The sequence below is a fragment of the Pseudomonas corni genome (genome assembly GCF_057128765.1).
The window spans coordinates 173,284-229,313 of sequence record NZ_JBSKHW010000003.1; the positions used below are offsets into that span (position 1 = coordinate 173,284).

53 protein-coding genes and 1 pseudogene (1 of these 54 running past the window's edge) are annotated in these 56,030 nt (G+C 58.8%); 39 read left to right on the top strand and 15 right to left on the bottom strand.

The window, feature by feature from the left end; genetic code table 11:
• Both ACWKV9_RS07855 and ACWKV9_RS07860 read right to left on the bottom strand, forming a co-directional pair.
• Nucleotides 1–202: the 5' portion of an alpha/beta fold hydrolase gene (locus ACWKV9_RS07855; RefSeq protein WP_483835524.1), read on the bottom strand. The gene continues 617 nt to the left of window position 1, outside the view; only the first 202 of its 819 coding nucleotides appear in the window; the start codon lies at nucleotides 200–202; its stop codon lies beyond the left edge, outside the window.
• The gene (locus tag ACWKV9_RS07860) at nucleotides 199–1,347 is read right to left on the bottom strand and encodes an FAD-dependent monooxygenase (protein WP_483835525.1); all 1,149 of its coding nucleotides are present in this window, start codon (nucleotides 1,345–1,347) and stop codon (nucleotides 199–201) included. Before ACWKV9_RS07860 ends, ACWKV9_RS07855 begins: the two co-directional genes overlap by 4 nt.
• Nucleotides 1,348–1,688: 341 nt before the next feature.
• Between ACWKV9_RS07860 and ACWKV9_RS07865 the strand changes: the two genes are divergently transcribed.
• From ACWKV9_RS07865 to ACWKV9_RS07880, 4 genes are all read left to right on the top strand, one after another.
• Nucleotides 1,689–2,741 (top strand): 2,5-dihydroxypyridine 5,6-dioxygenase, encoded by a 1,053-nt coding sequence (locus tag ACWKV9_RS07865; RefSeq protein WP_483835526.1) that lies wholly within the window; start codon nucleotides 1,689–1,691, stop codon nucleotides 2,739–2,741.
• A gap of 182 nt (nucleotides 2,742–2,923) precedes the next feature.
• Nucleotides 2,924–3,382, top strand: coding sequence for a MarR family winged helix-turn-helix transcriptional regulator (locus ACWKV9_RS07870; protein ID WP_483835527.1), 459 nt, complete (start codon nucleotides 2,924–2,926; stop codon nucleotides 3,380–3,382).
• 209 nt (nucleotides 3,383–3,591) lie between these two features.
• Complete coding sequence (locus tag ACWKV9_RS07875) at nucleotides 3,592–4,080, top strand: (2Fe-2S)-binding protein (protein WP_483835528.1); 489 nt, start codon at nucleotides 3,592–3,594, stop codon at nucleotides 4,078–4,080.
• Nucleotides 4,081–4,094: 14 nt separating this feature from the next.
• The gene (locus tag ACWKV9_RS07880) at nucleotides 4,095–7,664 is read left to right on the top strand and encodes a molybdopterin cofactor-binding domain-containing protein (protein ID WP_483835529.1); all 3,570 of its coding nucleotides are present in this window, start codon (nucleotides 4,095–4,097) and stop codon (nucleotides 7,662–7,664) included.
• A gap of 165 nt (nucleotides 7,665–7,829) precedes the next feature.
• On the opposite strand, the gene ACWKV9_RS07885 is transcribed toward ACWKV9_RS07880, so the two are convergent.
• The 3 genes from ACWKV9_RS07885 to ACWKV9_RS07895 all read right to left on the bottom strand — a co-directional run bounded on the left by ACWKV9_RS07885 (nucleotide 7,830) and on the right by ACWKV9_RS07895 (nucleotide 11,065).
• Nucleotides 7,830–8,471, bottom strand: a complete 642-nt coding sequence (locus ACWKV9_RS07885; RefSeq protein ID WP_483835530.1) for a TetR/AcrR family transcriptional regulator — start codon at nucleotides 8,469–8,471, stop codon at nucleotides 7,830–7,832.
• Nucleotides 8,472–8,487: 16 nt separating this feature from the next.
• Nucleotides 8,488–9,831, bottom strand: coding sequence for a CDP-diacylglycerol--serine O-phosphatidyltransferase (pssA, locus tag ACWKV9_RS07890; RefSeq protein WP_483835531.1), 1,344 nt, complete (start codon nucleotides 9,829–9,831; stop codon nucleotides 8,488–8,490).
• 229 nt (nucleotides 9,832–10,060) lie between these two features.
• Complete coding sequence (locus ACWKV9_RS07895; RefSeq protein WP_483835532.1) at nucleotides 10,061–11,065, bottom strand: NADP-dependent oxidoreductase; 1,005 nt, start codon at nucleotides 11,063–11,065, stop codon at nucleotides 10,061–10,063.
• A gap of 320 nt (nucleotides 11,066–11,385) precedes the next feature.
• Here ACWKV9_RS07895 and ACWKV9_RS07900 point away from each other — a divergent pair, with 320 nt between their 5' ends.
• From ACWKV9_RS07900 to ACWKV9_RS07920, 5 genes and pseudogenes are all read left to right on the top strand, one after another.
• Complete coding sequence (locus tag ACWKV9_RS07900) at nucleotides 11,386–12,147, top strand: SDR family oxidoreductase (RefSeq protein ID WP_483835533.1); 762 nt, start codon at nucleotides 11,386–11,388, stop codon at nucleotides 12,145–12,147.
• Between the two features lie 346 nt (nucleotides 12,148–12,493).
• Nucleotides 12,494–13,963, top strand: a complete 1,470-nt coding sequence (locus tag ACWKV9_RS07905) for a mechanosensitive ion channel domain-containing protein (protein ID WP_483835534.1) — start codon at nucleotides 12,494–12,496, stop codon at nucleotides 13,961–13,963.
• A gap of 77 nt (nucleotides 13,964–14,040) precedes the next feature.
• On the top strand, nucleotides 14,041–14,970 hold the full coding sequence (locus ACWKV9_RS07910; protein WP_483835535.1) for a S66 peptidase family protein: 930 nt from the start codon (nucleotides 14,041–14,043) through the stop codon (nucleotides 14,968–14,970).
• A 991-nt stretch (nucleotides 14,971–15,961) separates the two neighbouring features.
• Nucleotides 15,962–16,504: pseudogene (locus tag ACWKV9_RS07915) on the top strand (HAMP domain-containing protein); the annotation flags it as partial.
• Nucleotides 16,502–17,365: a methyl-accepting chemotaxis protein gene (locus tag ACWKV9_RS07920; protein ID WP_483835710.1), complete on the top strand. Its 864-nt coding sequence runs from the start codon at nucleotides 16,502–16,504 to the stop codon at nucleotides 17,363–17,365. The pseudogene ACWKV9_RS07915 and the gene ACWKV9_RS07920, both read left to right, overlap by 3 nt.
• Before the next feature lie 108 nt (nucleotides 17,366–17,473).
• Here the strand turns inward: ACWKV9_RS07920 and ACWKV9_RS07925 are convergent, their stop codons facing one another.
• On the bottom strand, nucleotides 17,474–18,664 hold the full coding sequence (locus ACWKV9_RS07925; protein ID WP_483835536.1) for a benzoate/H(+) symporter BenE family transporter: 1,191 nt from the start codon (nucleotides 18,662–18,664) through the stop codon (nucleotides 17,474–17,476).
• Between the two features lie 188 nt (nucleotides 18,665–18,852).
• Nucleotides 18,853–19,302, bottom strand: coding sequence for a MarR family transcriptional regulator (locus ACWKV9_RS07930; RefSeq protein WP_483835537.1), 450 nt, complete (start codon nucleotides 19,300–19,302; stop codon nucleotides 18,853–18,855).
• An 81-nt stretch (nucleotides 19,303–19,383) separates the two neighbouring features.
• On the opposite strand from ACWKV9_RS07930, the gene ACWKV9_RS07935 reads away from it, so the two are divergent.
• The 3 genes from ACWKV9_RS07935 to ACWKV9_RS07945 are packed head-to-tail and all read left to right on the top strand — an operon-like array spanning nucleotide 19,384 to nucleotide 21,632.
• Nucleotides 19,384–20,550: an aminotransferase-like domain-containing protein gene (locus tag ACWKV9_RS07935; protein ID WP_483835538.1), complete on the top strand. Its 1,167-nt coding sequence runs from the start codon at nucleotides 19,384–19,386 to the stop codon at nucleotides 20,548–20,550.
• A gap of 57 nt (nucleotides 20,551–20,607) precedes the next feature.
• The gene (locus ACWKV9_RS07940) at nucleotides 20,608–21,210 is read left to right on the top strand and encodes a glutathione S-transferase family protein (RefSeq protein WP_483835539.1); all 603 of its coding nucleotides are present in this window, start codon (nucleotides 20,608–20,610) and stop codon (nucleotides 21,208–21,210) included.
• 29 nt (nucleotides 21,211–21,239) lie between these two features.
• A complete protein-coding gene (locus ACWKV9_RS07945) occupies nucleotides 21,240–21,632 on the top strand; it encodes a lysozyme inhibitor LprI family protein (RefSeq protein WP_483835540.1) in 393 nt (130 codons plus the stop codon).
• 101 nt (nucleotides 21,633–21,733) lie between these two features.
• Here ACWKV9_RS07945 and ACWKV9_RS07950 read toward each other — a convergent pair whose 3' ends face one another.
• Both ACWKV9_RS07950 and folE read right to left on the bottom strand, forming a co-directional pair.
• Complete coding sequence (locus tag ACWKV9_RS07950; RefSeq protein ID WP_483835541.1) at nucleotides 21,734–22,105, bottom strand: glutathione S-transferase N-terminal domain-containing protein; 372 nt, start codon at nucleotides 22,103–22,105, stop codon at nucleotides 21,734–21,736.
• Between the two features lie 63 nt (nucleotides 22,106–22,168).
• Nucleotides 22,169–22,714, bottom strand: coding sequence for a GTP cyclohydrolase I FolE (gene folE / locus ACWKV9_RS07955; RefSeq protein ID WP_483835542.1), 546 nt, complete (start codon nucleotides 22,712–22,714; stop codon nucleotides 22,169–22,171).
• A gap of 214 nt (nucleotides 22,715–22,928) precedes the next feature.
• On the opposite strand from folE, the gene ACWKV9_RS07960 reads away from it, so the two are divergent.
• From ACWKV9_RS07960 to ACWKV9_RS07995, 8 genes are all read left to right on the top strand, one after another.
• On the top strand, nucleotides 22,929–23,108 hold the full coding sequence (locus tag ACWKV9_RS07960) for a hypothetical protein (RefSeq protein ID WP_483835543.1): 180 nt from the start codon (nucleotides 22,929–22,931) through the stop codon (nucleotides 23,106–23,108).
• A gap of 318 nt (nucleotides 23,109–23,426) precedes the next feature.
• A complete protein-coding gene (locus ACWKV9_RS07965) occupies nucleotides 23,427–23,654 on the top strand; it encodes a hypothetical protein (RefSeq protein ID WP_483835544.1) in 228 nt (75 codons plus the stop codon).
• Between the two features lie 24 nt (nucleotides 23,655–23,678).
• On the top strand, nucleotides 23,679–24,398 hold the full coding sequence (locus tag ACWKV9_RS07970; protein ID WP_483835545.1) for a GntR family transcriptional regulator: 720 nt from the start codon (nucleotides 23,679–23,681) through the stop codon (nucleotides 24,396–24,398).
• Entirely contained in the window at nucleotides 24,395–25,183 is a 789-nt protein-coding gene (locus ACWKV9_RS07975; RefSeq protein WP_483835546.1) for an SDR family oxidoreductase, read from the top strand. Before ACWKV9_RS07970 ends, ACWKV9_RS07975 begins: the two co-directional genes overlap by 4 nt.
• 89 nt (nucleotides 25,184–25,272) lie before the next feature.
• Entirely contained in the window at nucleotides 25,273–26,205 is a 933-nt protein-coding gene (kce, locus tag ACWKV9_RS07980) for a 3,5-dioxohexanoate:acetyl-CoA acetone transferase (protein ID WP_483835547.1), read from the top strand.
• Between the two features lie 89 nt (nucleotides 26,206–26,294).
• Entirely contained in the window at nucleotides 26,295–27,173 is an 879-nt protein-coding gene (locus tag ACWKV9_RS07985) for an SMP-30/gluconolactonase/LRE family protein (RefSeq protein ID WP_483835548.1), read from the top strand.
• Nucleotides 27,174–27,246: 73 nt separating this feature from the next.
• Nucleotides 27,247–28,569, top strand: coding sequence for an MFS transporter (locus tag ACWKV9_RS07990; protein WP_483835549.1), 1,323 nt, complete (start codon nucleotides 27,247–27,249; stop codon nucleotides 28,567–28,569).
• A 69-nt stretch (nucleotides 28,570–28,638) separates the two neighbouring features.
• A complete protein-coding gene (locus ACWKV9_RS07995) occupies nucleotides 28,639–29,982 on the top strand; it encodes an MFS transporter (protein WP_483835550.1) in 1,344 nt (447 codons plus the stop codon).
• Nucleotides 29,983–30,146: 164 nt separating this feature from the next.
• Here the strand turns inward: ACWKV9_RS07995 and ACWKV9_RS08000 are convergent, their stop codons facing one another.
• The 3 genes from ACWKV9_RS08000 to ACWKV9_RS08010 form a co-directional block, all read right to left on the bottom strand.
• The gene (locus ACWKV9_RS08000; RefSeq protein ID WP_483835551.1) at nucleotides 30,147–30,704 is read right to left on the bottom strand and encodes a Smr/MutS family protein; all 558 of its coding nucleotides are present in this window, start codon (nucleotides 30,702–30,704) and stop codon (nucleotides 30,147–30,149) included.
• Nucleotides 30,705–30,798: 94 nt separating this feature from the next.
• Nucleotides 30,799–31,119: a hypothetical protein gene (locus tag ACWKV9_RS08005; RefSeq protein ID WP_483835552.1), complete on the bottom strand. Its 321-nt coding sequence runs from the start codon at nucleotides 31,117–31,119 to the stop codon at nucleotides 30,799–30,801.
• A 231-nt stretch (nucleotides 31,120–31,350) separates the two neighbouring features.
• The gene (locus ACWKV9_RS08010; protein WP_483835553.1) at nucleotides 31,351–31,953 is read right to left on the bottom strand and encodes a cysteine hydrolase family protein; all 603 of its coding nucleotides are present in this window, start codon (nucleotides 31,951–31,953) and stop codon (nucleotides 31,351–31,353) included.
• A gap of 263 nt (nucleotides 31,954–32,216) precedes the next feature.
• Between ACWKV9_RS08010 and prmB the strand changes: the two genes are divergently transcribed.
• A complete protein-coding gene (gene prmB, locus ACWKV9_RS08015; RefSeq protein ID WP_483835554.1) occupies nucleotides 32,217–33,125 on the top strand; it encodes a 50S ribosomal protein L3 N(5)-glutamine methyltransferase in 909 nt (302 codons plus the stop codon).
• Nucleotides 33,126–33,229: 104 nt separating this feature from the next.
• Here the strand turns inward: prmB and ACWKV9_RS08020 are convergent, their stop codons facing one another.
• Both ACWKV9_RS08020 and ACWKV9_RS08025 read right to left on the bottom strand, forming a co-directional pair.
• Nucleotides 33,230–34,030: a hypothetical protein gene (locus ACWKV9_RS08020; protein WP_483835555.1), complete on the bottom strand. Its 801-nt coding sequence runs from the start codon at nucleotides 34,028–34,030 to the stop codon at nucleotides 33,230–33,232.
• Between the two features lie 95 nt (nucleotides 34,031–34,125).
• Entirely contained in the window at nucleotides 34,126–35,121 is a 996-nt protein-coding gene (locus ACWKV9_RS08025) for an alpha/beta hydrolase (protein WP_483835556.1), read from the bottom strand.
• A gap of 130 nt (nucleotides 35,122–35,251) precedes the next feature.
• Here ACWKV9_RS08025 and aroC point away from each other — a divergent pair, with 130 nt between their 5' ends.
• From aroC to ACWKV9_RS08045, 4 genes are all read left to right on the top strand, one after another.
• Nucleotides 35,252–36,343 carry a chorismate synthase gene (gene aroC / locus ACWKV9_RS08030; protein ID WP_483835557.1) on the top strand — a complete coding sequence of 364 codons (1,092 nt, stop codon included), beginning with the start codon at nucleotides 35,252–35,254 and terminating at the stop codon, nucleotides 36,341–36,343.
• Nucleotides 36,344–36,380: 37 nt separating this feature from the next.
• A complete protein-coding gene (locus tag ACWKV9_RS08035) occupies nucleotides 36,381–37,529 on the top strand; it encodes an MFS transporter (RefSeq protein ID WP_483835558.1) in 1,149 nt (382 codons plus the stop codon).
• Between the two features lie 72 nt (nucleotides 37,530–37,601).
• On the top strand, nucleotides 37,602–38,147 hold the full coding sequence (locus ACWKV9_RS08040) for a 1,2-dihydroxy-3-keto-5-methylthiopentene dioxygenase (protein ID WP_483835559.1): 546 nt from the start codon (nucleotides 37,602–37,604) through the stop codon (nucleotides 38,145–38,147).
• A gap of 361 nt (nucleotides 38,148–38,508) precedes the next feature.
• A complete protein-coding gene (locus tag ACWKV9_RS08045; protein ID WP_483835560.1) occupies nucleotides 38,509–39,225 on the top strand; it encodes a LuxR C-terminal-related transcriptional regulator in 717 nt (238 codons plus the stop codon).
• A 125-nt stretch (nucleotides 39,226–39,350) separates the two neighbouring features.
• Here ACWKV9_RS08045 and ACWKV9_RS08050 read toward each other — a convergent pair whose 3' ends face one another.
• Nucleotides 39,351–39,629 (bottom strand): DUF3509 domain-containing protein, encoded by a 279-nt coding sequence (locus ACWKV9_RS08050; RefSeq protein WP_483835561.1) that lies wholly within the window; start codon nucleotides 39,627–39,629, stop codon nucleotides 39,351–39,353.
• A gap of 459 nt (nucleotides 39,630–40,088) precedes the next feature.
• On the opposite strand from ACWKV9_RS08050, the gene ACWKV9_RS08055 reads away from it, so the two are divergent.
• The 14 genes from ACWKV9_RS08055 (at nucleotide 40,089) to ACWKV9_RS08120 (ending at nucleotide 55,218) form a co-directional block, all read left to right on the top strand.
• On the top strand, nucleotides 40,089–40,625 hold the full coding sequence (locus ACWKV9_RS08055) for an ankyrin repeat domain-containing protein (RefSeq protein ID WP_483835562.1): 537 nt from the start codon (nucleotides 40,089–40,091) through the stop codon (nucleotides 40,623–40,625).
• Nucleotides 40,626–40,694: 69 nt separating this feature from the next.
• The gene (locus ACWKV9_RS08060; protein ID WP_483835563.1) at nucleotides 40,695–41,222 is read left to right on the top strand and encodes a hypothetical protein; all 528 of its coding nucleotides are present in this window, start codon (nucleotides 40,695–40,697) and stop codon (nucleotides 41,220–41,222) included.
• Nucleotides 41,223–41,382: 160 nt separating this feature from the next.
• Nucleotides 41,383–41,574 (top strand): PLDc N-terminal domain-containing protein, encoded by a 192-nt coding sequence (locus ACWKV9_RS08065; RefSeq protein ID WP_024688144.1) that lies wholly within the window; start codon nucleotides 41,383–41,385, stop codon nucleotides 41,572–41,574.
• 231 nt (nucleotides 41,575–41,805) lie between these two features.
• On the top strand, nucleotides 41,806–42,057 hold the full coding sequence (locus ACWKV9_RS08070) for a helix-turn-helix domain-containing protein (protein ID WP_483835564.1): 252 nt from the start codon (nucleotides 41,806–41,808) through the stop codon (nucleotides 42,055–42,057).
• Nucleotides 42,054–43,265 (top strand): type II toxin-antitoxin system HipA family toxin, encoded by a 1,212-nt coding sequence (locus tag ACWKV9_RS08075; protein ID WP_483835565.1) that lies wholly within the window; start codon nucleotides 42,054–42,056, stop codon nucleotides 43,263–43,265. Before ACWKV9_RS08070 ends, ACWKV9_RS08075 begins: the two co-directional genes overlap by 4 nt.
• A 281-nt stretch (nucleotides 43,266–43,546) precedes the next feature.
• Nucleotides 43,547–45,619, top strand: a complete 2,073-nt coding sequence (locus tag ACWKV9_RS08080) for an LTA synthase family protein (protein WP_483835566.1) — start codon at nucleotides 43,547–43,549, stop codon at nucleotides 45,617–45,619.
• A gap of 148 nt (nucleotides 45,620–45,767) precedes the next feature.
• The gene (locus ACWKV9_RS08085) at nucleotides 45,768–46,004 is read left to right on the top strand and encodes a hypothetical protein (RefSeq protein ID WP_483835567.1); all 237 of its coding nucleotides are present in this window, start codon (nucleotides 45,768–45,770) and stop codon (nucleotides 46,002–46,004) included.
• 264 nt (nucleotides 46,005–46,268) lie between these two features.
• Nucleotides 46,269–46,607, top strand: a complete 339-nt coding sequence (locus ACWKV9_RS08090) for a ribonuclease E inhibitor RraB (protein WP_483835568.1) — start codon at nucleotides 46,269–46,271, stop codon at nucleotides 46,605–46,607.
• 268 nt (nucleotides 46,608–46,875) lie between these two features.
• Nucleotides 46,876–48,285, top strand: a complete 1,410-nt coding sequence (locus ACWKV9_RS08095) for a circularly permuted type 2 ATP-grasp protein (RefSeq protein ID WP_483835569.1) — start codon at nucleotides 46,876–46,878, stop codon at nucleotides 48,283–48,285.
• Between the two features lie 12 nt (nucleotides 48,286–48,297).
• Entirely contained in the window at nucleotides 48,298–49,257 is a 960-nt protein-coding gene (locus tag ACWKV9_RS08100; RefSeq protein WP_483835570.1) for an alpha-E domain-containing protein, read from the top strand.
• Nucleotides 49,254–50,117 (top strand): transglutaminase family protein, encoded by an 864-nt coding sequence (locus tag ACWKV9_RS08105; protein WP_483835571.1) that lies wholly within the window; start codon nucleotides 49,254–49,256, stop codon nucleotides 50,115–50,117. Before ACWKV9_RS08100 ends, ACWKV9_RS08105 begins: the two co-directional genes overlap by 4 nt.
• Nucleotides 50,118–50,955: 838 nt before the next feature.
• Entirely contained in the window at nucleotides 50,956–52,161 is a 1,206-nt protein-coding gene (locus ACWKV9_RS08110) for an acetyl-CoA C-acetyltransferase (RefSeq protein ID WP_483835572.1), read from the top strand.
• A 52-nt stretch (nucleotides 52,162–52,213) separates the two neighbouring features.
• Nucleotides 52,214–54,355: a 3-hydroxyacyl-CoA dehydrogenase NAD-binding domain-containing protein gene (locus ACWKV9_RS08115; protein WP_483835573.1), complete on the top strand. Its 2,142-nt coding sequence runs from the start codon at nucleotides 52,214–52,216 to the stop codon at nucleotides 54,353–54,355.
• 140 nt (nucleotides 54,356–54,495) lie between these two features.
• Entirely contained in the window at nucleotides 54,496–55,218 is a 723-nt protein-coding gene (locus ACWKV9_RS08120; protein WP_483835574.1) for an amidotransferase, read from the top strand.
• Nucleotides 55,219–56,030 lie beyond the last annotated feature (812 nt).

Sequence of the window (56,030 nt, forward strand, 5' to 3'; positions counted from 1 at the left end):
CGCGACCGCGCGCATCGAGCACGTAGGTGTCGAAAGACCCGCCCAGCCGCTCAGCGACAAAACCCCAGGTGATTGCCGGGCTGGTGATGCCCGGAATCAGAATCAGCGCAGGCTTGTTCTGGTGCCGTTCGCCGCCGTAGCGCAAATAGTGCTGACGGATGCCATTGGCCTGAACGTTGCCGCCGTGGATGAACGTGCTCATGCGCTCACCTCGGATTTCAGGTCTTGGCCGTACAAGTCGTAACCGTAAACCCAGGCCGGATCTTCCTGGGTACGCAGCCACGTGTTGGCGTTGGAAACAGCCTGCACGCGGGAAGCGCGTTCCTTGCGGTTGGCTTCGTAAAGTTTGAACGCGGTGCGGTAATCGGTGAGGCCGGTTTCCTGCAGGCAGCGGGTCAGCATCGCGGCATCTTCGATGGCCATACCGGCGCCCTGGGCCATGTGCGGCTTCATCGGGTGGCAGGCATCGCCCAGCAGCACCAGACGACCACGACTCCACAGCGGCAGCGGATTGCGATTGAGTAACGGCCACTTGGTCACGCTGCCAGTGGATTCGATCAGCGCTTGCACGGTGGGGTGGTAGCCAGCGAAGGCTTCGTACATTTCGTCCTGGCTGCTATCGACCCAACCGCTCTGGAAATCCCATTCCGGGTGTGGCACGCCGGTCACGTAGTAGTACTCATCGCGCTTGCCGGTGGTGTGGTAGACCATCATGTGCCGGTCCTCGCTCCACCACTTCACGCAGTTCTCAAAATCCAGTTTGTACTTGGTCAGTACTTCGCTCGGGATTAGCGCGCGGTGGGCGACCCAGCCGCTGTACAGGGGTTTTTCCACGCCCAGCAGTTCTTCACGGATACGCGAGTTGATGCCGTCCGCGCCGATGACGATGTCAGCGTCGGCGTGGGTGCCGTCGGCAAAATTCAGACGCACGCCGTTTTCGGATTCTTCAAGGGTGGTCAGGCATTTGCTGAAATGCACGCTGCCCGGCGCCAGGGTCGACATCTGCAGCGCATGCAGGTCGCCGCGGTGAACGGTGATGTAGGCCGCGCCGTATTCCTTGAGCGAGAACTCGCCCAATGCAATCCGCGACAGGTAGTCACCTGTGGCGCCATCTCGGCTGAACCAGAAATCCGGGTGCGAACCCATGTCGCTGAGCTGCTGCTCGATGCCCATACGACGGAAGATCTTCATGATGTTTGGACCCATGTGGATCCCGGCGCCGATGCGCGAGAACTCGGCGGCCTGTTCGTAGACATCAACCTTGAATCCCGCTTTCTGCAACAGCGTGGCCGCTGCGGCTCCGCCCAGACCTGATCCGACGATGGCGATTTTTTGCGTATTTGGCATGGGGCGGTTCCCTTGTGCTGCTTGAAGACAGTTGGAAGTCGAGCGACTCAATGGCGTCGCGATGTGGCGTTTTTAAAGTGTATACGCTGTTTTCTTGAAATGTGAATAGGTGTTTCAAAAAATACTGATTTGCCCGATAACTGCCGCCGTAACCCTAGGTAACGCCCATAAATTGGGCGTTGTGTGCGTAGGTAACGAATTGGCTCAGCTCTTGCAGACGGCGTTTATTTGATGTCTGATCGCGTTTAATAAGTGTGTACGCTTTAAAATATGCACTACTCTGAAGCGCGATGCCTTTCAATGGTGCGTTTGGTAAGTGGCCAAATGCCAAGGAGACGAAGATGGCGGTTAGTGATAGCGAATTGACTCAAATGTTTGAACACGTTCTGAAGCTGTCGAAAGTCGACGCCACTCAGAGCGTTGCGATCCTGAAGAGCCATTACTCCAATCCGCGCACCGTGCGTGCGGCGATGGACGCGGCTCAGCGTCTGGGCGCCAAGGTTTATGCGGTGGAATTGCCCTCGTTCAATCATCCGACGGCCATGGGTAACGACATGACCGCCTACTGCGGCGACACCGCGCTGACCGGCAACATCGCCGCGCAACGGGCGCTTGAAGCCGCCGACCTGGTGGTCGACACGATGATGCTGCTGCATTCACCTGAACAGGAGCAGATCCTGAAGACCGGCACGCGCATCCTTTTGGCGGTCGAGCCCCCGGAAGTACTGGCCCGTATGCTGCCTACGCTGGCGGACAAGGCGCGGGTGCTGGCGGCCGAGGAGGTGCTGAAAGCGGCGCGCACGATTCAGGTGAAGTCCAAGGCGGGCAGCGATTTCCGCGCCCAGTTGGGGCAATACCCGTCGGTCACCGAGTATGGGTTTGCTGATGAACCGGGGCGTTGGGACCACTGGCCCAGCGGCTTTCTGTTCTCATGGCCCAACGAAGAAACGGCCGAAGGCACGCTGGTGATCGACATCGGCGACATCGTGCTGCCGTTTAAAAACTATTCCCGCGAGCAGATCACGCTGGAGATCGACAAGGGCTTCATCACCTCGATCCACGGCGGTTTCGAGGCCGAATACCTGCGCGATTACATGAAGTATTTCAACGATCCCGAGGTGTACGGCATTTCCCACATTGGTTGGGGTTTGCAGCCGCGTGCGCAATGGACGGCCATGGGCCTGCATGACAAAAACGACGGCATGTGCATGGACGCCCGCGCGTTCTACGGCAACTTCCTGTTCTCCACCGGCCCTAACACCGAAGTCGGCGGCAAGCGCAAAACCCCGTGCCACCTGGACATCCCGCTGCGCCGTTGCGACATCTATCTGGATGACCTGGCGGTTGTGCTGGGCGGAGAAGTGGTTGCGCCGCAGGCCTCCAAAGCCCGCTGAGATCTTATTCTGTGGGAGCGAATTCATTCGCGAGAGGCTGGTACAGCCGATATCAATACATCGGCTGAAATACTGCTTCGCGAATAAATTCGCTCCTACAAGTCAGTGGGCGCGATTCCCCTCCAACCCCGCACACGTTAATGTAGCCGCCAATTCCCTCAAGCCCGCCAAACGAGCCGCCTGTGTCCACCGACAACTCTTCTAATAACGACGCGTCCTACGCTTTCTCCAATCAGGTCGGCCATCTGCTGCGCAAGGCGTATCAACGGCATCTGGCGATTTTTCAACAGAACGTCGGCGACTCTCAGCTCACCGCCGTGCAGTTTGTCACCCTGTGTGCACTGCGTGATCACGGTCCCAGCTCTCAGACCGAGCTGGTCAAAGCCACCGCCGTGGATCAGGCCACCATTCGCGGCATAGTCGATCGCCTCAAGGCCCGAGACCTCATCAGCCTTGAGCCGGACCCGCAGGACAAGCGCAAAGTCATTTGCAGCCTGACCGACAGCGGCCTGCAATTAGTGCAGGAAACCGTCCCCCGCGCCGCGCAAATCAGCGAACTGACCCTCAACAAACTCAACCCCGCCGAGCGCGTCGCGGTGTTGTTTCTGCTGCGCAAATTGATTGATGACAGCGACGAATAACCAGCTCGTTCCGACCCTTTGTAGGAGCGCGCTTGCCCGCGATGACATAGGTACATCCAGCATATTTTTTTAGTCAGTCCAATCATTTCGCGGGCAAGCGCGCTCCTACACGTCCAAGCATCCTGCACTGGCACGCTTCCTGCTCCCATTTGATGAAGTGATTACTTCATCAAACGCCAGGGACGGTCGGTAACAGACGGGAGCGGAAAATGAGTGAGCGTGCAGTCGCGGCAGAGAAGACCGTGACGCTGCGGGTCAACGGGCAGACGACGTCGGTCACGGCCATGGCCGACACGCCGTTGCTGATGATTCTGCGCAACGACCTGCAACTCAACGGCCCGAAATTCGGCTGCGGGCTGGGCGAATGCGGGGCGTGCACGGTCATCATCGACGGCGTCGCCGCGCGGCCCTGCGTATTTCCGCTGGCCGGTGCCGAAGGTCGCGACATCACCACACTGGAAGGCATCGGCACCCGCGAGTGCCCGCACCCGGTGCAACAAGCGTTCATCGACGAGCAAGCCGCGCAATGCGGTTACTGCATGAACGGCATGATCATGACCGCCAAAGCCTTGCTCGACCGCAACCCGCACCCCACCGAAGCGCAAATCCGCAACGAACTCTCGGCCAACCTCTGCCGTTGCGGCACCCACATCGAAATTCTGCGTGCGGTGATGCGAGCCGCCCGTCAACAGCCTTGAACGGATCGACGACCATGACCCAGACCACGCCTACCCGTGATCAACTGCTGGCGAAAAACGGCGTACTGCTGATCGTCGACGACATCCTGCCGCCGTCCGGTCCCGTTGCCAAAGGCGGCACGCCCACCATCAGGCCCATGGAGCTGGGACTGTTCATCGCCATCGATGAAGACAACACCGTTTATGCGTTCAACGGCCATGTGGATCTGGGCACCGGGATTCGCACCGCGCTGGCGCAGATCGTGGCCGAGGAACTGGACCTCACGATGGATCAGGTAAAAATGATCCTGGGTGACACCGAGCGCGCCCCTAATCAGGGCGCCACCATCGCCAGCGCGACGCTACAGATCTCCGCCATTCCACTGCGCAACGCCGCCGCCGAAGCCAGGCGCTTCTTGCTAGATGAAGCGGCAGAGCGTTGGTCAGTCAATGCAAAATCCCTGGTCATCGAATCGGGCGTGATCAAAGCCGAAGACGGCCGCACCTTTAGCTTCGGCGAGCTGGTCAGCGGCCAGCACATCGAACTGCGCATTTCCGGCGATGCGCCGCTGAAAAAACTCGAGGACTACAAACTGGTGGGCCAGGCCGCCGCGCGGGTCGATATCCCAGGCAAAGCCACCGGTGAGTTGACCTATGTGCATGACATGCGCTTGCCCGACATGCTTCATGGTCGGGTAGTCCGACCGCCGTACGCGGGTTACGACACCGGCGATTTCGTCGGCAATAGCTTGCTGAACGTCGATGAATCGTCCATCGCACACATCCCCGGCATCGTGCGCGTGGTGGTGATTCGTGATTTCGTCGGCATCGTCGCCATGCGCGAAGAGCAGGCCGCCAAAGCCGCGCGGGAGCTGAAAGTTACCTGGAAGCCCTGGCAGCACAAGTTGCCGGACATGAGCGACGTCGAACAGGCGATTCGGGACAACCCCAGCGTTGATCGGGTGGTGCTGGACAAGGGTAATGTGGTCCAGGCACTGGACGGCGCCAGCGAGCGGATGACCCGCACCTATCTATGGCCCTACCAGATTCACGGCTCCATCGGACCGTCCTGCGGGTTGGCGGACTACCAGCCAAACGGCATTCGGGTGTGGTCCGGTTCGCAAAATCCACACATGTTGCGCGCGGATCTGGCCTGGCTGCTGGAATACCCTGAAGACAATATCGAAGTTATCCGCATGGAAGCCGCTGGCTGCTATGGCCGAAACTGCGCCGATGATGTGTGCGCCGACGCAGTGTTGCTGTCACGGGCGGTGGGTCTGCCGGTGCGGGTGCAACTGACCCGCGAGCAAGAGCACGCGTGGGAGCCCAAAGGCACCGCGCAACTGATGGAAGTCGACGGCGGCCTGAATGCCGACGGCGGCGTGGCAGGATATGACTTCCAGACCAGCTACCCCTCCAACAACTCGCCAACTCTGGCGCTGTTGCTGACCGGGCGCGTCGATCCAGTGGCGACGATGTTCGAAATGGGCGACCGCACCTCGATCCCGCCCTACGATTTCGAGCACATGCGCGTGACCATCCACGACATGGCGCCCATTGTTCGCGCCTCCTGGATGCGCGGCGTGTCGGCTTTGCCCAATACCTTCGCCCATGAGTCGTACATCGATGAGCTGGCCTTCGCAGCCGGGGTCGATCCGATTGAATACCGCCTGCGTTATCTGCACGACGAACGCGCCTCCGAGCTGGTCCGGGCCACTGCCGCCCGTGCTGAATGGTCGCCGCGCACCCAGCCGATGCAGATGGTCGAAGAGGACGGCGTATTGCGTGGTCGCGGTTTTGCCTACGCGCGTTACATTCACAGTAAGTTTCCCGGTTTCGGCGCGGCGTGGGCGGCGTGGGTCGCGGACGTCGCGGTGGACAAACACACCGGCGACGTCTCGGTAACGCGGGTTGTCATCGGCCACGACGCGGGGATGATGGTCAACCCGGCAGGCGTGCAGCATCAGATTCACGGCAACGTCATTCAGTCCACAAGTCGCGTGCTCAAGGAGCGGGTGACGTTCGAGGAGTCCACGGTGTCGAGCAAGGAGTGGGGCGGTTACCCGATCCTGACCTTTCCCGAGGTGCCGAAAGTCGACGTCATGATGATGCCGCGTCAGAGCGAGCCGCCCCTGGGTGCAGGTGAATCGGCAGCGGTGCCGAGTGCGGCAGCGATTGCCAATGCCATTTATGACGCCACCGGGATTCGTTTTCGCGAATTGCCAATCACTGCCGAACGGGTGCTTGCCGCGTTAAAGGGCGCCGGGGAGGCGGCCAACAGCAATCCTCCGGAATCGCCGAAAGCCAAGCGTTCAAAATGGCTGTTTGGCTCTTTGTTCGCAGCGTTCGGTGCGATTTTGGGCGTCGCGGCGACGGCGTTCCCTTTCAAATCTGAAATCGCGCCGATCACGCCGCCAAGCGCTGGCACCTGGTCCGCTTCAACTCTGGAGCGTGGTCGGCAACTGGCGGCGGTGGGCGACTGCGCGGTGTGCCACACGGCGCCGGGTGGTGTCACCAATGCGGGCGGGCTGGCGATGCAGACGCCGTTCGGCACCTTATATAGCAGCAACATCACGCCAGACCCGGAAACCGGCATCGGCAACTGGTCTTATCCTGCGTTCGAGCGGGCGATGCGCGATGGCATCAGTCGCGATGGCAAGAACCTTTATCCGGCGTTTCCCTACACCGCTTTCCGAAATATCAATGACGCCGACATGCAGGCGTTGTACGCATATTTAATGTCCCAGACGCCGGTCAAGCAGGCGCCGAAAGCCAACGACATGCAGTTCCCGTTCAACATGCGGCCATTGATGGCGGGTTGGAATGCGTTGTTTCTGCGCAAGGGCGAAATCCAGGTGCAGCCGCAGCAAAGCGAGCAATGGAATCGCGGCAATTATCTGGTCAACGGTTTGGGGCACTGCGCGGCCTGCCATTCGCCGCGCAACGTGATGGGCGCAGAGAAGGGCGGTGCTTCATTCCTGGCGGGGGGTATGGTCGATGGCTGGGAGGCTCCCGCGCTGAACAGCTTGTCGAAATCGCCGACGCCGTGGACCGAGGATCAACTGTTCAACTACATGAGCACGGGCTATTCCGATGCCCATGGCGTCGCGGCAGGGCCGATGGGGCCGGTGGTGACGGAGCTGGCAAAATTGCCGAAGGCCGATGTGCGGGCGATGGCGGTGTACCTGGCCTCACTCAATGGCTCGGCCGAGGCCGCCGCTGCGCCCGTCGCTCAGGAGGTCGCGCAACCGACCGTCAGCGCCGTGTCATTAAACAACGGCCAGCGGGTTTTCGAAGGCTCATGCCAGGGCTGTCATGCCGACGGTCTGGGGCCGAAACTGTTTGGCGTCAGCCCGTCGCTGGCGACCAATACCAATGTCCACAGTGCTGTGCCGGACAATCTTGTGAAGGTGATTCTGCAAGGGATTTCCAACCCGGCCACGCCAGACCTGGGTTACATGCCGGGCTTCAAGCACAGCCTGTCCAACACTCAGATCAGCGAACTGACTGCGTACTTGCGCCACCGCTTCGCGCCCAATGAGCCGCAGTGGGCGGGGCTGACCGAGAAGGTCGCGCACCTGAGGGCCAATCCCGGGACGCATTGAATGATCAACAGACCTGTGGGAGCGGACCTGTCCGCGAAGGCTATCTGTCAGGCGCGATAGATGCGTTGGATGTAACGGCCTCTTCGCGGACAGGTCCGCTCCCACAATGAATGGTCCACCTGCAAATTCCGGACAAACACACATCCCTGTAGGAGCGGCGCGCGGCTAAGGCAGCTTCATCACCCCACGCACCACCAGATCACTGATAAACCCCAGCCAGTCTTGCCGTTGCTGCGGCTGGGCGATGTCTTGATCGAGGAACGAGGTCAGGGTGTGCAGGTTCGAGTTATAGAAGTAGCAAAGCGAGGCGATCATCAGGTAGACGTGCTTGATGTCCAGGTCCTCGCGGAACAAGCCCTGCTGCTGACCGGCTTCGATGATCGGCCTGAGCACGCCGACAGCCTCCCCGGACAAGCGCCGCAGTTCGCTGGACTGCTTGGCGTGCTTGCCCTTGTGCAGGTTTTCGATGCTCAGGATCGCGACGAATTCCGGGTGCGTCACGTAGTACTCCCAGACGAACGCCACCACCTGCTGCAAGGTTTGCACCGGCGTGGACGGGTCCAGACGCAGGGTACTTTCGGCCAGATTGAACTGCTCGTAGGTGTGCTCAAGCACGCGCACGAACAGCTTTTCCTTACTGCCGAAATAGTAATAAAGCATGCGGTCGTTGGAGTCGGCTTCGGCGGAAATACGCTCGACGCGGCCTCCGGAATAGCCGTCTTCGGTGAACACCTTGATCGCCGCCTGAAGAATCCGCGCCCGGGTCTGGTCAGCTTGCTGGGCGCGGATGCCGGTCTTTTTGCTCACGCTGGCAATCCCGGCTTCACAGAATGCGATACAGCAGACGCTCGACCCGCACCCGGCTCACGCGGCGCAGGAAAGTGCGCACGCCTTCGGGATAATCGACCAGCGTGTCGAGCTCGTCGTATTTGCCGAGGCGCTGGGTGTTGCCCATCAACTGCTCGATTTCGGCCTGACGCGGCTGGGTCCATTCGCCTTTCGGGTCATCGATCAGCAGCGCGTTTTCCAGATCAAGCTGAAACGCTCGCGGGTTGAGATTGTTGCCGGTCAGCAGCGTGTAGCGCTGGTCCGACCACAGGCCCTTCAGGTGGAACGTGTTGTCACCGTCCTTCCACAAATGAATGTTCAGCTGATGCCTGGCGACTGCTTCCTGATGCTTGTGAATGAACCTGCGCAGGCTGATTTCATACAAGTAGGGCAGCGCCGAAATCACTTTGAACGGCTCTTGCGGCGGGATGAAAAAGTCATTGGCGGTTTTGTCACCGATGATGATGTCGATTTTCACGCCGCGCTTGAGGGCTCGGGTCAGCTCGCGCTTGATCACCAGCGGCATATTGAAATACGGCGTACACAGTGTCAGTTGCGTGTGGGTAGCGGCGATCAGATCACACAAGGTCTTGCTCAGCGGGTTCTTGTTGCCTATGCCCAACAGCGGAATCACCCGCAGCTCGCCGTTGTCGGTCAGGCCAGCGTCGGTGTTGTAGCTGGCGCGCTTGAGGCGTTGGCGAAACTGGCGGATTTCACTGCGCAGGCTGCGTGAACTCGGCGGTGAGGGCAGGTCCAGGCGATGCACCGCGTCAGACGGCAGGATCTCGTCGTGAACCAGGCGCTGAAATGTATCGGCCAAGGCTTTGTTGCGCACCAGGTGGTAACGGTCCAGGCGGTATTTGCCCAGCTTGTCGAGATAAACGTTGTTGATGCTCGCGCCGCTGTAGATTACGCAATCATCGACCACGATGCCTTTGAGGTGCAGGACCCCGAACAGTTCGCGGGTCTGAACGGGCACACCATAAATCGGGACTTCCTCGTCGTGTTCCAGGTGCTGCGCCTGATACCAGGTTGAGTTTCCGGCCTGTTTGCCCGCGCCGATCAGGCCGCGCTGGGCACGGAACCAGTCAACCAGCACCACAATGTCGAGGTGGGGTCGGGCTGTTTTGGCGGCGTAAAGCGCGTCGAGAATTTCCTGTCCGGCTTCATCCTGTTGCAGATAAAGCGCGACGATATAGATGCGTTGTTGGGCGCTGGCAATCTGCTCCAACAGGCAACGGCGGTAATCGGCCGCGCTGGGCAGAATGGTCAGTGCGTCGATAGGCAGAGAAAAGCCGCGAAGTCTGGACAGTGTGGAGCGTCGGAAGGTAGCCCGCATATGCCTCTCGATGGTCGAAAATCAATAGCGCACGAGCTTACACCACCGCGCGCCTTCAGGTGGTTTTGGCAGCACGATCGACGAGTTGTTCAGGTTATTTACAGGGATCGGACGCACGTGGATGCCTTGCCGCGTACAGCACCTGTAGGAGCGAACTTGTTCGCGAAGCGATGTAACTGGCTAAAGTGTGAACCGCTTCGCCAACACGTTGGCTCCTACAGAGGGCGATTTACACCTTCAACACCAGCTTCCCGGTGTTTTCACCCTTGAACAGCATCAACAGCGTTTCCGGGAACGTCTCAAGCCCTTCGACGACGTGTTCCTTGCTGTTGATTTTGCCCTGGGCCAGCCAGCCGGCGATTTCCTTCCCGGCGCTGGCAAAGTTGGCGGCGTGATCCATCACCACAAACCCTTCCATGCGCGCGCGATTGACCAGCAGCGACAGGTAATTGGCCGGTCCTTTGACGGCCTCTTTATTGTTGTACTGACTGATGGCGCCACAAATCACTACCCGCGCCTTCGGAGCAAGGCGCATCAGCACTGCGTCGAGGATGTCGCCGCCGACGTTGTCGAAATACACATCAACGCCCTTGGGGCATTCGCGTTTCAGGCCAGCGTGAATGTCCTCGTTCTTGTAATCTATGGCGCCGTCGAATCCATAGTCATCCAGCAACGCCTTGCATTTGTCAGCGCCACCGGCAATGCCGATCACGCGACAGCCTTTGATCTTGGCGATCTGCCCGGCGATGCTGCCCACCGCGCCGGCTGCGCCGGAAATCACCACGGTGTCACCGGCCTTGGGCGCACCCACTTCCAGCAGGGCGAAATAAGCGGACATGCCGGTCATGCCCAATGCCGATAAGTAGCGCGGCAACGGCACCAATGACGGATCGACTTTATTGAAGCCCTTGGGCTCGCCCACGAAATAATCCTGCACCCCGAGCACGCCCTGAACGTAATCGCCGACGGCAAACTTCGGGTCTTGCGATTCGATCACTTTGCCGACGCCCAGCGCACGCATCACCGCGCCCAGCTCCACCGGCGCAATGTAGGACTTGCCTTCGTTCATCCAGCCGCGCATGGCGGGGTCCAGCGACAGGTATTCGCTTTTGACCAGAACCTGCCCGGAAGCGACAGCCTCCACCGGCACAGTCTGGAAGGTGAAATCATCGCGAGTGACGGCGCCAACAGGACGGCGGGCCAGCAGGAATTGACGGTTGCTCAGAGCGGTCATGGCAGGTTCTCCAGTCGAAAGACAAACCCGAGTGATAGCCCTTGATCGCGCTCCCGGCAAGTACAGGTCACGCAGCGAATGCAATTCGATCCACTGGCGTGATGGTGCTGGAGGGGGCAAATCACCGTCATGCATGACGGCATAACCCACGGCTTGATAGTGCTGACGCGCGCTGTGTGGCTGACGCTAGACTCCCTCTGTCGCACGGCTGGCGCCTCTTCCCGTGGGAGCGGACCCGTCCGCGAAAGCACTGCGTCAGGCGATAGATGTTTCTGGCCTTTCACCAAGCCCTCCACCCATAAAAATAAAAGGACATCCCCATGAGCATGACGTTTTCCGGCCAGGTCGCGCTGGTCACTGGTGCCGCCGCAGGTATCGGCCGGGCCACTGCATTGGCATTCGCGGGCGAAGGGTTGAAGGTAGTGGTCGCGGATCTGGACAGCGACGGCGGCGAAGCCACGGCGGCGTTGATCCGTGAGGCTGGCGGCGAGGCACTGTTCGTAGGTTGCGACGTGACCAAAGATGCCGACGTGCAGCGGTTGATAAACAAAACGATAGAAGCGTTCGGCCGTCTGGATTACGCCTTCAATAACGCCGGGATCGAAATCGAAAAAGGTCGCCTGCCTGAAGGCAGCGAAGCGGAGTTCGACGCGATCATGGGCGTCAACGTCAAGGGCGTCTGGCTGTGCATGAAGTACCAACTGCCGCTGATGCTCGCCCAAGGTGGCGGAGCCATTGTCAACACCGCCTCCGTCGCAGGGCTTGGCGCGGCCCCGAAGATGAGTATTTACAGTGCCTCGAAACACGCGGTCATCGGCCTGACCAAATCAGCGGCCATCGAATACGCCAAGAAGCACATTCGGGTCAACGCGGTGTGCCCGGCGGTGATCGACACGGACATGTTTCGCCGCGCCCACGAAGCCGACCCCCGCAAGGCCGACTTCGCCGCGACCATGCACCCGGTCGGACGTATCGGCAAAGTCGAGGAAATCGCCAGCGCCGTGTTGTACCTGTGCAGCGACGGCGCGGCCTTTACCACCGGGCATTCGCTGGCGGTGGATGGTGGGGTGACGGCGTTTTGATAGAACGAAGCCGGGTCTGGGCCGAGCCCGGACGAAGCTAATCCCGGGGTTTACCTGACAGACCGCGTCGTCAACTTCGCGGACAGGTCCGCTCCAACATGGCGGCGCTGAAGAGTTTGGAGCCTGAAGCAAATTCGGTGGGAGCGGACCTGTCCGCGAAGAGACCGGTACATTCGCTACATAGGCTGCATTAGATACATCGCCTTCGCGGACAGGTCCGCTCCCACATGGGATCTGAAGCGCAGCTGTCCTTAATCCTTCTGATACACCGCTTGCGTCTTCACCGCTCTCCATGCCGATCAGCTAAGCTGCGCTGCATTGGCGGTTTGTGGCTTGGAGAGTTTCGATGGATCACCTGTGGTTCGCGTATCCGTTGATCAGCGCATCGCTGCTGCTGATCGCCGACATCGTGCTGTGGCAATGGGTGCCGACCCAGTGGCAGCGCTGGAAACTGGTCGGCCGGGTGCTACTGTTCGTGCTGTTCAGCATGGCCTTGCTCGACGGCGGATTGAGCCCTCTGTACCAAGTGCCTGCGGACTGGGACTCGGCGCGCCATGTGCTGGGGACGTTGTTGACCATTGCCTGGTGGCTGTTCGGCGCGCGCACGCTGACGATGATCGTGTTGCTGGTCATGGCGCCCAAAATCGGCGGCAAAGGGCATTTGCTGCAGGATCTGATGGGGGCTGTGATCTTTTTGGTCGCCGCTGTGGCCGCCGCAGCCTACGTGCTCGATCTGCCGGTCAAGGGGCTGCTGGCGACTTCCGGCGCGGTGGCGATCATTGTCGGTCTGGCGGTGCAGAGCACACTGGGCGACGTGTTTTCCGGGATCGTGCTCAATGCCACCAAACCGTTTCGAGTGGACGACTGGATCGGCGTAGATGGCATCGAAGGCAAGGTCATCGAAATCGATTGGCGCTCAACGCACTTGCTGACCGGCGAGGGCAGCATGGTGGTGATCCCCAATGCCGTTGCCGCCAAAACCCGCATCACTAACTTCAGCCGCCCCGACCATTTTCATTCGATCAGCCTGACCATCGAACTCTCAGCCCGCCTGCGTCCAAGCCTGGTGCTGGATTCCTTGAACAAAGCCATTCAGGGTTGTCGCGAACTCCTGGTGCAGCCCGGCGCATCGGCGGTGGTGGTCAAGTCCGGGATTCGTATCGTCGAATACGAGGTCACCGGCTACGTTAAATCCCGCGACCGGCGTTCGGCAGTTCGCAATCAATTGTTCGACCTGATCCACCGGCAATTGGCCTCGACCGAAACCCGGCAAGATCAAGTGCGCCCGACCAATCGCCAGTCTGCGGTTCTCAACAGCGTCGGCGCGCTACGCATGCTGAGCGACGATGACCGGGCAGAACTCGAACGCAACATGCGCCTCAGTGCGTACGCCGCGCGAGATGTGGTACTGGCGCAAGATGTTGTGCCCGACGCCTTGTACATCATTGAATCCGGCGTGGTGTCGGCTTCCGTGCTGCACGGCGAGACCTGGCTTGAAGTCGGCCGCATGGGCCCTGGCGAGTTGATCGGCGAAACCGGCATCGTGGACCAGACGCCGACGATGGCGCGCTTTTGCGCATACACCGATTGCATGATCTACCGCATTGATCGCGCAGAGCTGGAACCCTGGCTGCAAGAGCATACCGAGCTGATCGGGGCGCTGGCCGGGCTGCAGAAATTTCGCGCCAAGGCCAGGGCAGCGATGCTCGAAAGCAAACCGCAAGTGGTCGACCCGAGCGGTTTCGTCGGTTGGCTGCGCAAACGGGTTACGCGGTTTCAGGGGCCACGCAGAGATTCCACTGACAAGCTCAGCTGACGCATCCGCTGGATTCATCTGCCCAGCTGCTCTAAATTGCAGTTCTGTTGAAATGTTCTGAAACGCCGAGAGAATAAATGCCTGCCATCAGCCCAACCCTGCACCCCAATGTCTTGCGCGCCGGCGATGCCGTTGCCCTTGTGTCGCCCGCTGGCCCCCTGGCCGAGTCCCGTGTGCAGGCGGCGGTGCAGGAATTGACGAGTTGGGGGCTGCGACCCCGGGTTTATCCTCACGCACTGGACACCCATTCTTTTTACGCCGGAACCGACGAGCATCGCGTCGCCGACTTGAACGACGCGCTGGCTGATCCCCAAATCCGCGCCGTGCTGTGTAACCGCGGAGGTTACGGCGCACAACGGATTCTTGCGCATGTTGACTTCGACGCCGTACGCCACGACCCCAAATTGCTGATCGGCTTCTCCGACATCACCGCCTTGCATGGCGCGCTGTGGACCAAAGCCCGGTTGGCAACGGTCCACGGTCCTGTAGCAGGACAACTGGAACTTGGCGGCCTGTTTGCCAGTACTGTCAGGCACGCGCTGATGAGCACCGAACCTGTGGTGGTGGAGGCGAGCGCTGATGAGCCGACCTATCGCGTACGCACATCCGGCATCGCTGAAGGCATCTTGCTGGGGGGCAACCTGAGCATGCTCAGCACCTGCATCGGCACCCCTTACATGCCCGATCTTGAAGGCGCCATTCTGCTGATCGAGGACGTCAACGAAGCCGCTTATCGCATCGACCGTTTGCTGACCCATCTGCTTAACTGCGGCATCCTTCAGGAGGTTGCAGGTGTCGCGGTCGGACAGTTCAGCGAGCCAGGCAATGGCAATGCAGTAATAAAGTCTGCTGACGTGCTGATCGAGCGGTTGGGGGATTTGGGCATTCCGGTGCTGGGCGGGCTTTCCATCGGTCATGGTGATCGCAACATTGCGGTGTCGTTGGGCACCTATGCGCGGCTGGATGCTGAAAGGGGCACACTGACGGTTGCTGCTGCCGCGCGCTGATGTCTCTGTAGGAGCGAATTTATTCGCGAGCCTTCCTTGAGGGGGCGCCGGGCAAATCGTCTTGTTTGATGAACCGTTAACGCCTGGTTTGTAGGAGCGCGCTTGCCCGCGATTGCGACAGATCAGTCACCTGAAACGTCGCAGTCCTGGCCCATTCGCGGGCAAGCGCGCTCCTACAATGAGCCAGAAAGCGCTCCGTTGGGGCAGCTATTACTCGTTCTGTTCTTGCCCCGCCGCTTCAGCTCCCTCCATTTACGCCGATAACCTACCTGTAAACGACGTCCGCATAGCTAAATGCCATTATTCCGACGTCAGAGACTTGTTTTGCCATCTGCCCATTGCGAACCTGCACGAAAATTGAATGGTCATGCTCACATGGCCTCTTTGTGTGCGCCTTCAAGCTGTCGAACGGGGATTGAGCATTATGATTTCGGCCGTGAAAACGCGTTTTGCCAATCTCGGGATGGCCAAGAAACTCGGCATCGGTTTTTTTCTGGTGTTGCTGTTGACCGCGTTGGTGGCGGCCATCGGTGTCTGGTCGTTGCGCTCGATCAGCGTGCATTTCGACAGCTTAAAGGACATGAACGCCCTCAATAGCGGGCTCAACCGGGTTCGGCTGATCGAGCAGGATTATGCGTTGCACAGCGATCCCAAGCAGGTCGAATCGATGCACGCCGGGCTCGAAGGCCTCACTGCTCAGGCCGAGCATCTCAAGTCCGCGTCCGCTGCCAACCAGACCATGATGACCGAGGTCCAGCAGGGTCTCGCTGCGTACCGCCAATCGTTCGATCAATTCGTCAGCCTCAGCCAAAGCAAAGACCTGGCGTTGGAAATGGCCAGTTGGTCAGTGTCCAGCGTGGCCAACAATCTGGACGTGTTGCAGGCCGGTCTGGCCGATGATGGCGCGTATGCATTGAAAGATTCCCAAGGCCAGCAGGGCGCGGAGTTCATCGAGCAATCGGGTCAGGTCAGCCAGATTTCCAAGCTGATGATGCAAGCCCTGGACGAGGCCCGCGTGCGGTTGGATCAAAGCCGCAAAACCGGCTCGGGTGAGGACGCCAAGACCGGCAAGATCGAACAGGCCGTCGAGGCACAAAAGCTTGCCGTAGATCTAGGGGGCCTGATCAAGGACGCCGGTTACCAGACCGTGCTCTCGGAAGTCAGCGGCCACATCACCAATTTCGGCGATAAGCTCAACGAATACACCGGGCTGCTGGCTGACGAGGCGAAGGTGTCGCAGCAACTGGCGGCCAGCGCCAGGGCGGTGGTGCAGCAGGTTAATCATGCCTACGACGTGGAAGATCAATCGGTGTCCAACGAACTGCAGGCCAATACGCTGCGGATCATCGGCTCCTCGGTGCTGGCGCTGTTGGTCGGGCTGATCGCGGCGTGGGTGATCACCCGTTTGATCGTCGCGCCATTGCGCAGTGTCATTGCCACTGCGCAACGCATTGCTTCTGGCGATTTGAGTGGCAACGTGCCGGTCAATCGCCGTGATGAGATCGGCCAGCTGATGTCCGCCATGCAGCAGATGGGGGCCGGGCTGAGCGGGATTGTCAGCGGCTTGCAAGCGGGGATCGAGCAACTGGCGAGCTCGGCGCATTCATTGTCGGCGGTCACTGAGCAGACCAATCTGGAAGTCAGCAGTCAGAAGGAAGAAACCGATCAGGTGGCCACGGCCATGAATCAAATGACCGCCACCGTGCATGACGTTGCGCGCAACGCCGAGGAGGCGGCTCAGGCGGCGCAAACTGCGGACGGTAAGGTCGACAGCGGTCAGCGGGTAGTGCGCCAGAGCATGGCTCGGATTGAAGAGCTGGCGACGTCGGCCAGTTCGGCGAGTCACTCCATCGAGAACCTCAGCGCGGAAATCCAGAACATCGGCAAGGTCCTCAGCGTGATCAAGAGCGTTGCCGAGCAAACCAACCTGCTGGCCCTGAACGCCGCCATCGAAGCGGCGCGCGCAGGTGAGCAGGGCAGGGGGTTCGCGGTGGTGGCCGATGAAGTCCGCGCGCTGGCAAAACGCACGCAGCAATCGACCGAGGAAATCGAGCGTCTGGTCACTCGTCTGCAAACGGGCGCCCAAGCGTCGGTGGTGCAGATTCAGAGCAGCGGCGAGCTGGTGAAACTGGCCGTCAGCGATGCGCTACAAACGGAAAGCGCGCTGGGTAGCATTGCTGCGGCGGTGTCGTTGATCCAGCAGATGAACCAGCAGATCGCCGCCGCTGCCGAGGAGCAAAGCTCGGTGGCCGAAGAGATCAACCGCAGCGTCACCAGCATCCGCGCCAGCGCCGATCAGTCAGCATTGGCGATGCAGGGCAATGCTGCGTCGAGCATCGAACTGGCATCTTTGGGGATGGAATTGAAAGGGATGGTGGGGCATTTCAGGTTGTAAATGATCATCCGCCTGTAGGAGCGAACTTGTTCGCGAGACGGCCGTATTGATGTGTGTCAGGTACGACGCCTCGCGAACGAGTTCGCTCCTACAGGGGAGGCGTCTTGCTCAAGATCTGCGGCCATTGAGTATTACCAGCGTCAACACCCCCGCCACAATTCCCCAGAACGCCGAACCGATGGAAAACAGCGTCAGCCCCGACGCGGTGACCATGAAGGTGATCAGCGCAGCCTCGCGCTCCTTGGGTTCGTTCATCGCCACGGTCAGGCCGTTGATGATCGAACCAAACAGCGCCAAGGCGGCAATCGACAGCACCAGCTCCTTGGGAAACGCCGCGAACAATGCAGCCAGCGTCGCGCCGAAGATCCCGGCAACGCCGTAGAAAATCCCGCACCAGATAGCGGCCGTGTAGCGTTTGTCTTTGTCTTCATGGGCGTTGGGGCTGGTGCAGATGGCTGCGCTGATGGCGGCCAGCGTGATGCCGTGGGAGCCGAACGGGGCCGTGATCAGCGAGGCGATGCCGGACACGGTGATCAGTGGCGAGGCCGGCACGGTGTAACCGTCGGCGCGCAGCACCGCCATGCCCGGCATGTTTTGTGAAGTCATGGCGACCACGAACAACGGAATGCCGATGCTGATGGTTGCTCCCAGCGTGAAGACTGGCGTGGTCCAGACCGGTGCTGCGACTTCCAGCGCAAACCCGCCAAAATTCAACAGCCCGAGCATGGCCGACAGGGCAACGCCTACCAGCAACGTGACCAGCACGGCGTAGCGCGGAGAGTAGCGCTTGACGATCAGATAAGTGAAAAACATGCCCAGCACCAGGCCGGTCCGGTGCTGTGCTGCGACAAAGATTTCGCTGCCGATCTTGAACAGAATTCCGGCCAGAAGTGCTGCGGCGAGCGAGGCGGGCAGGCGTTTGACCAGGCGCTCGAAGCTGCCGGTCACTCCACAAATGATGATCAGAATCGAGCAGGTGATGAACGCGCCAATCGCTTCCGGGTACGCAACGCCGCCCAGGCTGGAAATCAGTAACGCCGCGCCGGGCGTCGACCACGCCACGGTGACGGGCGAGCGATAACGCAGCGACAGGCCGATGTTGCACACGGCCATGCCGATGAAAAGCGACCAGATCCACGACGATATCTGCGCGGGAGCAAGCCCTGCGGCTTGGCCTGCCTGGAAGATCAAGACCAGCGAACTGGTGCAGCCGGTCATCATGGCGATGAACCCGGCTACCACGGCGGAGACCGAAGAGTCAGCCAGCGGGCGCAACGGCGCCTGAGTCGCTTGAGTCATGCAAAACGTTCCTTGAACGGCAGGGAGATCAATCGTGCAAGCCTATACGCAGTTGTTGCGCGGTGTTGCGATACAGCCAGCGGCGCATTGGTCGGCACAGTTCCCGGATGGCGCTCGATCTGTAGGAGCGAACTTGTTCGCGAGGGCCGTTGTGCATTCTTTAAATTCTCTCGCCAACAAGTTGGCTCCTACAGGGGAGGCACTTTCAGGGTATTCCCCAACGCCTGATTCACCGCCAACCATCCATCCACCGCATCGCGCCCGGCCTCGGCGAACACCCGTTGCAGCAGCTTGACCTGCTCGCGGCGCAGGGACTCTTCGAACGTCGCTCCGTCAGTGGTCAGCTCCAGCAAACGCTTACGCTTGTCGGCATCCGGGGTAATGCTGAGTACCAGTTCCATTTCAATCAACTGACGCAGCGGCGTGTTCAGTGCCTGCTTGCTCACCCCCAGAACGCTCAACAATTCCTTCACGCTCAATCCCGGATAACGGGCAATGAAGAACACGATGCGTTGGTGCACCCGGCTCAGGCCGCGTCGGTCGAGCATTTCATCCGCTTTCGCCGTAAACGCCTGATAGCCGAAAAAGAACGCTTCCATGGCAATTTGCTGGGTGGATGAATTTTTAAGGTCAAGCATATTGACGTATCCACCTGTGGCGTCGTAATTTCGGTCAACCAGTTTGACGTATTTCCATTTATTTCCGCTAGCGGTGATGCCATGGCTTTTTCTGAACGCGTGACACGCTTGAAGAGTTCTCTGATTCGCGAAATTCTCGCCGCCGCCCAGCGTCCGGAGATGATGTCGTTTGCCGGCGGGCTGCCCGCTGAAAGCATGCTGCCAAAGACCGAGTGGTCTGACATGCCTCGCTCCCTCGGCCAATACGGTATGAGCGAGGGCGAGCCTGCCCTGCGCGAGGCCCTTGCCGCAGAAGCCCGGGCACTGGGCGTGCCGTGCGATGCCAGCCAGGTGATGATCATCAGCGGCTCGCAACAAACCCTGGACCTGGCGGCCAAGCTGTACATCGACAAGGGCACCGAAATCCTGCTTGAAGGCCCGACCTACCTGGCGGCGCTGCAGATTTTCCAGTTGTTTGGAGCTGAGTGTCTGACCGTGCCGCTGCTGGCCGAAGGCCCTGATCTGGTCGCCATGCGTCAGCGGCTGGAGCAGCACTCACCGGCATTCGTCTACCTGATCCCGACCTTTCAAAACCCGTCGGCTGTGCGTTACAGCGAGTCTGCGCGCGAATCGGTGGCGGCATTGCTCGATGAGTTTGGCGTGACGCTGATCGAGGACGAACCCTACCGCGAGCTGACATTTGACGGCGGCAGTGCGCGGCCCATCGTCAGCCGCTTGAAAAAGGCCAGCTGGATCTACACCGGCACAGTTTCGAAAACCCTGATGCCGGGGCTGCGGGTCGGTTATCTGATTGCCACTCCGGACCTGTTCCCGCATCTGCTGAAACTCAAGCAGTCGGCGGATCTGCACACCAACCGGGTCGGCCAGTGGCAGGCGTTGCAGTGGATCGGCACCGAGCATTACCGCGAGCATCTGCTGCAATTGCGCAGCTTCTATCGCCAGCGACGTGATCTGTTTCAGGCCGCGCTGCATACGCACTTCAGTGATCTGGCCGACTGGAACGAACCCCAGGGCGGGCTGTTTTTCTGGCTCACGCTCAAGCAACCGCTCGATACCCGGACGTTGCTGGATACCGCCCTGTCGCAGAACGTCGCGTTCATGCCCGGCGAGCCATTTTTTAGCGATCCGGACGCCAACCCCGGTTATATTCGGCTCAACTTCAGCCACATCGATCCAGCGCGGCTGGACGAAGGCCTTCAACGATTGGCCGCCGTTGTACGCAATGCGCTGGCCGCCAAAGCCGCTTGAGCCAACCCGCAGCGGGTGGAGAAGGGCAGGCACAAACAGGATCAGGAGAGCGAAGGGATGTACAAGGTTTACGGTGATTACAATTCGGGCAACTGCTACAAGATCAAGCTGATGCTCAACCTGGTGGGTGCCGAGTATGAGTGGGTCCCTGTGGACATTCTCAACGGCGAAACCCAGACCGAAGCGTTTCTGGCGAAAAACCCCAACGGCAAGATTCCGGTGCTGGAGCTGGAAGACGGCACGTATCTTTGGGAATCCAATGCGATTCTCAACTTTCTGGCTGAAGGCACGCCGTATCTGCTGACCGAGCCGCGCCTGCGCACGCAGATGCTGCAATGGCAATTCTTCGAGCAATACAGCCACGAGCCGAGCATCGCAGTGGCGCGTTTCATCCAGTTTTACCTCGGTCTGCCGCAAGACAGGCTGGAGGAATACAAGTCGATGCACAAGCTGGGTTACAAGGCGCTGAAGGTGATGGAGCAACAGCTGATTCGCACGCCGTTTCTGGTGGGTGATCAGTTTTCCATCGCTGATATTGCCCTGTACGCCTACACCCATGTGGCCCATCAAGGCGGCTTTGATCTGGCGCAGTTTCCTGCCATCGAGCGGTGGTTGTTGCGGGTCAAGGAACAACCGGGCTATGTCGGCATGCTCGACTAACACGATTGACCAGGACAGGAGACAGGAAGATGCAACTCAGGATGATTGCGGTAGGGATGTTTATGGCCTTAGGGATCGGCTGCTCGGCTTCGGCCAGTGCCGACGATTGCGACGCCAACCAGGCTGCCATGAACCAGTGCGCGGCCAAGGAGCTGGCAACGCTGGATGCTGACTTGAACAAGCAGTACAAGGCGCAGATGAATTACCTGAAAACGCCCGCGAAAAAGCAGGCGTTACAGGAAGCGCAGAAAAAGTGGATCGCCTTGCGCGATGCCGATTGCGCGTATCAGGTGGGTAAACGCGAGGATTCCGGCTCGATCTGGCCTTTGTTGCAGACCAACTGCCTGGCCGCGCAGACCAAAGTGCGGGTCGAGCAGCTAAAGGAATATGTAGCGTGCAGGGAGGAGGGGTGCCCGAAGTAACGATCCGTCATCTGTAGGAGCGAACTTGTTCGCGAGACATCTTCATGGACACCCTGAACATTATCGCCAACAAGTTGGCTCCTACAGGGGGTTGCGGTGCATCACACCGCTGAAAAGCGCTTGTCCAGGTAATCGATGATCACCTTGGACTCGTACATCCACACCGTTTGACCCGCTTCTTCGATGCGCAGGCACGGCACCTTGACCTTGCCGCCTTCATTGAGCAGCGTCTGGCGATCCAGTTCGTTGTTCTTGGCGTCACGCAGGGCCACCGGCACATTCAGTCGGCGCAGGGTGCGGCGGGTTTTTACGCAAAACGGGCACGCATGGAACTGATACAGCGTCAGGTCTTTTGCCGATTCATCGACCGCGGTCTGGGCAGCAGGGGAGCGCTGTTTCTTGCTCGGCCGGGTGATGAAATCGATGAGGATAACGAGTTGGCCAAGACCCACTCTCAATGCCTTCATGAACACGATAAAAACCTCGGGGGACGCACGGGCCGCGACGATATGCCACGGCCTCGGTGACGCAAAAGATCAGCGGATCAGGCTGAGAAACTCGCTGCGGGTCGCGGCGTTCTCGCGGAACTCACCGAGCATCACTGAAGTGATCATCGACGAATTCTGCTTCTCGACGCCGCGCATCATCATGCACATGTGCTTGGCTTCGATCACCACGGCAACGCCCAAGGCGCCGGTGACTTGCTGGACAGCTTCGGCGATCTGCCGGGAAAGGTTTTCCTGAATCTGCAAACGGCGCGCATACATATCGACGATACGCGCGACCTTCGACAGGCCCAGCACTTTGCCGCTGGGGATGTAAGCCACGTGGGCCTTGCCGATGAAGGGCAGCAAATGGTGTTCGCACAGCGAATACAACTCGATGTCCTTGACCACCACCATCTCGCTGTTATCGGAGCTGAATAGAGCGCCGTTGGTGACTTCTTCCAAGGTTTGCTCATAGCCGCGGCAGAGGTACTGCATGGCTTTGGCAGCGCGCTTTGGCGTGTCGAGCAGGCCCTCGCGGGAAACGTCTTCGCCAAGCTGGCTCAATATCTGGGTGTAATTCTGTTCCAGTGTCACAGGGCTGTGTTTCCGTGTGGGCTTCAATAAGGCGCACATAGTAGCGTAGCCGCCGTTAGAAGTGGACCGCCGCCGACCGACAAGCGCCGTGCGGACCGGCAAACCGGGATGATTGAGACCTTTACCGAACCTTTACCGTCGAAATATGCAGAAATGTATCCACTCGGTGTCTGAGTTAATGGGTGATAGACGCCCGGACAAAGAGAGTGAATCTATGTTTAGCCGAATCGCGAAAATCGCACTGGTGATCGCCCTGACGTCGTCGGTTTCGGGATGTTTTTTTGGCCCCGGTTGGGGACGACATGGCGGCGGGCATGACCACCGCTACTACGATGGCGGCCATTACGACGGGGGACGCGATAATGGCCCCGGCCCCGGCTACTACCGCCGCTGATCGCAACTGATCAGGCGCGGACGCCTGATCGTCGACCGTGGAGTCAACTACAGGCCGCGACTGGAGGGATGCCTCGTCGCGGCTTTTTGCTGTTTGGTGTTCAGCGCGGGGGTGTTTGTATCGGCTTCGATACCCGACACCTACGAAGTGTCTACGCCGTTTCGCTCATGCGCGGTGTCAGAGTTTGCAGGTGACAAATGCCTGTCGTTTAGAGAGTACCGAATATGTTGAGTCGTATAGCGAAGTTCGCGATGGTTATCGCGGTGATGTCTGCCATGACCGGTTGTTTCCCATTCTGGGGCCCGGGTGGCGGCGGCCATGGTGGCGGTCACGGTGGTGGCGGCGGTGGTGATCGCGGCGGTTACCAAGGTGGCCAAGGCGGTGGCGGTGGACAAGGCGGCCCGGGTCAGCGCTGATCCCAACGCTCAGCGTGTAGCAAACGCAGGCCGGATCGATTTTCGATCCGGCTTTTTTGTGTCCGCCGATCAGCCGATCAGAGGAAATAATTTGACTTATTTGATTTGTGATCACATATTCGGGCCATAAGAACGACAATACAGGCTCCTCCTCATGACAGAACGTCCGATCCTCTTGCCGACCATGCGCCAGGTTTCTCGCGATACCTTGCAAGACCAGGTCTATCGCCAGATCCGTGAAGCGTTGATGAGCGGCCGTTTCCAGCCGGGCCAGAAGCTGACCATCCGTGGTCTGGCCGAAGCGCTGGGTTCCAGCCCCATGCCGGTGCGCGAAGCACTGAGCCGTCTGAGCGCTGAAAACGCGTTCGAAGTCACCGAAACCTCCCGCTTGCGTGTTCGCCTGATGACCCCCGACAGACTGCGGGAGATTCGCGACGCCCGTGTCGCCCTCGAAGGTCTTCTGGCCGAGAAAGCCGTGGTGCTGCTCAAAGACAGCGACCTGGCCGAGATCAGCGATTTGTGCGCGCAGATGCAGCACGCCGCCGATCAGATCGACGTCTCCCGCTATCTGTGGACCAACTTTGCGTTCCACCGGCGTATCTACGCGGTGGCGAACGCCGAGCTGACCGTCGCCGCCGTGGAGAATTTCTGGCTGCACATGGGCCCCTGTTTTGCCCTCGTGGCTCCCGACAAGGCGCACCTTCAACGCTCGATGGAGGCTCACGATCGCATCGTCGAAGCCTTGGCCGCCCGTGATGGCGCCGCAGCCCGAGCCGCAGTCACCGACGACATCATGCAGGCCGCCGACTCCCTGGCTCGCCTGCTCGTCAAAAGCGACCGCTCGCGGTCTGTCTCAGGAGTGAAAAAAGCATGAGCGTTCTCAATCGTCTGATTCCCTACACCGGCCTGCGGGTGCTGATTTCCGGCGGCGCTGCCGGCATCGGTGAAGTGCTGGCAGCCGCTTACATGGAAGCGGGCGCCAAGGTCCATGTTTGTGATGTCAGCGAAGCCGCTATTGCAGCGTTCCGAGATCGTTACCCGGACAGCATCGCCACCCGTGCAGACGTTGGCGATCCGGCGCAGATCGAAGCGGTATTTCAGGTCCAGCGTGAGCAGTTCGGTGGCCTGGATGTACTGGTCAACAACGCAGGTATCGCCGGGCCTACCGGGGGCATCGACGCCATCAGCGACGAAGACTGGCAACGCACCATCGACATCAACCTCACCGCCCAGTACCGCTTTGCGCACCATGCCGTGCCGTTGTTGAAGGAATCGCCCAACGCGCATTTGATCCATATCGCCTCGGTGGCAGGCCGCCTGGGCTACGCCTGGCGCACCCCTTATGCCGCTACCAAGTGGGCGATTGTCGGCCTGATGAAATCCCTGGCTTCGGAACTGGGTGAGAGCGACATTCGCGTCAACGCTTTGCTGCCCGGCATTGTTGAAGGCCCGCGCATGGACGGCGTGATTCGCGCCCGTGCCGAGCAGATGAACGTGCCGGAATCGGAGATGCGTGAGGAATACCTCAAGAAGATCTCCCTGAAACGCATGGTCACCGCCGAAGACGTCGCGGCCATGGCGCTGTTTCTGTGTTCGCCCGCCGCGCGCAATGTCACCGGGCAAGCGATCAGCGTAGACGGCAACGTCGAGTACCTCTAAGCAACGCGATGGCATAAACGGCCGGACGCATTCCCCGAGCCGGATTTAACCCAAGACTTTCTCGCCAAGAACAAGAACGGAGAACACTCATGTCCAAAAAACGTCCAGTCATTATTACCTGCGCCGTTACCGGGGCCATTCACACGCCGTCGATGTCGCCGCATTTGCCCATCACGCCGCAGGAAATTGCCGACGCTGCCATCGGCGCTGCTGAAGCGGGCGCTGCGATCGTCCACCTGCATGCACGCGATCCGATCGATGGCCGGCCAAGCCAGGATGTCCACCTGTTCCGCCAGTTTCTGCCGCAGATCAAAGCCAAGAGCGACGTGGTCATCAACATCACCACCGGGGGCGCGCCGACCATGGGTGTTGAAGAACGCTTGCAGCCAGTGGCGCAGCTCAAGCCGGAACTGGCGTCGCTGAACATGGGATCAATGAACTTCGGGCTGTACGAAATGCTCGACCGGTTCACCGAATTCAAGCACGACTGGGAACGGCCGTACCTCGCTGAGAGCGACGACCGCATCTTCCGCAACACCTTTCGCGACATCGCTCACATCCTCAACGCCTGCGCCGAAAACCGCACCCGTTTTGAAATCGAGTGCTACGACATCGGCCACCTCTACACCGCTGCGCACTTCTTGCAGCGCGGGCTATTGAAAGCGCCAATATTCATTCAGTCGGTATTCGGCCTGCGTGGCGGCATTGGCGGTCATCCCGAAGACCTGGCGCACATGCGCCGCACCGCCGACCGCCTGTTTGGCGATGCCTACGAGTGGTCGATCCTCGGCGCCGGGCGCAATCAGATCCCGCTGGGCACCATGGGCCTGGCGATGGGCAGCAACGTGCGCGTCGGGCTGGAAGATTCGTTGTGGGACGGTCCGGGCAAACTCGCCGCGTCCAACGCCGACCAGGTCAAACGCATTCGCACGGTGATCGAGGCATTGGGCGGTCGTGTCGCCACCCCCGACGAAGCGCGGGAAATGCTCGACCTCAAAGGGAAGAACGCGGTGGATTTCTGACGTCGACAGCTGGCGACCACGGCGCGAACCGAGCGGGTTCGCGCCAGGCCATCGGTGTACTCCCATAACAACAAGACAGGGGTGAGAACATGCGTATCGAAATCGTTGTCGACGTGAAAACCACGCTGGGCGAAGGCCCGGTGTGGGATGTCGAGCAACAGCGTTTGTACTGGATCGACAGTTTCGACGGCCGCGTTTTGCGCTGCACCGATGACGGGCGCGAACTGCGAGCCTGGGACGTCGGGCAGAAAATTGGCTCCATGGCCCTGCGCAAAAATGGCGACGCCGCCATCGTTGCTCTGCAGACCGGCCTGTACAACCTGGACCTGCCGACCGGGGATCTGCATTTGATCGTCGATCCGGAACCGGGCCGTGCGAACAACCGGCTCAACGACGGCAAAGTCGACCGTCAGGGCCGCTTCATCGTTGGCTCCATGGACACCCTGGAAGAGGAGGCAAGCGCCAAACTGTATCGCCTCGATCCGGACCTGAGCCTGCACACGCTGGACGAAGGCATCATTTGTTCCAACGGTCCGTGCTGGAGCCCCGATGGCGAGACCTTCTATTTCGTCGACACCTGGTCCGGCGAGATCTGGGCCTATGACTACAACAACAAGACCGGAGCGGTGAGCAATCGCCGCACCTTCGCCAAAGTCGACACCAGCACCGGCGGCGCGGCTGACGGTTGCACGGTCGATGCCGAAGGTTGCCTCTGGCAGGCGCTGGTGTACGCCGGAAAAGTGGTGCGTTACACCCCGGACGGGCAGGTCGACAGAATCATCGACATGCCGGTGAAAAAGGTCACCAGCCTGGCCTTCGGCGGACCGAACCTAGACATCTTGTTCGCCACTTCCATGGCCAAACCGCCTCTTGCGCGCTTCCCCGAAGACGGCCAGCAGCGCGGCGCGCTGTTCGCCATCACCGGGCTGGGCGTACAGGGCGTAGCCGAAAGACGTTTCGCCAGCTGACTAATTGAACGCAACCGTTAAGGACGACTGAACCCCTCTCGATTGGGCGTGTGCGGCACGCCTGGAGACCCTCATGCAAAATAATAAGAAAGCATCGTTGGGCAAGATTCACCGCTATTCCTGGGTGTCGTTGCTGGTGTGCTGGATGATCTGGATCCTCAACGCCTACGACCGTGAAATCGTGCTGCGCCTTGGGCCGACGATTTCCAAGCACTTTGATTTGTCGGCCGATCAATGGGGCACGACGGCAACCGTGGTCATGCTGGCGCTGGCAGTGCTGGATATTCCGGGTTCGGTCTGGAGCGACCGCTACGGCGGCGGATGGAAACGGGCGCGGTTTCAAGTGCCGCTGGTGCTGGGCTACACCTTCATTTCCTTCATGTCCGGGTTCAAGTTTTTGAGCGGTCATCTGGCGTCGTTCATCGCCTTGCGCGTGGGCGTCAACCTGGGCGCGGGCTGGGGCGAGCCGGTGGGCGTGAGCAATACCGCCGAATGGTGGCCGGTTGAGCGGCGCGGGTTTGCATTGGGCGCGCACCACACCGGTTATCCGATCGGCGCATTGCTGAGCGGCATCGTTGCCAGTTTCGTGATCACCACTTTCGGTGAGGACAACTGGCGTTACGTGTTCTTCTTCGCCTTCGTGGTGGCACTGCCGCTGATGATCTTCTGGTCGCGTTATTCCACTGCCGAGCGCATCACAGCGCTGTACGCGGACATCGCCGCCAAAGGCATGACCGCGCCAGACAGCACGCCATCGCCCAACATAAAGGGCCAGGCGTGGAAGATGTTCAAGGCTACGATCAGCGATCGCAATATCGCGCTGACTGCAGGCAACACAATGCTCACGCAAGTGGTGTACATGGGCGTGAACATTGTCTTGCCAGCCTATCTGTACAACATCCTGCATCTGTCGCTGGCCGAATCGGCCGCGATGAGCGTGGTGTTCGCCCTGACCGGGATTCTGGGCCAACTGGTGTGGCCGTCGCTGTCCGACATCATCGGTCGGCGCGTCACCCTGATCATTTGCGGACTGTGGATGGCGGCAAGCGTGGGCGCGTTCTACTTCGCCAATACCACGACGATCATCGTAGTCGTGCAGTTGCTGTTCGGCCTGGTGGCGAATGCGGTATGGCCGATCTACTACGCGGTGGCCTCCGATTCGGCGCAGCCGTCGGCGACGTCCACCGCCAACGGCATCATCACCACTGCGATGTTCATCGGCGGCGGTGTTGCGCCGGTGCTGATGGGCGGACTGATCGCCATGGGCGGCGGCTGGACCAGCCTGAGCGGCTACACCGTGTGCTTCTTCGTCATGGCCGGTTGCGCGTTGGCCGGTGCTTTCCTGCAGATGTTCTCTCACCGGCCTGTCGCGTTGCAGCCACAGCCGAGCCTTTAACCCTCAAGCCCCGGCGACCTTAGTGCGCCGGGGCTTTTCAATTGATGCCGACAACAAGAGGTTCGTGCAATGACAAATACAAAAACGCCCGAAGCGCGTTCCGCACCACGGGACACGGCGACGCTGAACAAACTGATGTTCGTCAAACTGATGCCGTTGCTTATTGCGGCTTACGTGTTGAGCTTTCTCGACCGCACCAACATTGCGCTGGCCAAGCATCAACTGGACATTGATCTGGGGATTTCGGCGGCGGCCTACGGGCTGGGTGCCGGTCTTTTTTTCCTGACGTATGCGCTGTCCGAAGTGCCGAGCAACCTGATCATGCACAAGGTCGGCGCGCGGTTCTGGATCGCCCGAATCATGGTCACCTGGGGTTTGATTTCTGCGGCCATGGCCTTCGTTCAGGGTGAGACCTCGTTCTACGTACTGCGCCTGCTGTTGGGCATCGCCGAAGCGGGGCTGTTTCCGGGGGTAATGCTGTACCTGACTTACTGGTTTGGCCGTGAACAACGGGCGCGCGCCACCGGGTATTTTCTGCTGGGTGTGTGCTTTGCCAACATCATCGGTGGCCCGCTGGGTGCGGCGCTGATGCAACTGGACGGGGTTTGGGGCTGGCGCGGCTGGCAGTGGATGTTCATGCTCGAAGGCTTGCCGGCCGTATTCTTCGCCATGGTGGTGTGGAAAAAATTACCGGATCGCCCCAGCAAGGCGCCTTGGTTGAGCACTGAAGAGGCCCGGCAGATCGAAAGCCGTTTGGCGACGGAGGCCGAGGAGGGCGCGGGCCACGGGGGCGCGCTGAAGCAATGCCTGACGCCGCAGATCCTGCTAGCGATCTTCGTTTACTTCTGCCATCAGATCACGGTCTACACGGTGATCTTTTTCCTGCCGGGCATCATTGGCAAGTACGGCAGCCTGAGTACGTTGCAAATCGGTTTGCTGACCTCACTACCGTGGCTGGCGGCAGCCATTGGCGCGATTGTGTTGCCCAAATTTGCCAGCACCCCGCAGCGTTCTCGGCGAATTCTGGTCACGGGGTTACTGACCATGGCAGCGGGGTTGGGTATCGCTTCGCTCGCGGGGCCGGTGATCAGTCTGCTGGGTTTCTGTATTTCGGCGGTGATGTTCTTCGTCGTGCAGTCGATCATCTTCCTCTACCCGGCCTCGCGGCTCAAAGGCGCGGCACTGGCGGGAGGTCTGGGTTTTGTGAACTCGTGCGGTCTTTTGGGGGGCTTTGTCGGGCCGTCGGTCATGGGCCTGATCGAGCAAAGCACGGGTAATGCCATGAACGGCATGAAGGTAATTGCGGTGGTGTTGGTGATCGCGGCAATTGCTGCCTCGCGCTTGCGCCAGGGGCAGGAGCGCAAGCCAGCGCAGAAGCAAGCGATGGGTGCAGCCGCGCGCGAATCGGTTTGATTAACGGCTAGTTGCCCATCGTGGGAGGGAGCTTGCTCGCGATGACGCCGGTGTATCCGTCACATCTGCTGCGCGCCGAATATCGAATCGCGAGCAAGCTCCCTCCCACAGATTCCGTTTGCCCCACGATGAGGGATCTCCTACAAAAAAACAGACACCGCAGGCTACTCGTCGCGTCCTTCCATCATCGTGCGTTTAAGTATCACGTACACCGCGCCCGTGCCGCCGTGTTTGGGCAGGCAAGAGGTGAAACCCAGTACCTGCGGATGCTGACGAAGCCACGTGTTGACGTGGCTTTTGATCATCGGTCGTTTGCCATCCAGGCGCACGGCTTTGCCATGGGTGATGCGCACGCAGCGGATTTCAAGTTTGGTGGCTTCGGCCAGGAATTCCCACATGGTTTCCCGTGCCAGTTCTACGCTCATGCCATGCAGATCCAGACTCCCTTCGAAGCTGATCTGCCCGAGCTTGAGCTTGCGCATCTGGCCTTCCTGAACGCCATCGCGTACCCAATTGAGCGGGTCTTCTGGCCCGACATCGATCACGAACTGATCGGACAAGCCGTCCACGGTCACAGAACCTGTGCGCACAGTCGCAGCCTGACGAAGCTTGGCCAGGTTTTTACGGTCAGGTTTGGGTTTGCCTGTGTCGGCGTATTCGACCTTGATTGGCTTTACGCCACGGGTCTCGCTGCGAAACAGGGAGAAATCGTCGTCTTGCATGATGGCCTCCGCGAAGGCCGCCAGTTTAACCAAGTCACGCCACCTTCGGCGCGACTAAAACCGCTCAACGAGAGAAAGAGAGGGGAGGAAGTGTTTAATCGTGCTTTTTCATCAGGTGCGGGGACATGTTCAAGCCGCCAGAACTGCGACGGCGACGACGGCTGCGACGCCACATCCAGACACCGACATACAGAAACAGCAAACCCAACACAATGCTGACAGCCGCGCCTGCCGGACTGGTGTTCAATTCACCCAGTGCAGGGGGATGGCCGATCAAACTGGCAATGCCGGCCATCGCCAACAATACGCCGAACGTAGCCAGGACGGCTGCGAGCGCTGCGCCTATGCGCATGCGCCAATTGCTCTGGCCTTTTGGGCGCAGGCGACGGGCATCAAAACCATCGGATATTTTCATTCCGATTTCCTCTATGGGTATCGGCGCTCTGACCAGCGTATGCAGGGGTGGTTCCCATTTGGTCAGGTTTCTACAGCAAACACGAGTGCTAAACGGATAGGCGGTAATGTGACGTGAGTCACACCTCGCAACCACCCTCCATCCCATCCAGCGCTGCACTTGGCGGTCCAGGGTGCCGTCTTCAGCGAAGGCGGCGAGCCTGACGAAAGAGCAACGTGTCAGCTATAGGGTCTAGATCAGCTCTTTAGTGGTGGCAAGTGTGGCGAAGTTGTCAGCCATGATTGCCATCTCGGTCTGTTGAACAACTTCAGCCTTGATCACACCGCTTGGGGTTGGCAGGTCCCGAGTGGCGCAAGCATCTTCGACCAGTGTGCAGCGGTAACCGTAATCCTTGGCAGCGCGCACGGTGGTGCTGATGCTGGAATGGCTCATGAAACCGCAGACCACCAGATCCAGATGCCCAAAGCTTTGCAGCAGGTCATGCAGGCCGGTTCCATTAAAGGCATTTGGCAGGCGTTTTTCGACCACGGTTTCATCGCCTTGGGGCAGCAATTCCGGGACAAACTCGCCGCGCGGACCTTGCGGGTCGAACATGCCGCCCACCGTGCCGAGGTGGCGCACATGGATGATCTTGCATTTGGCAGCCCGGGCAGCCGCTACCAGCTGGACAATGTTGGCGATGGCTTCGTGGACGCCTGTCAGCGCCAAGGGGCCGCTTAGGTACTCTTTCTGGGCATCGATAATGATTAACGTGGCATTACTCAAAGTAGCCGCCGCGTAACCACGGCCACTGAGTTGAAACATGGTCTTCTGACCGGAGTTTGAAACAGACATCTGGGGCTCCTTCGAGTGGGGCTTTTGCCACATTGTCCACTGGCTGAGCGATTCTGTGAATCGCAATGCTCACAGGCCTCACGTTACGCCGGACTTTTTCCGTGCTCAAAGCCGTCGAGCAGGTCGCGATTGCTGTCATATTGCCTGCAAATTCAGGGAAAGATTGGGAAAGTTTTCTACGGCTTCTGGCCATCACACGGGGGCATCGTTTGTTGCGTGGATGGCTGCTAGAATCGCCCGTCGTTTTTTTCAAGGAGTCTGCCGTGATCACTTCCCGCCTGCGCACCCTGCGCGATCATATCCGTTGGGCCGTCAGCCGTTTCCACGGGGAAGATCTGTTTCACGGCCATGGCACCGACAACGCGTGGGACGAAGCCCGCCAATTGGTACTGGGTGCGCTGCACCTGCCGTGGGAAATTGCCGACAGCTATCTGGATTGCAACCTCGAAGAAGACGAACTGGTTCAGGTGCAACGCCTGATCAAGCGACGCATCGACGAGCGCGTGCCTACCGCCTATCTGCTGGGCGAAGCCTGGTTTTGCGGGATGTCGTTTATCGTCGATGAGCGTGTGTTGATTCCGCGCTCACCCATTGGCGAGCTGATCGAAAACCGTTTCGAACCCTGGTTGGCAGCTGATCCAGCGCGGATTCTCGATCTGTGTACCGGTTCAGGTTGCATCGGTATCGCCTGCGCCGACGTGTTTCCCGATGCCGAAGTGGTGCTGGCGGACTTGTCGTTCGAAGCGCTGGAAGTTGCCAATCAGAACATCGAACGGCACGGCGCGGATGCCCACGTTTATACCGTTCAGGGCGATGGGTTCGATGGGTTGCCAGGCCAGCGATTTGACTTGATCGTGTCCAATCCGCCTTATGTCGATGCCGAAGATTTTGCGGACATGCCAGACGAGTATCAGCATGAACCCGAATTGGCGTTGGCCTGCGGCGATGACGGGTTGAATCTGGTTCGTCGGATGCTCAGCCAGGCGGCGGATCACTTGACCGAGAAGGGCCTGCTGATTGTTGAAGTGGGCAACAGCCAGATTCACGTGGAAGCGTTATACCCGGAAGTCGAGTTCGCCTGGCTTGAGTTTCAGCGCGGCGGGCATGGTGTGTTCATGCTGACTGCCGAGCAGTGCCGTGAGCATCAGGCGCTGTTCGCTTCGCGAGTTTGATCGCGACCTCTGTAGGAGCCAACTTGTTGGCGAGGCAGTCGCTGCGGTGTGTCAGTTCAGCCGCTTCGCGAACAGATTCGCTCCTGCAGGGTTTGTGTAGGTCACTACCGATGCGTCGCAATCCAGATCAATAACCCCGCCTGAAACACGGCAAACGTCACCAGACACGCGATGGTGAAACGCAACCCGCTGTCTTCACGACGGTATTTGTTGACCTTTTCCTCATGCTTTTTGATGGTTACTTCGTGCTCGACCAGCTTCTGTTCGGCCTGTTGCAGCATCTGCGCGGCGTCGAGCATGCTGACGATCTGGACCTTTTCGGTGTTCCAGCTGTTATTCAGATTGCCGACCTTGACGTCCTTCACACTGCCCTTGAGGTGCTGAGCGTCGGCATAGACAACTTCAAAGCCCTGAGTTTTCAGGAAGTGGTCGCGGCGCATCCGCGTGTCTTCCTGTAGCGCGTCTTTGTTGGCGAGGGCGATGCCTTCGACTTTGTATTCAGACCAACGTTTTTGCGCCCACAAAATGCCTTGGGCCAGCATGAAACGCCCAAGTCCGCGGTTGTAGGGATCTATCTGCAGCCCTGATTCGGGGCCCACGCGTACGACCCGGTTGGCATGATCAACCCAGAAGTCCAGCTGGTTCTGTTCTTTGCGGGTTTTTTGCGCAGGCAGTTGATAGCTCATGCGCAGCAGGCTGAACTCCTTGCTGTTGCGCTCGGCACGGCCCATTTGCGCGAAACGCAAAGGTCGGGCACCCGTCGCTCGGTCAGTGGGCAGCGGCGCCATGCGCAGCATCAGAAACTGTTCGGCGTGAACGTCTTCCCACAGCACCGGAGCGGCTACTTCGCCCTCGGTGCTTGCAGGTGTTTCGACGGGCCCGGCCAGGGAAGGGGTGTCTGTCATCACGGCGATCCTGTTCTCGACATTGCGCGGCAACACAATGCCAGCAACTCGCTATCGGCCGTTTTGCTTCAATCTAAAGGGCAACTACGCTTGCCTCACGCGGCGGGCAGTCCATTGATGAATTTCAGAATGCGATCAGACACCTCGCTGGCGAGCGGCAGTTGTGGGTCCTTGTAGGACGCCAGTTGACGCTTCACATCGTTGGGTACGATGCGCAGGACGTGGTTCATGCCGTCGATGATCGCAATGTCGGAGTCAGGTTTGGCCTGGTGCAACAGTTCGGCATCGCCGACCCCCACCTGCATGTCGTTGCGGCCCTGGACGATCAGGGTCGGCACGTTCAGTTTGCCGAAGGCCGCAGCCGGCTTTTGCCGGAACAGCGAGATCAGGTACGGCTGAACACTGGGACGAAACACTACGTCCAGCGGCGGCGGAACGTTATCGTCGGTCTTGCCGGCCTTCATTTCTTCGATCAGCTGCTCGCTGCGCGTCAGCAGTGGTGGCGGCAGTTGATACTGCAACTGCTCGCGAATGACCTGATCCACCGGACGGCCCGTCCCTGCCACCGATATCACCGCCGATGCACCGGCTTGTTCAGCCGCGAGAGCGGCGACCAGCGCGCCTTCACTGTGTCCCAGCAAAATCAGCTTGCCCAGGCGCGGGTCTGTTTTGAGCTTCTGACCCCAGGCCTGGGCGTCTGCTACGTACTTTTCGATGCTCAGATCGCGTTCGTCAGGCGTCGCAGGCTTGCTGGCCGCCACGCCACGCTTGTCATAACGCACGCTGGCAATGTTGTGCTTGGCCAGGATCACCGCGAGGCGCTTGAGGCTGTCATTGCGCCCGCCGTCGAAGTTATTGCCATCGCGATCAGTGGGGCCGGAGCCAGCGATGATCAGCACCACAGGCACAGGAGTCGCGGATTTTGGCAGCAATAACGTGCCAAACAGCTCGCCGGTGGCCGTTTGCAGGCTGATCGGGCGCTGCAGAACGACCGGGGTGCCAGCATAGGCGACACTGGTGAACAGAGTCAGGGTCAAGGTGATTGCTCGCAGGGGTAAAAGAGCGCACAGGCGGGACATACTACGTAACATCGGAAAGCCACCATTGTATTCAGTGCCGATTGGACGCAGCCAATCCAATAAGGTTCGAGGATGAACTACACGAGCAGCCTGCGTATACTGGCGCGCTTGAGTTTTTGATCGATTTTTCGGAGCGTCCCGCATGTCCGGCAATACCTACGGCAAGCTGTTCACTGTCACCACCGCGGGCGAAAGCCACGGCGCGGCGCTGGTTGCAATCGTCGATGGCTGCCCGCCGGGCCTGGCACTTTCGCTGGAAGACCTGCAGGGCGATCTGGATCGCCGCAAACCCGGCACCAGCCGTCATACCACCCAGCGCCAGGAAGCCGACGAAGTCGAGATTCTTTCCGGCGTGTTCGAAGGCAAGACCACAGGCAGCTCCATTGGTCTGCTGATTCGCAATACCGACCAGAAGTCCAAGGATTACTCCGCCATCCAGGACCTGTTCCGCCCGGCCCACGCCGATTACACCTACCACCACAAATATGGCGTACGCGATTATCGCGGCGGCGGCCGAAGTTCTGCCCGGGAAACCGCCATGCGTGTGGCGGCCGGAGCCATTGCCAAAAAGTACCTCGCCAGCCTGGGCATTACCGTGCGGGGCTACATGAGCCAGTTGGGCCCCATCGAAATCCCGTTCAAGACTTGGGATTCGGTTGAGCAAAACGCTTTTTTCAGCCCCGACCCCGACAAAGTGCCGGAGCTTGAGGCCTATATGGATCAGCTGCGCCGGGATCAGGATTCGGTCGGCGCCAAGATCACTGTGGTGGCCGAAGGCGTGATGCCGGGCTTGGGCGAGCCAATTTTCGACCGTCTCGACGCTGAACTGGCGCACGCGATGATGAGCATCAACGCAGTCAAGGGCGTGGAAATCGGTGCCGGTTTTGCCAGCGTTGCTCAGCGCGGGACCGAGCATCGCGACGAACTGACGCCAGAAGGTTTTGTCTCGAACAACGCCGGTGGAATTCTCGGCGGCATCTCTTCGGGCCAGCCGATTGTCGTGCATCTGGCGCTCAAGCCGACGTCCAGCATCACCACGCCGGGCCGTTCCATCGATGTCCACGGCAACCCGGTCGATGTCATCACCAAAGGCCGCCATGACCCCTGCGTGGGTATTCGCGCCACACCCATTGCCGAGGCAATGATGGCGATCGTGCTGCTGGATCATCTGCTGCGTCATCGCGGGCAAAACGCCGATGTGCAAGTGACCACGCCGGTTCTGGGCCAGCTGTAATGCTCCATTCGGATCACGCTGCCGGGGCATCCTGACCTTGGCAGCGGTTCCATACTGGCGATTGTCCAGCTTCTATCTCTTCTATTTCGCCCTGCTTGGGTCGACTGCGCCATTCCTGGCGTTGTATTTCGATCACCTGGGATTTTCCAGTGCGCGCATCGGCGAGCTGGTGGCGATACCGATGCTGATGCGTTGTATCGCGCCCAATATCTGGGGCTGGCTGGGCGATTACACCGGGCGCCGGTTGGCGATCGTGCGCTTCGGCGCGGTCTGCACGCTGCTGACGTTCTCCCTCATTCTGTTTGACAAGAGCTACGCCTGGCTGGCGATGGTCATGGCGTTGCACGCGTTCTTCTGGCATGCAGTGCTGCCGCAATTCGAAGTGATCACCCTGGCGCATTTGCAGGGCCAGACCTCTCGATACAGTCAGATTCGGTTGTGGGGGTCGATCGGCTTCATCCTGACCGTTGTTGCGCTAGGCCGACTGTTCGAGTGGTTCAGCCTGGATGCCTACCCGCAGGCGCTGATGTTCATCATGCTGGGAATTGTCGCCAGTAGCTGGTGGGTGCCTAACGCTCAACCCGCCGCGTCGAGCTTGCGTTCCCAGGCTGGCGGATTTCTCAAGCAACTGACGCGCCCTGGGGTGCTGGCGTTTTATGTCAGTGTCGGATTGATGCAGCTGAGCCACGGCCCGTATTACACCTTCCTTACGCTGCACCTTGAGCGGCTGGGCTACAGTCGCGGATTGATCGGCATGTTGTGGGCGGTGGGTGTCGTTGCCGAAGTGTTGATGTTCATGGCCATGAGCCGTTTATTGCAGCGCTTTTCGGTTAAACAGGTGCTGATGACCAGCTTCATATTGGCCGCCGTGCGCTGGTTGCTCATGGGTAACTTTGCCGAGCATCTGTCGCTGTTGATCGTCGCGCAACTGTTGCACGCAGCCACATTCGGCAGCTTTCATGCCGCCGCCATTCATTTCGTGCAACGCAGTTTCGGCCCGCAGCAGCAAGGGCAGGGGCAAGCGCTCTATGCTGCATTGGCCGGGACCGGCGGCGCATTGGGCGCGCTGTATTCGGGATACAGCTGGAACGCCTTGGGCGCCGGCTGGACTTTCAGCATCGCCAGTATTGCGGCACTGGCCGCTGCCTTTGTGTGTGCGACGCGTATGAAAGATGAGCACGTCTGAACGAAGCCACATGACCCAAGCCGCCGACCGTCCGCGGGCCCGGTGGCCGTTGAACGAATCGAGGATTACTTCATGAGCATATTGTTCGTTTACTCCGTGTCATCCCCTGAGCAACCCAACAAGGTATTGACCCACTTTGAGGACATTGCCTCGACCCTTGCCGAACAGGGCGTCATATTTGAACGATTGCAGGCCGCCATGTCTATCAAACCGGGCGCCAGCCAGGACGAGGTGCTCAGCGCCTATCGCGAACAGATTGACCGGTTAATGACAGAGCGCGGCCACGTCACTTTTGATGTGCTCAGTGTCAATCGCGATGACCCACAAAAAGCCGAGTCCCGTGCCAGATTCCTCAACGAGCATCAGCATGCTGCCGATGAGGTGCGATTCTTCGTCGCTGGCCGTGGGCTGTTCGCCCTGCACATTGGGGATTTCGTCTACGCGGTGCAGTGCGAAAAGAACGATCTGATCTTCGTGCCCGCCGGGACGGGGCGTTGGTTCGATATGGGAGAGCATCCCCATTTGATCGCTATCCGCCTGTTCAACAGGCCTGACGGCGGGACCGCGCATTTTACCGGTGATGACATTGCAGGCCGGTTCCCTGAACTGGAGGACTGAAACGGGCTTGGTCATTTCATGCGTTACGCATATGGAACGTGCGTACCGGTATCGAACGGTCAGCCCCGGCGGGTTGGCCGTTTTTGTAAGAAATTCAGTAAAGATGTAAGCAAATTTTTGTAGTCCTGTGGGAAGCGGCTTGTTTCCCGGTCAGTGATGCCTGTTTGTTTTCCCCTTTATGTTTAACCCCTATCGACTGTGTAACCCTGCGTGCGTCGGATCCCGGCTGCTGCGGCGCCATCGTGTTTCGGTGTTTTTTCGCTGGCACACGAATGCCTCGGCAGCGATATCGAACGGGCTGTATTCCTGAAAATAACAAGCGCCAACAGGGACGACACATCCAGGGGTTTAAGGAGGGGAAATGAAAAATATCAAGGCGGGTACGTTGAACCCGTTGATACATCAGATGGTAACCAGCATCTCGGGCAGGGACGGGGACGCAGCTATTGCCAACGCGCTGGAGTGGCTCAGAGTCGAATGCAGCTGCAAGCGGTCAATGCTTTACCAGTATCGAAACGGGGTACTGCTCAGTTGCATCACTTCCAATGTCGACGGGTGTTGGAAGGATCTCTATTGTCAGGGCCGATTAATGCTCGAAGACCCGGTCATGCGTTACTTCCGGCAATCGAAAGGTTTTGTGGATTGGCTTGATGCGTTCGACCTTTATCCACCTTCGTCTGCCTACATGACTGCTGTGGAGAACTGCGATCTGTTACCTGGGTATTCCTACGCCTACTCCAGCGATAGCCGAACAGAAAGCGGCATGGTGACGGTCTGCTCACTCAATGCAATGGAACGGCCGCTGAGCCACAGCGATAGGTATCTGTTGACCAGTCTGGTGCCCATGCTGCATGTCGCCGGCAACGGCAGGCATATGCACAACAGGCCGTTGACGACGAAGGAGGTGGAGATTCTGCAGTGGGCCAGACATGGCAAGACGGCGTGGGAAATTGGTCTGATCAAAGAAGTGTCGGAATCGACCATCAAGCATCACTTCAAAAGCATTTACGCCAAGCTCGGCGTATTGAATCGTGCGCAGGCAGTAGGGGAGGCCCTCTGTCGCGGCCTTATTCAATAGCGCATTTAACCGTTAATGAATGGCAAAAAAAACCGCGAATGCCCTGAGGCGTTCGCGGTACCAGATCGGGTGAATAAAGGGAGGCAAAGCACAGCTGTGTTGCAGAACGGTGAAGCAATCAGCGATTAACGGGTGTGATAGGTCGGCAGATCGAATCGGTGCTGACTTTGCAGCATCGAGATGGCCGGGAGTTCACTGGCTTGAGCCGCGAGGTCACGACGAATTGCACTGATCACCCATTCCAGCTGCACTGGAGTGTTCAGCTGAGCGTAAGAGACCGAACGGCGGGTTTGCTTACCTTCACTGTTGCGCAGGGAAAGCAGAACACCACCGTCTGGACGAGGTTGGGTGGTGACTTCGAATTCGGAAAATACGGACGAGAATTTTTCTTGGATAAAAGTCATGTCTAGCGGCTCCATTGCTCAGGGATTCAAGCGTTGGAAGTACTATTGCAGTGACTGTGCCAGCATTTACGAATGATTAAATTCGTTTGAAAACAAGCAGTTAAGAAAATCTCTATTTTTCATCTTCGTGCATATTGCATGAATGGCCATCAGCGGCACTGCAAATTGCGGGAAGTAGGAGGCGGGAACAGGAGGATTAACGCGGGCAAGAACAGAGGCTGACGGAGCTTCTGACCGCAATTTGTTAGTTTTATTTCATTTGTCAGTGCGAATTGTTTTCAATTGTTACCGCGTTCCGATAGACGGCTTTTTCTATCGCGCCGATTAGCGTGCATATCTGGCTGTAATCGGGCGCAACTGCCATTGTCTACGCCTGCATCGGAAACTAGACCGCGAATACATAGGTCTGAGATCCCGAACTGATTATTGACGCGCATCAAGGCGCTTAAGGAGCATCAAATGTCCGACGACTCTAAATCCGCCGGTTCTGCCACGCGCATGACCGATGACGAAGCGCTGGAGTTTGCCGAACAAGTATTTGACCGTGCGCGTGCAGGCGACGCCACGATGCTGGATCGATTGCTGGAAAACGGCCTGACGCCCAATCTGCGCAATCACAAGGGCGACACCTTGTTGATGCTGGCCAGTTATCACGGTCATCAGGACGCGGTGAAAGTGCTGCTCAAGCACAAGGCTGATCCGGAAATCCGTAACGACAACGGCCAGAGCCCCATCGCAGGCGCGGCCTTCAAGGGCGATCTTGAGGTGGTGCGTTTATTGGTCGAAGCAGGCGCTGAAGTGGAAGGCGCAGCGGCGGATGGGCGTACAGCGTTGATGATGGCGGCGATGTTCAACCGCACTGCCATTGTGGATTACCTGATCTCCAAGGGCGCTAATCCCCATATAAAGGATGCCAAGGGTGTTACCCCATTGATGGCCGCGCAAACCATGGGCGCTACCGAAACGGCAGAGCAGTTGACCAGGCTCGGCGTGTGATGCCGTAGAGGCGCGAAGGATTTGCAGCTATCCTTCGCGCCTGTTTTTTTGCCCCGGATCTTTATTGCCATGAAAGCCCAGCTCATCGAATTCATCAGCAAAATCAGTTCCGGCTGTATGAGCGACGAGGAAATCGACAGCATCGCTGCCGAAGCCGCCCAGGCTTACGCCGACCCTCAAGCGTTTCTGACAGCCAATCCCGATATCAACTACGACGACACGTTCCCTATTCCGTTGGGCGAGTGGGTAGTTATCGGCAGCCTTCCGGAAACGGTGCTGTTCCAGGCTGATACCTACGGGGATTTGCTGGAGCAGATCATCGCGTCGTTTGGTCCTGGCGTGACGTTCAATATCAAGCCGAAGCAGTTGGCCAAGACCGAGCCCTTGACGGCGCTCAACCGCATTCAGATTCAGCTGGGCAGCATGAACAAGGACGTCGGCGGTTATGTGTTGATGAACATCAGCCAGCCGCTGGACGATGAATTGCAGACCGTACTGGTGTACGGCAGCGATCAGGCGCGAGTGATCGAACTGGGCGCGGCAGTGGGCATATCGGTCGAGCCAGCGCTTGAAGCGTTGCGCGGTGAATCTCTGTAGCAGCGAGCACGTTGATGAGGCGAATGGCTCGGTGAGTGCCGTGCATGGCCTCGCGAACAAGTTCGCTCCTACAGACGAGCAAAATATGCCTCCCGACCCACGGAACCCTTGTGACGCGCCGCTTTCCTAAGCAGGGCAAGCCTCATTAAGGAGCAACACCATGGGTTCTACCTTCAATGGTCTGGTCGGACTGATCATTCTGGCTCTGGATATCTGGGCCATCATCAACGTATTGAAAAGCGGCGCGGAAACCGGGATGAAAATCCTCTGGGTTTTGTTGATCGTGCTGCTGCCGGTCCTGGGGCTGATCATCTGGGCCATCGCAGGTCCACGAGGCAACGTCCGCATCTAGCGGTGCTTTTGCCCGGTTACATCAAACGCCTGATTGCCTCGTGCAGTCAGGCGTTTTTTTATGCGCGAAGCATGGATGAGTATTTCAAAGCCGCGATTGGCATCTGAATTAAAAATGTTACGTATAAAAGACTTATTCATAATAATGTTATGTAAAGAACACATCTCCTTGTGCGCGCTCGATGTTACGTTTACATTCCACTCACTCTTTGAAGTAACGTGGACATAACATATGGATGCATCACTACTCGTTGAGCGCTTGGGGCGACAAATTGCCTCCATGCGTAAGGCCAGAGGTCAGACGCTTATCCAGTTGTCTGCCGAGGCTGGCGTGACTCGGCAAAAGCTCTCCGAAATTGAAAAGGGCAGCCTCACCGTTTCTATTCATCTATACGCCAAAGTGCTCGCGGCGCTGAACACCGAGATAAGCATCGTCCCCGCACGACGTCCCGTTTTCGAAGAGCTGCATGAGGTGTTCCGATGAAACCCCTTGATCGCGTGCGCATCGTTACGCCTCAGGGAGAAAGTGGCGAACTGTCCTCAACGCAAGGAGGCGATTACTTATTCCGCTATGGTCTGGATTGCGATACGCAGTCTCAGATCAGTCTCACCATGCCGCTTCGTGACACCGCTTTTACCGCTCGCAACCTGCATCCTGTGTTTCAAATGAACCTGCCCGAAGGCTACGTGCTGGAGCGGCTTCGCAATCGCCTGGCTAAAACTACCCCTATCAACCCGATGCTGTTGATCGCATTGACAGGTAGTGGCTCGCCGATTGGCCGTATCTCCGTCAAGTCAGCTGCCATTGACCAAATGCTCATCCATGAGCGCGCTCCTGAAGGAAAGAGTCTCTCGGACATTCTCTCCTGGACGGGCGCCGGGGATTTGTTCAGCGAACTGGTGGACAGCTACCTGCTGCGCACCGGGATTTCCGGAGTGCAGCCAAAGGTCATCGTGCCTGAAACGACAGAATGGACCGCCGCCCCACGTGCAACCCTGTTAATGCCTGAGCTGATCGTGAAATCCGGCCGAGAAGAATTTCCCGGATTGGCCATCAACGAATTTCTATGCATGGATGCGGCCCGGCGAGCGGGCATGCCAGTGCCCGAATTTTATCTGTCGGATAATCGCCAATTGTTCGTCATGCGCCGCTTCGACAGGGAAGCGGACCAGCGCCCCATTGGCTTCGAAGACATGGCTGTACTGATGGGCCTGGGTACTGAACAAAAATACGATTCGAGCTACGAGAATATCGCCAAGGCCGTCCGCTTATTTTGTGCGCCCAACCAGGTTCGGGGGTCGCTTGAACAGCTTTTTGACATCGTTGCGCTCAGCTGCATCGTGGGCAATGGCGATGCACACCTGAAGAATTTCGGGATTTTGTATGGCGACCCGCTGGGCGGTGACGCACGCCTCGCACCAGCGTACGACATCGTCAATACCACGGCGTACCTGCCTGATGACTCCCTCGCTCTACGGCTGGCTGGCTCCAAAAGCCTGTTCAGTTCCAGGCTAGGGATCTTGGAGCTAGCGTCGCGCTGCGACATTCCAGCTCCCCGGGCACGGCTGCAGCAACTGACCCGCGCTACCCGGGACTCGTTGAGCGCCAATCACGCATTAGCGCAACACGCACCGAAAGTGCTGACGGCCATCCAGCACTCCCTGAGTCTGTATGAGAAGTCGTTCCCCTGACTGCCCTGGCGCCCCTTTACCTCTTTGTAAGCAATTGTTTGAACACCCTGCCAATCAACGGAATTTTCACCCGGTTTGCTGAAAAATCCGCCCCGCCAAACGAGGCTGATCTGCGCGGGGAGGGGCTCTACATCGTCGTCCGCCTATGAAGAATCAGTCCCATCAGTGGTAAACCCTGAGCGATCACGTAATATTTGCCACCCGCGATCCCGGCTGGCGTTGTTTGCCTGGGCGCACATGCTTTTCGAACTTCAACCTGAATCCAACGGATCCTAGAACACATGGCCAAAACGGACGCTCCGACGCGCTCGCCGCAACCTACCGTCAAATCACACCTGGCTTACACGCTGCTCAGCGGTCTGGTGTTGATGGTTCTGTACACCCTGTTGCGCGTTGCACTGCTGGTTTACAACCGTGAAGGGATCGGCGAAACGCCGGCCTCGTCGTTTATCGAGGCCTTCATTAACGGCTTGCGCTTCGATTTACGTCTGGTGGTTTACCTGCTGATTCCCCTGCTGCTGGCCTTGTTCAGCGCTCGGTTGATGGCAGCGCGCGGATTTTTCCGGTTCTGGCTCACGCTGGTCGCCAGCCTGACCACCTTCTTCGGTCTGATGGAGATGGATTTCTATCGCGAATTCCACCAGCGCCTCAACGGTCTGGTCTTCCAGTACGTGAAGGAAGATCCGAAGACTGTTCTGAGCATGCTCTGGTACGGCTTCCCGGTGGTGCGTTATCTGTTGGCGTGGGCTGTGGTCACCTGGCTGCTGAGCCTGGTGTTCAAAGGCGTTGATCGGGTGACGCGTCCGGCCGGCGGCGTCAATCTGAGCACTTCCAGCAATCGCAGGGTTGCGCCTTGGTACACCCGCGTCGGTGTCTTCGTCGTCTGCCTGCTGATCGCTGTCGTGGCGGCTCGCGGTACGTTGCGTCAAGGGCCGCCGCTGCGCTGGGGCGATGCTTACACCACCGAATCCAATTTCGCCAACACCCTGGGCCTCAATGGCACGCTGACGTTGATCGCAGCCGCCAAGAGCCGGATGTCCGAAGACCGCGATAACATCTGGAAGGGCACGTTGCCCACTGCCCAGGCGCAACAGACTGTGCGCGACATGCTGATGACCGCCAACGACAAACTGGTCGATCCGGATACCGCAGCGGTTCGTCGCAACTTCTCGCCGCCAGCCGACAAGACCCTGCCAATCAAGAACGTCGTAGTGATCCTCATGGAGAGCTTCGCCGGTCATTCGGTCGGTGCTCTGGGCGACGAATCCAACATCACGCCGTACTTCGACAAGCTGTCCAAAGAAGGCCTGCTGTTCGACCGTTTCTTCTCCAACGGCACGCACACCCATCAGGGTATGTTCGCGACCATGGCCTGCTTCCCGAACCTGCCAGGTTTCGAGTACCTGATGCAGACGCCAGAAGGCAGCCACAAACTGTCCGGCCTGCCCCAGTTGCTCAGCGGCGCACGCAAGTACGACGACGTGTACGTCTACAACGGTGACTTTGCCTGGGATAACCAGTCCGGTTTCTTCAGCAACCAGGGCATGACCAACTTCATCGGGCGTAACGACTTCGTCAATCCGGTGTTCTCAGACCCGACGTGGGGCGTGTCTGATCAGGACATGTTCGATCGCGGCGCTCAGGAGCTCAAAGCCAGGGAAGACAAGGGCCGTCCGTTCTATGCGTTGCTGCAGACGCTTTCCAATCACACGCCATACGCCTTGCCGACCAACCTGCCGGTTGAACGCGTGACCGGCCACGGCTCGCTGGATGAGCACTTGACCGCCATGCGTTACTCCGACTGGGCGCTGGGTCAGTTCTTCGAGAAAGCCAAGAAAGAGCCTTACTACAAAGACACCCTGTTCATCGTCGTCGGCGACCACGGCTTCGGCAACAACGAGCAGATCACTGAAATGGATCTGGGCCGTTTCAACGTGCCGATGCTGATGATCGCGCCGGGCATTCAAGAGAAGTTCGGCACCCGTAGCAGCATCGTCGGAACGCAGATCGATATCGTGCCGACCATCATGGGGCGTCTGGGTGGCGACACAGTTCATCAGTGCTGGGGTCGTGATCTGCTGAACCTGCCGGAAGGCGACAAGGGTTTTGGCGTGATCAAGCCCTCGGGCAGCGAGCAGACCGTGGCCATCGTCACCGGTGACCGCATCCTCATCGAGCCCAAGGAAATGGAGCCCAAGATTTACGCCTACACCCTGGGCAACAAGCCCCATGCCGAACTGGTACCGGATGCGCCGGATGTGGCCGAGCTGCGCAAGAAGCTCGACAGCTTCCTGCAGACTGCAACCAAAAGCCTGCTGGACAACACGGCCGGGGTCAAAGACGCCAAGCCATAAGCAGTCCGCTGCATGAAAAAGAGGCCATTGCGGCCTCTTTTTTTTGCCTGCTAAACAGGGCCTTGGGTGACAAACAGGTTGAACGAAAGGGTAAAAAACCAAGTCCGATTTCGGTAGGCCGGTTTGCGGCCTGGTTGAGGAGATATTGATGAAAGTCTGGACCGTTTCGTTTCTGGATAAAGATGGCGTACAGCAAACCCTCGATCTTGAATCCGATCAGCGCCCCAGTGAAGAGGAGGCCGCCCAGCATTTGCGCCCGCACCTGTTTCCGGTCGCAAGCGACCTGGACCTGAATGATCTGGAGGGTCGGACTGCCGAGCCGACGGTGAAAACACTTAAAGAGCAGAACGCGGTACAGATCATTTCGATCGTCGAAGCGTCGTGATTTAACACCTGTCTTGATGAACCGGAAAGCCTTCAAGTGGCAATTGGCAACTCGCTATTAATGGGCGTAGTCTGCCAATGAGGCCGGTGAAGCATCTACCCCAGCCAGCTCGAGTACCGATGCCCGGTGAGGAAAAGCAGTACCGGCCTTGAAGCGACATGCTTGAGTCCCGCGCGGCGGATTGTCCGTCGTGTAGCGGCCCTCTGGGAGAGGACGTTCAGGGATCGTTGAAACTCTATCTATCGTTGTATAGGAGGACGTTTCATGAGCACAGCCTATCAAGAAGACATCAGCAGCAACGTGCTGCGCCGCATGAAGGAAGGCGGTTTCGACTTCGCACGTATCCACCCCATCGAGTTTTATGCTGTCTTCCCGGACGAGGAGCGGGCACGTCAGGCGGCGGATCAATTTCGTGGTGAGTCCCTTAATGCCCAGATCAACGCGCGCGATGACGGCGCCTGGCATTTGCAGCTGAGCAAAGTGATGTACGCCACCTATGACGGGATCGGCGATTTCGAACAGGACCTACAGACCGCAATCGACCCGCTGGACGGCGAAGTTGAAGGGTGGGGCGTGACTCAGGAGATCAGGCGCTTTAATTGAGCCTGTCGGCGGCTGCAAGCCGAAAGCTGCAAGCTGCAAGCAAAAGCGGGCGGTGTCTGTAGCTTGAATCCTACCGCTTGAAGCTTGAAGCTTGCAGCTTACCCCCATGCTTCTCAATGAGGCGCGGGAGAATTGGTTAGAGCTCTTCCTGCACAGGAATGGTGCGAGACGCTACGCCATATTGTTTAACCAACTGATTTTTAAGCGTTTATGCCGCTGGCACGGGCCTTGCGAAGGTCCATGGGTCCATGGTGACAAGGAGTACGGCATGATCCGCACCTTTTATGATGAGATGTACGATGCAGGCGGCGTGGTCCGCCCGCATTATCGGGAATTTGCCCGTTGGTTGGGTGAAGCGCCCCCTGAGCTTCTGGCTCAGCGCAGGCGTGAGGCCGATCTTTTGTTTCATCGCGCCGGGATCACGTTCACCCTGTACGGCGATGAGCAGGGGACCGAACGACTGATCCCTTTCGATACCATTCCGCGCAGTATTCCCGCCAGTGAATGGCGGATTGTCGAGCGTGGTTGCATTCAGCGCGTCAAGGCGCTGAACATGTTTCTCGCCGACCTTTATCACGATCAACGCATTATCAAGGCCGGGATCATCCCCGCCGAACAAGTACTCGCCAACGAGCAATACCAGCTCGCGATGCAAGGCCTGAATCTGCATCGCGACCTCTATTCGCACATTTCCGGTGTCGATCTGGTGCGCGATGGCGATGGCACGTATTACGTTCTGGAAGACAACCTGCGTACACCTAGCGGCGTGAGCTACATGCTCGAAGACCGCAAGATGATGATGCGTTTGTTCCCGGAGTTGTTCGCCGCCCAACGCATCGCACCTATCGATCACTACCCTAATTTGCTGCTCGACACGCTCAAGAGTTCCAGCCCGCTGGATAACCCAAGTGTCGTGGTGCTGACACCCGGGCGCTTCAATAGCGCGTTTTTCGAGCATGCGTTTCTGGCCCGTGAAATGGGCGTGGAGCTGGTGGAAGGCGCGGATCTGTTCGTGCGTGATGATCGGGTGTTCATGCGCACCACCAACGGAGCCAAAGCGGTCGACGTGATTTACCGTCGTCTCGATGACGCGTTCCTCGACCCGCTGGCGTTCAATCCCGATTCGATGCTGGGTGTGCCGGGTCTGCTGTCGGCCTATCGCTCCGGCAACGTGGTCTTGGCAAACGCCATCGGGACCGGCGTTGCCGACGACAAGTCGATCTATCCGTTCGTGACCGACATGATTCGTTTCTATCTGGACGAAGAGCCGATTCTGAAAAACGTGCCGACCTGGCAGTGCCGCAAGCCTGAAGAGCTGTCCCACGTACTGGCCAACCTTGGTGATCTGGTGGTCAAGGAGACTCAAGGCTCGGGCGGTTACGGGATGTTGGTCGGCCCGGCGGCCACCGCTGCCGAAATCGAATCCTTCCGTGCCAGGCTCAAAGCCAAGCCCCATTTGTATATCGCCCAACCTACGTTGTGCCTGTCGACCTGTCCGACGTTTGTCGAGAACGGCATCGCCCCGCGACACATCGACCTGCGCCCGTTCGTTCTGGCTGGCCGCGAAACCCGCGTGGTCCCTGGTGGACTTACCCGTGTTGCGCTGCGTGAAGGTTCGCTGGTGGTCAACTCGTCGCAGGGTGGAGGAACGAAAGATACCTGGGTGGTCGAGGATTAAGGATGCCTGCCAATGCTAAGTAGAACTGCCTCGGATTTATATTGGATGTCGCGCTACCTGGAGCGGGCTGAAAACCTCGCACGGATGCTGGACGTCAGTTACTCGCTGTCCCTGATGCCTCAGGACGGTCGCGGCGATGGCTTGAATGAAATCGCCATGCCGCTTTTGATCACCGGAACCCTGGACGATTATCTGGAGCGTCATGGCGAACTGCATGCCGAACGCTTGCTGCATTTCTTCGCGCTGGATGCCGAAAACCCCGCCAGTATCTACAGTTGCCTCGGCGCGGCGCGGGCCAGTGCGCACGCAGTGCGTGGGCGTATTACCGCGGACATGTGGGAAAACATCAACGCCACGTACCTGGAAATTCGCGGCATCGCCGAACAGGGCCTCAGTCGTTATGGCATGAGCCGTTTTTGCGAGTGGGTCAAGGAGCGTTCGCACCTTTTTCGCGGTGCTACTTACGGCACCATCATGCGCAATGACGCGTTTCGCTTCATTCGTCTGGGCACCTTCATCGAGCGCGCCGACAACACCCTGCGCATGCTCGATGCGCGTTACGAAATGCTTGAGTTGCGCGGTCCTTCCGCCAACGCGGCGGCGGACAGTTCTGCCGCTGGCTACTATCAGTGGAGTGCCTTGCTGCGCGCCTTGTCGTCGTTCGAGGCCTATACCGAGGTCTATCGCGATGCGCCCGGGGCGCGTCAGGTCGCTGAACTGCTGCTGTTGCGCGCCGATATTCCGCGTTCCCTGCGCGCCTGTCTCGAAGAGCTGGACATGATTCTCGCCAGCTTGCCTGGCGCCAATGGACGCCCGGCACAACGCCTGGCGGCCGAGCTTGATGCCCGTCTACGCTACACCGGAATCGACGAAATCCTCGATGAGGGTCTGCATGAATGGTTGAACGAATTCATTCCACTGCTGGCCCAACTGGGTAGTGTTATTCACACATCTTATCTGGAGGCTGCATGAGACTCTCAATTAGCCACGAGACCACCTATCACTACGAGGACCAGGTCCGCGCCAGCATCCAGTATTTGCGTCTGACCCCCCATGACAGCGAACGCCAGCAAGTCTTGAGCTGGCAATTGACATTGCCGCGTCCAGTGCGTGCGCAGGTCGATCCGTTCGGCAATATCCTCCACGTACTGACCCTGGACGAGCCCCATGAAGCGATCGTGATTGGCGCTCGCGGTCAGGTCGAGATCGACGAAAAGCGTGAGGCTGAGCACGAGTCGCAATCTGCGCTGCCGTTTTTGCGCTTCACGCGGCTGACGGAGGCCGACGAGGCCATTCGCAGTTTCGCCGCCAAGGAGTGTGCCGCGCGTCGCGACCGTACTGGCTTGATTGATCTGATGCAGGCGCTCAACCAGCACATCACCTACACGCCAGGTGCGACGGAAGTACATACCAGCGCGGCTGAAGCGTTCGCGAGCAAAGCAGGTGTTTGTCAGGATCACACTCATGCGTTTCTGGCTTGTGCCCGTAGCCTGGGTGTCCCGGCGCGTTATGTATCGGGCTATTTGTACAGCGAGGACAGCGAACATTTAGCCAGTCACGCCTGGGCCGAAGCCTGGATCGACGAGGCCTGGTACAGCTTCGACGTGACCAACCAACTGGCGATTCCTGAACGCCATTTGAAGCTCGCGGTTGGTCTGGATTACCTAGACGCCTGCCCGGTGCGCGGCATGCGTCGCGGCGGTGGCTGTGAGCAGATGCACGCCAAAGTGCTGGTTTCGCCAACAGTTATTTCGGCTGCAACGCCGGATGCCAAGCCGGTTGAGAAAGCGCCAGTGGCGGCGCCGATGATGCAGGTGCAGCGTCAGGGTTAGCGGCGCACCGAATTCATGTAGGCGCGCTTTTGCCCGCGAAAGATTTTTCGTTGACGAATTATTGTCAGACTGTTGAATCCAATCGCGGGCAAGTGCGCTCCTTCAGTCGTACCACGGGCAAGTCTTGGATCTGCCATTTGCTGCCAGTACGCGTTCCCCTTATCCAACCCTCACTCGTTGACATCCCTCCGTAAAAAACCAGAAGACTCAAACGTTCGATATACGGCCAAAACACGCATATTTGATCGTGCAGGGTTTGTGTGGGCGACTACTATCAGTCAGCCGAAGAGACGAGTCATGTTGGGCAAAATCAACAACAAGGTTGTGGCGAAGACGATAAGTCCTGCCTGACGTACTTTCGAATGTTTAAACATGACGTATGCCTTTTTTTGTTATTCCTGAGCGACAGAAGCTTTCCGGCTTCATCGAAAAATGGAAGCGGGCAGCTGGCAAAGGTGAAATCAAAAGAGCAGGTGCTTCGGCAATCCGCCGAAAGCGTGAGCGCTTTAGAAAAGTTTATATGTGCGCCTCTGCTACAGGCTTAACCTTAGAGGCCGCGTGGAATGCCCCTTAGATCCGTTCGCTATTAGGGCTATGAGCTTTAGCGATAAAAGCAGTGGTGGGCATTTGGCTATCGCCCATCGATTCCCCTGCTAGACCCTTTGAAGGGCAATTGCCGCCATCTGATAGCTGACTACCGTTCGTCCGAGGCGCAAACATTCTTCTATTCGATAGCCTGCTAGCCCTCAATACGCTTGAACGCTTACTTCATTACAACCTGCTTGATGACCGTTTGAGTGTTACTGCACAAAAATAACCACAGACAACGAGGGAACCGATGACCGAGGCTTTTATATTTGATTGCGTGCGTACACCCCGAGGCAGGGGTAAGCCAGGTGGCGCTCTCTACAGCGTCAAGCCGGTAAATCTAATGGCCGGCTTGCTTGGCGAGTTACAAGTGCGTAACCACCTGGATACCGCACACGTGGACGACATCGTTTTGGGTTGCGTAACGCCAGTGGCAGATCAAGGCGCCGATATCGCCAGAACCGCAGCGTTGGTCGCCAATTGGGCAGTGAACGTGTCGGGGGTACAAATCAATCGTTTCTGCGCCTCAGGGCTGGAAGCAGTCAATCTCGGCGCAATGAAAATCCGTTCCGGCTTTGAGGATCTGGTGGTGGTCGGCGGTGTGGAATCGATGTCGCGGGTGCCCATGAACAGCGACGGCGGTGCCTGGGTCCAAGACCCTCAGACTAACCTACATACGCATTACACCCCTCAAGGCATCGGAGCTGACCTGATTGCCACAATCGAGGGCTTCCACCGCTACGACGTTGATGCATACGCGCTGCAGTCCCAACAAAAGGCCGGGCTTGCCCAGCAGTCGGGTGCATTCCGCAAATCCCTGGTGCCGGTCAAAGATCAGAACGGCACGTTGTTGCTCGACCACGATGAGTTGGTCCGGGCTGATTCAACGCTTGAGCGGCTGGGCACGCTCAAACCCAGCTTCGAGGCTGTCGGCAAGATGGGCTATGACGCCACGGCGCTGAGGATTTACAGCCACGTCGAACGCATCGACCACGTTCACACCCCCGGCAACAGCTCGGGGATCGTTGATGGCGCGGCGGCGATGCTTATCGGCTCGGCCGAGAAAGGCCGGGAGCTCGGCCTAAGGCCCCGCGCGCGCATCGTCGCCACAGCGGTGACCGGCACTGATCCGACGATCATGCTTACCGGCCCGGCGCCTGCCACGCGCAAAGCCTTGGCGCGTGCGGGCCTGACCCTGAAAGACATCGACCTGTTCGAAGTCAATGAAGCCTTCGCCTCGGTGGTCCTCAAGTTCATCAAGGACCTGAACGTCGATCCGGCCAAGATCAACGTCAACGGCGGCTCCATTGCACTGGGCCATCCGTTGGGCGCGACGGGCTGCGTTATTCTCGGCACATTGCTGGATGAGCTGGAGGCCCGTCAGTTGCGCTACGGGCTGGCGACGTTGTGTGTCGGCGGCGGCATGGGCATCGCGACGATTATCGAGCGCGTCTGAGCCATCTCGGCGTCCACTTCATTTATAAGAACAGCTCCAGGAACACGACCGCATGACTGACGCCATTGAGTACATCGCAGGACCTGATCAGATCGTTACGCTGATCCTCGACATGCCCGATCAAAGCGCCAACACCATGAACGCCACGTACCGCGAAGCCATGGGTCGTATCGTTGACCGGCTGAAGACAGAAAAAGACCAGATCGCTGGCGTAATCATCACTTCCGCCAAAAAAACCTTCTTTACCGGCGGGGACCTGAACGAGTTGATTCAGGTCGACGCTTCGCGCTCACAGTGGTTTTTCCAGATGATCCTCGGCCTCAAGGCCCAATTGCGCGCGCTGGAAACCCTCGGCAAACCGGTAGTGGCGGCCATCAACGGCGCTGCGCTTGGTGGGGGCTGGGAATTATGCCTGGCGTGCCACCATCGCATTGCACTCGATCAGAAACTGCTACGGGTCGGCCTGCCCGAGGTCACTCTGGGGTTGCTCCCCGGAGGCGGCGGCACGGTGCGGCTGGTGCGCATGCTGGGGCTGGAGAAAGCGCTGCCATTATTGATGGAAGGCAAAACCTTGAGCGCCCGGCAAGCTTTTCAAGCAGGCCTGATCGATCAGCTCGCCACTGATGTCGATGACATGCTGGACAAAGCCCGCACGTGGATTCTGGGCAATCCGGCGCCGCAAAAACCGTGGGACCTGCCTGGTTATCAGATTCCCGGCGGCTTGCCGTCACACCCGAAAGTCGCGCAGATGCTAGCGATAGCGCCTTCGGTATTGCGCGCCAGGACGCAGGGCTGTTATCCAGCGCCGGAGAAGATTCTCTGCGCTGCTGTCGAAGGCGCCCAAGTGGATTTCGAAACCGCTCACCTGATCGAAGCGCGTTACTTCACCGAACTCACCACCGGCCAGATCGCCAAGAACATGATCGGCAGCTGGTTCGAACTCAACCGAATCAATGCTGGCCACTCACGCCCCAAAGGTCCACCGCCTTACATTACGCGCAAGGTCGGGATTATCGGTGCGGGCATGATGGGGGCGGGCATCGCCTACGTCAGTGCGTGTGCCGGCATTGATGTCGTGCTCAAGGACGTCAATCTTGCGGCTGCGCAGAAGGGCAAGGATTACTCCATCAGACTGCTGGACAAACATCTGGCTGCGGGACGCATCAGTACCCAGCACCGAGAGGCAACACTGGCGCGGATCAAGACCACAGGTCGGGACAGCGATCTGGAAGGGTGTGATCTGATCATCGAGGCAGTGTTCGAAAATCGGGAGCTCAAGGCACAGGTCAGCGCGGCAGCCGAACAGTTCGTGCTGACCAATGCAGTGATCGCTTCCAACACTTCGACTTTGCCGATCTCCGGGTTGGCGACGTCAGTCGTGCGGCAGGAGCGCTTTATCGGGCTGCATTTCTTCAGCCCGGTGGACAAAATGCGCCTGGTCGAAATCATCAGAGGCGCGCGCACCAATGACATGACGCTGGCACGTGCCTTCGATTTTGTGCAGCAGATCAAGAAGACGCCGATTGTGATCAACGACAGTCGCGGCTTCTTCACCTCTCGGGTGTTCGCCACGTTCACCCACGAAGGCATCGCGATGCTTGGTGAAGGCGTGTCAGCGGTGATGATTGAAACCGAAGCCCGCAAGGCGGGTATGCCGGTAGGGCCATTGGCAGTATCCGATGAGGTATCGCTCAGCCTCATGAGTCACATTCGCCAGCAAGCCCAAAAGGATCTGGCGCAGGAGGGTAAAAGTGCTCCCGAACATGTGGCATATGGGCTGATCGATGTATTGGTCAATGAGTACAAACGTTTGGGCAAGGCTGCGGGTGGTGGCTTTTACGACTACCCGGCGGGCGAGCCGAAGCGCCTCTGGCCTGAGTTGAAAAGCCGCTTTGAAAAGCCGGACGTGCATATCGCCGGGCAGGAAATTCGTGATCGGTTGTTGTTCATTCAGGCCATCGAAACCGTGCGCTGCGTTGAGGAGGGCGTGTTGCTGTCCACGGCTGACGCCAATATCGGATCGATTCATGGCATCGGGTTTCCAGCCTGGACCGGTGGTGCGCTGCAGTTCATCAATCAGTACGGACTCAACGACTTCATCGCCCGCGCGCAGTACCTGGCCGAACGCTACGGCGAGCGTTTCGACCCTCCCGCGTTGTTGCTGGAAAAGGCGCTGAACGGCAAAAGGTTTTAAGCCGGGCCTAAATCAACCAGCGCCACAGCTGAGGTTCAGTCAGCGGTGCGCGTATTACCCAAACGGGCCTTGCCTTGACGTGACGATTCGAGGCAGGCTTGAGCGTGTGCATTTTCGCCTTCAGCGCTTCAGGTATTTTTATGTCGTTACGCATCTGCATCCTTGAAACCGACGTCCTGCGCCCGGAACTGGTCGAGCAATATCAGGGCTACGGGCGGATGTTCGAGTTGTTGTTTGCCCGCCAGCCGATCCCGGCCGAATTCACCGTCTACAACGTTCTGCAAGGTGATTACCCAACGGATGACCAGCAGTTCGACGCTTACTTGGTCACCGGTAGCAAGGCTGACTCGTTCGGCACTGATCCGTGGATTCAAACCCTCAAAACCTATCTGCTTGAGCGCTACAAGAGAGGCGACAAGTTGCTGGGTATCTGCTTTGGTCATCAGTTGCTGGCGCTGTTGTTGGGTGGCAAAACCGAACGCGCGACCCAAGGCTGGGGCGTCGGCACGCATCAGTACACCCTCGCACCCGCAACGCCCTGGATGTCGCCTGCGGTGGACAGCCTGACGCTGTTGATCAGCCATCAGGATCAGGTCACGGAACTGCCCGAAGGCGCGACAGTGATTGCGTCCAGCGAGTTCTGTCAGTTCGCGGCGTACCACATCAACGATCAGGTGCTGTGCTTCCAGGGCCACCCGGAGTTCATTCACGACTACTCACGTACGCTGCTGGATATTCGTCAGGAAGCGTTGGGCGATCAGGTCTACAGCAAAGGCATCGCCAGCCTGGAACAGGAACACCACGGCACCACGGTAGCCGAGTGGATGATGCGGTTTGTGGCAGGTGGCTCGAAGGCGATTTGACGTTAGGTTTAGGGCCCGTATTTAGCACTCCGCCTCCGTAGGAGCGAACTTGTTCGCGAGGCGGTGTACCTGACACACCTCGTCAAGCGCTCGCCAACAAGTTGGCTCCTACAGAAGCGGCAGATCGTTCCCATGCTCCGCATGGTAATAAATCCCCTGACGCTGCGCGTCATCACGCGTGACCACCGCGATACCGCTTCTGCGCGGAGCGCGTAGGAGTCCGGCTTGCCGACGATGGGCTGCGAAGCGGCCCCAAATCCACGCACCTCGGTGCATCAGACAGACCGTGTTCTCAGGTTTTGCTGCCGCTGCGCGCCAGATCGTCCGGATGCGGCCCAGAGCAAGCGACGCTCCTACGGCCTCCGGCCAGAATCAAAAGCGATGCGCGGCGATGGAACGATCAATTCTGCTCGCGCCCGGAGGATCCACCGCGATACCGCTTCTGCGCGGAGCGCGTAGGAGTCCGGCTTGCCGACGATGGGCTGCGAAGCGGCCCCAACTCCACGCACCTCGGTATATCCGACATACCGCATTCTGAAGTTTTGCTGCCGCTTCGCGCCAGATCGTCCGGATGCGGCCCAGAGCAAGCGACGCTCCTACGGCCTGCGGCCAGAATCAAAAGCGATGCGCGGCGATGTAACGATCAATTCTGCTCGCGCCCGGAGGATCCACCGCGATCCCGCTTCTGCGCGGAGCGCGTAGGAGTCCGGCTTGCCGACGATGGGCTGCGAAGCGGCCCTAACTCCACGCACCTCGGTGCATCAGACAGACCGTGTTCTGAGATTTTGCTGCCGCTTCGCGCCAGATCGTCA

What these genes read in the sequence shown, in the direction of transcription:
- ACWKV9_RS08070 (WP_483835564.1), top strand. Translation starts at nt 41,806, where the DNA reads ATGGATGCATCACTACTCGTTGAGCGCTTGGGGCGACAAATTGCCTCC.
- ACWKV9_RS07875 (WP_483835528.1), top strand. Translation starts at nt 3,592, where the DNA reads ATGAGTGAGCGTGCAGTCGCGGCAGAGAAGACCGTGACGCTGCGGGTC.
- ACWKV9_RS08105 (WP_483835571.1), top strand. Translation starts at nt 49,254, where the DNA reads ATGAGACTCTCAATTAGCCACGAGACCACCTATCACTACGAGGACCAG.
- ACWKV9_RS08090 (WP_483835568.1), top strand. Translation starts at nt 46,269, where the DNA reads ATGAGCACAGCCTATCAAGAAGACATCAGCAGCAACGTGCTGCGCCGC.
- pssA (WP_483835531.1), bottom strand. Translation starts at nt 9,831, where the DNA reads ATGCGGGCTACCTTCCGACGCTCCACACTGTCCAGACTTCGCGGCTTT.
- ACWKV9_RS07895 (WP_483835532.1), bottom strand. Translation starts at nt 11,065, where the DNA reads ATGACCGCTCTGAGCAACCGTCAATTCCTGCTGGCCCGCCGTCCTGTT.
- ACWKV9_RS07990 (WP_483835549.1), top strand. Translation starts at nt 27,247, where the DNA reads ATGCAAAATAATAAGAAAGCATCGTTGGGCAAGATTCACCGCTATTCC.
- ACWKV9_RS07860 (WP_483835525.1), bottom strand. Translation starts at nt 1,347, where the DNA reads ATGCCAAATACGCAAAAAATCGCCATCGTCGGATCAGGTCTGGGCGGA.
- ACWKV9_RS08080 (WP_483835566.1), top strand. Translation starts at nt 43,547, where the DNA reads ATGGCCAAAACGGACGCTCCGACGCGCTCGCCGCAACCTACCGTCAAA.
- ACWKV9_RS08010 (WP_483835553.1), bottom strand. Translation starts at nt 31,953, where the DNA reads ATGTCTGTTTCAAACTCCGGTCAGAAGACCATGTTTCAACTCAGTGGC.
- ACWKV9_RS08120 (WP_483835574.1), top strand. Translation starts at nt 54,496, where the DNA reads ATGTCGTTACGCATCTGCATCCTTGAAACCGACGTCCTGCGCCCGGAA.
- ACWKV9_RS08095 (WP_483835569.1), top strand. Translation starts at nt 46,876, where the DNA reads ATGATCCGCACCTTTTATGATGAGATGTACGATGCAGGCGGCGTGGTC.
- ACWKV9_RS07880 (WP_483835529.1), top strand. Translation starts at nt 4,095, where the DNA reads ATGACCCAGACCACGCCTACCCGTGATCAACTGCTGGCGAAAAACGGC.
- ACWKV9_RS08005 (WP_483835552.1), bottom strand. Translation starts at nt 31,119, where the DNA reads ATGAAAATATCCGATGGTTTTGATGCCCGTCGCCTGCGCCCAAAAGGC.
- ACWKV9_RS07905 (WP_483835534.1), top strand. Translation starts at nt 12,494, where the DNA reads ATGGATCACCTGTGGTTCGCGTATCCGTTGATCAGCGCATCGCTGCTG.
- ACWKV9_RS08065 (WP_024688144.1), top strand. Translation starts at nt 41,383, where the DNA reads ATGGGTTCTACCTTCAATGGTCTGGTCGGACTGATCATTCTGGCTCTG.
- ACWKV9_RS08110 (WP_483835572.1), top strand. Translation starts at nt 50,956, where the DNA reads ATGACCGAGGCTTTTATATTTGATTGCGTGCGTACACCCCGAGGCAGG.
- ACWKV9_RS07900 (WP_483835533.1), top strand. Translation starts at nt 11,386, where the DNA reads ATGAGCATGACGTTTTCCGGCCAGGTCGCGCTGGTCACTGGTGCCGCC.
- ACWKV9_RS08085 (WP_483835567.1), top strand. Translation starts at nt 45,768, where the DNA reads ATGAAAGTCTGGACCGTTTCGTTTCTGGATAAAGATGGCGTACAGCAA.
- ACWKV9_RS07865 (WP_483835526.1), top strand. Translation starts at nt 1,689, where the DNA reads ATGGCGGTTAGTGATAGCGAATTGACTCAAATGTTTGAACACGTTCTG.
- ACWKV9_RS07970 (WP_483835545.1), top strand. Translation starts at nt 23,679, where the DNA reads ATGACAGAACGTCCGATCCTCTTGCCGACCATGCGCCAGGTTTCTCGC.
- ACWKV9_RS08040 (WP_483835559.1), top strand. Translation starts at nt 37,602, where the DNA reads ATGAGCATATTGTTCGTTTACTCCGTGTCATCCCCTGAGCAACCCAAC.
- ACWKV9_RS07940 (WP_483835539.1), top strand. Translation starts at nt 20,608, where the DNA reads ATGTACAAGGTTTACGGTGATTACAATTCGGGCAACTGCTACAAGATC.
- ACWKV9_RS07975 (WP_483835546.1), top strand. Translation starts at nt 24,395, where the DNA reads ATGAGCGTTCTCAATCGTCTGATTCCCTACACCGGCCTGCGGGTGCTG.
- ACWKV9_RS07925 (WP_483835536.1), bottom strand. Translation starts at nt 18,664, where the DNA reads ATGACTCAAGCGACTCAGGCGCCGTTGCGCCCGCTGGCTGACTCTTCG.
- ACWKV9_RS07920 (WP_483835710.1), top strand. Translation starts at nt 16,502, where the DNA reads ATGGGGGCCGGGCTGAGCGGGATTGTCAGCGGCTTGCAAGCGGGGATC.
- ACWKV9_RS07995 (WP_483835550.1), top strand. Translation starts at nt 28,639, where the DNA reads ATGACAAATACAAAAACGCCCGAAGCGCGTTCCGCACCACGGGACACG.
- ACWKV9_RS08075 (WP_483835565.1), top strand. Translation starts at nt 42,054, where the DNA reads ATGAAACCCCTTGATCGCGTGCGCATCGTTACGCCTCAGGGAGAAAGT.
- kce (WP_483835547.1), top strand. Translation starts at nt 25,273, where the DNA reads ATGTCCAAAAAACGTCCAGTCATTATTACCTGCGCCGTTACCGGGGCC.
- ACWKV9_RS07910 (WP_483835535.1), top strand. Translation starts at nt 14,041, where the DNA reads ATGCCTGCCATCAGCCCAACCCTGCACCCCAATGTCTTGCGCGCCGGC.
- ACWKV9_RS08100 (WP_483835570.1), top strand. Translation starts at nt 48,298, where the DNA reads ATGCTAAGTAGAACTGCCTCGGATTTATATTGGATGTCGCGCTACCTG.
- ACWKV9_RS07985 (WP_483835548.1), top strand. Translation starts at nt 26,295, where the DNA reads ATGCGTATCGAAATCGTTGTCGACGTGAAAACCACGCTGGGCGAAGGC.
- ACWKV9_RS08045 (WP_483835560.1), top strand. Translation starts at nt 38,509, where the DNA reads ATGAAAAATATCAAGGCGGGTACGTTGAACCCGTTGATACATCAGATG.
- ACWKV9_RS08060 (WP_483835563.1), top strand. Translation starts at nt 40,695, where the DNA reads ATGAAAGCCCAGCTCATCGAATTCATCAGCAAAATCAGTTCCGGCTGT.
- ACWKV9_RS08020 (WP_483835555.1), bottom strand. Translation starts at nt 34,030, where the DNA reads ATGACAGACACCCCTTCCCTGGCCGGGCCCGTCGAAACACCTGCAAGC.
- ACWKV9_RS08000 (WP_483835551.1), bottom strand. Translation starts at nt 30,704, where the DNA reads ATGCAAGACGACGATTTCTCCCTGTTTCGCAGCGAGACCCGTGGCGTA.
- ACWKV9_RS08050 (WP_483835561.1), bottom strand. Translation starts at nt 39,629, where the DNA reads ATGACTTTTATCCAAGAAAAATTCTCGTCCGTATTTTCCGAATTCGAA.
- ACWKV9_RS07960 (WP_483835543.1), top strand. Translation starts at nt 22,929, where the DNA reads ATGTTTAGCCGAATCGCGAAAATCGCACTGGTGATCGCCCTGACGTCG.
- ACWKV9_RS08055 (WP_483835562.1), top strand. Translation starts at nt 40,089, where the DNA reads ATGTCCGACGACTCTAAATCCGCCGGTTCTGCCACGCGCATGACCGAT.
- ACWKV9_RS07935 (WP_483835538.1), top strand. Translation starts at nt 19,384, where the DNA reads ATGGCTTTTTCTGAACGCGTGACACGCTTGAAGAGTTCTCTGATTCGC.
- ACWKV9_RS07965 (WP_483835544.1), top strand. Translation starts at nt 23,427, where the DNA reads ATGGTGGCGGTCACGGTGGTGGCGGCGGTGGTGATCGCGGCGGTTACC.
- ACWKV9_RS08025 (WP_483835556.1), bottom strand. Translation starts at nt 35,121, where the DNA reads ATGTTACGTAGTATGTCCCGCCTGTGCGCTCTTTTACCCCTGCGAGCA.
- ACWKV9_RS07930 (WP_483835537.1), bottom strand. Translation starts at nt 19,302, where the DNA reads ATGCTTGACCTTAAAAATTCATCCACCCAGCAAATTGCCATGGAAGCG.
- ACWKV9_RS08115 (WP_483835573.1), top strand. Translation starts at nt 52,214, where the DNA reads ATGACTGACGCCATTGAGTACATCGCAGGACCTGATCAGATCGTTACG.
- aroC (WP_483835557.1), top strand. Translation starts at nt 35,252, where the DNA reads ATGTCCGGCAATACCTACGGCAAGCTGTTCACTGTCACCACCGCGGGC.
- ACWKV9_RS07945 (WP_483835540.1), top strand. Translation starts at nt 21,240, where the DNA reads ATGCAACTCAGGATGATTGCGGTAGGGATGTTTATGGCCTTAGGGATC.